The sequence below is a fragment of the Bradyrhizobium sp. CCBAU 11361 genome (assembly GCF_028128935.1).
Taxonomy (GTDB): domain Bacteria; phylum Pseudomonadota; class Alphaproteobacteria; order Rhizobiales; family Xanthobacteraceae; genus Bradyrhizobium; species Bradyrhizobium niftali.
The window spans coordinates 1-57,009 of sequence record NZ_LBJZ01000185.1 but is presented as its reverse complement, the minus strand read 5'-3'; the positions used below and the strand labels follow the sequence as shown (position 1 = coordinate 57,009).

The following is a 57,009-nucleotide window of genomic DNA, read 5'->3' as shown; positions in this document are numbered from 1 at the left end:
CGTGCCGGTGCGCTCGGTGAGCGTCTTCCATGGCGACGGCTGGATGGGCGTGCGGATGCGCGACGCCAGCGTCGTGAAGGGCGTCGGCGTGCTGCCGATCTTCGCCGGCCTGATCGGCCTGTTGCTGCTGCTCGGCGCTTTCGCCGCGACCTGGGTCCGCGAAGGGCGGTGATTTCCTGAAGCGCGATGGGATCGGACTCGCCTAGCGCCGCGACGGCGGTGCGTTCCCTCCCCCCTTGCGGGGGAGGGCTCTCGCTTATGACCTTTGACAGCGCCTCACCGCACGCCTCATCCTTCGAGACGACCGCTTTCAGCGGTCTCCTCAGGATGAGGCTAAGCGGCACCGTGCCCGTCGAAGCTGCTGCCACGCACGCCGCCCTCATCCTGAGGAAGCCCGCCGAAAGCGGGCGTCTCGAAGGATGGCCGCAGGAACCGCTCTCATATGCGATTCCCCTGCCCCGCAAAGGAGAGGGAAGGGAGAGAGCACCACTGTTGGCTGATCTCGATTCGAGTTCAACCCATCGCGCTCTAGTTGCCCGAACGACACATCGGATCGGCCGCCTGCGCCCGTTGATCCGCTTGCCGTTGACATCCACAGACCGATCGGGCGATGTTACAATATAACATCGCGACATCTCGGGGAGAGATGCCTCGCGATGTGGGGTGGCGTTTCCAGATGAAGTGGTTCCGGTCGAATATCAGGCACGGCGCCCGGCTCGCGTTGTTCGCGATGCTGGTGCAATTCGCGCTGACATTCGGCCACAGCCACTGGTTCGCCCAGGCCGCCCCCCTTGCGACAGCGTCGCTTCAGCAGACCGACAGCAGCAGCGACGTTGCCTCGACCGACCGCGGCGCGGTCAAGAAGCAATCGCCTTCAGGCCCCGACCGGGAGCAGCCGGGCGAGGACAATTGCGCGATCTGCGCCGTGGTCGCGATGGCAGGCACTCTCCTGTTCTCGACGCCGCCTCTCCTGGAGCTGCCGCAGGCGATCGAGCTGCTCCACCGCACCCTAGATGCCGAGTTCATCCATCTGAAATCGGCCGGCACGGCGTTCCAGCCGCGCGCCCCACCCGCGTCCTGACTTCCAACGTCGTTTGATCACGCCCGGGCTCGCCGCGCCACACGCGCGGACGATCGCCCGGGAGAAGTTGAAGCCGAATTCCGTCGCACCGCGACGGCAGGCCGCCTCCGATCAACAAACATCTTGCGGACGCGCCTGACTGGAATCAGGACCATGTCATTTGAATTGCGACGCGTGCAGCATCTCGCCGGAGCGAGCCTGCTCCTGCTCGGCGCCGCCGCCACATCTGCGTTCGCCCAAGAACCAGTACAACAACCGGTACAACAGACTGCGCAGGACAAGTCGTCGACCGAGATCCCCGCCGTCACCGTGACGGCGCCGAGCCCCATCGTGCGCAGGGTGGTACCGACCCGCAGCCCAGTCCGCGTCGCGCGCACCGGACGGTCGCGCAGCCAACAACACACGGCCGAAGCTGCGCCACCGGCAGCAGTCACCGCCGCGACACCTCAGCAAGGCGTGCTGCCCATTGTGACCAACCAGTTCGCCACCGTCACGGTGGTGCCGAACGAGGAGATCCGCCGCGAGGGCGGCGGTCAGCTCGGCGATCTCTTGTTCTCCAAGCCTGGCATCACCGGCTCGAGCTTCGCGCCCGGCGCCTCCAGCCGGCCGATCATCCGCGGGCTCGACGTCAACCGCGTCGGCATCGTCGAGAACGGCACCAATTCCGGCGGCGCCTCCGATCTCGGTGAGGATCATTTCGTCCCGATCGATCCGCTCGCGACCAACCAGGTCGAGGTGGTGCGCGGGCCTGCTGCGCTGCGCTACGGCTCCACCTCGATCGGCGGCGTCGTCAGCGCCACCAACAACCGGATTCCGGATGCGCTGCCGAGCTGCGCACCATCGTTCCAGACCTACGGCCTGCCGACCAAGGCGCCGCTGGCGACCGCCGCGACCTCGCCTTGCGTCACGGCCGAGACGCGCACGGCGTTCAGCTCGGTCGATCGCGGCGTCGAAAGCGGCGTGCTGCTCGACACCGGCGGCGGCCATTTCGCGTTCCATGCCGACGTCTATGGCCGCACCACCACGGACTATGGCATCCCGAGCTATCCCTATCTGAACGACCAGACGCGATCCGTCGCCAACGGCCGCCAGCCGAACTCGGCGACGCGCTCGGACGGCGCCTCGATCGGCGGCTCCTACTTCTTCCAGGGCGGCTATATCGGGGCCGCGATTACGCAGAACGACTCGCTCTACCACATCCCCGGCATCGACGGCGCCGACCACAACACGCGCATCGACGGCCACCAGACCAAGATCAACGTCAAGGGCGAGTACCGTCCCGATGCCGCCGCGATCGACACCATCCGCTTCTGGGCTGGCGCGACCGACTACCGGCACAACGAGATCGGCCTTGCCGATCCCGCCGATCCCAACACCGACGGCGTGCGGCAGACCTTCACCAACAAGGAGCAGGAGATCCGCACCGAGGTGCAGCTGATGCCGTTCAACGCGCGCTTCGCCGAGGTGACGACGGCGCTGGGCTTCCAGGTCGGTCATCAGGAGCTGACGGCACCGAGCCCCGACAATCCCGGCACGCTGTTCAACGGCCTGTGGGACCCCAACAACAACACCCGCGTTGCTGCTTACGCCTTCAACGAGTTCAAGTTCACGGACGCGACGCGAGCCCAGATCGCCGGCCGCATCGAGCATGTCGAGCTGCACGGCACCACGCCGAATTTCCCGGCCGACTACCTGCCCGACGGCACGCCGCAGGTGGCGATCGCGCGCAATCCGTCCTACACGCCGAAGAGCGGCAGCATCGGCCTGCTGCAGGACCTGCCCGGCGGCATGGTCGGCAGCATCACCGCGCAATATGTCGAGCGCGCACCGAAGGCCGCCGAGCTGTTCTCGCGCGGCGCCCATGATGCGACCGCGACCTTCGACATCGGCAATCCGAACCTGACGATCGAGACCGCCAAGTCGGTCGAGGTCGGCGTGCGCAAGGCGACGGGACCGTTCCGGTTCGAGGCGACCGTCTACTACACGCATTTCGACAATTTCATCTTTCGCCGCCTCACCGGCGTGATGTGCGACGACGATTTTGCCTCGTGCGGCACGCCCGGCGCCGAGCTGAACCAGGCCGTCTATTCGCAGCGCAATGCCAATTTCCGCGGCGGCGAATTCCAGTCGCAATTCGATGTTGGCGCGTTCCAGGGCGGCATCTGGGGCATCGAGAACCAGCTCGACGTGGTCCGCGCCACCTTCAGCGACGGCACCAACGTGCCGCGGATTCCGCCGCTCAGAATGGGCGGCGGCGTGTTCTGGCGCGACGACAACTGGCTGATGCGCGTCAACCTGTTGCACGCCTTCGCGCAGAACAACGTGGCCGTGATCGCGGAGACGCCGACGGCAGGCTACAACCTCCTGAAGGCCGAGGTCAGCTACAAGACGAAGCTCGACCGCAACTGGTTCGGCGCACGCGAGATGATTGCCGGCATCGTCGGCAACAATCTCCTCAACGAGAACATCCGCAACTCGGTGTCCTACACCAAGGACGAGGTGTTGATGCCCGGCATCGGCGTGCGGGCGTTCGCCAACTTCAAGTTCTAGCGTTGTTCGGGTCGGGGCCTGCGGGCCCCGAAACGCACCGTCATTGCGAGGAGCTCTTGCGACGAAGCAATCCAGGCTGCCTCTGCGGAAAGATTCTGGATTGCTTCGCTACGCTCGCAATGACGAAGTATGGGGTGGGTTGCTGCGCTTCCCACTCACGGAGTCGCACACACCAGCGGCTTCTCGAAGCGCCACTGGTTCACGGGGAAAGGCCCGTTCGAGGTCTCTGACATCTTCACGAAGGTGCCGGCGTTGCGCCAGCCGCTTTTCTCGTAGAACCGTGCAGCGCGCATGTTGCCGACCGCGCATGCCAGCCACGCCAGCTCCGCGCCGCGCGCGGCGAGCCGTGCCTCCGCATCGGCGATCAGCGCCGCGGCCACGCCTGTCCCGTGTGCCTTTGACGACACGAAGAGCTGGTACAATTCGTCACCCCTGAGAGCGCACAAGCCGAGCGGCGCTCCAGCCGGGCCGACGACGCAGACATCGGGAAGCATCACCGCGAGCCGATCGCGAAAGCTCGCAAGCGTGCGGAGACGGACCAGCTCCGGATGCGCAAGATGCGCGTGCGATTCATGCCAGACGTCGTGCCACATGCTGGCGAGATGATCGATCTCACCGATATCAGCGGGGCGCACCTGCATCGTCGCTACTCCCTCCGGACAAGCCCGTCGCGGCAGATGCACCCACCTGAATTCATCACGCTTTGGCCCAAGCGGCCGCTTCAGGGGCGTCCTCTGCCGCCTCCTGGAAGAGGTGGGCAAACAGCAGGCTCCACAGCGTCAGGAGAGAAATCGGGATGGTGTAGTATGGCGTCGCGATCGGATAGGTGAGGAAGAAGGCGAGATTGATCGCCAGATTGGCGATCGTGAGCTGTGCGACACGGCGAGCGCCATTCGGCTGCCGCAACAGCCAGAGCGAGCTCGCGATTCCGATGACGATCAACAACGTCTGGAGCGGGTCGGCGAGATAGTCCCGGATCACTGCGAACGAGAAATCCAGCGGCCTGACATCGGGATTGTTGCCGTAGGTCGACGCGAACGGACTGCCGGCATTGACGGCGTAAGAGACGATGGTCGGCACCACGCCGGCCAGCAACGCAATGCCGAACGCGACCCCCTGCAAGAACCGGGGCATCGTGCGTTCCGCCAGGAACGCGACCAGGAGAAACATGCAATAGCCGGACGCCAGGAAGAGGTTGGCCAGGCGGAAATCGACCGTCAAGCCGAGCAGGAAGCCGATGGACGCCAACAGCCCGATCCTCGGTTGAGATTGCGGGCTCGTCAGCCATCGCGCCGTGAGACATCCTGCGAGCGCGCACACGACGGCCGTCGGGGCCATCGAATAGCTCGCCTTCACCGGATTGACCATCACGTAGATGGCAAGACAGCCGAACGTCCCGACCATCAGCACCGACCTTGTGGTGCGCGCGAGAGAGAGGGCAAATAGCGCGAAGCCGAAGACGACACCCGTCGCAAGCATGTACATGGGTGCGACCTGGTGACCTGGCGGAAACAACGCCAACACGAGGCCGACACCGGGCGGGTATTGGATGACGACCTTCCCTGTGGCCGGCATCAAGTTGTGACAGGGCGCATCGGTCGTATCGTCCCACTTCGGGTAGTCGATCGCCTTCAGCTTTGCTTTCAGATAGCCATCGTCGTCGCGGGTGAGGTTGGTGTCGAAGCCTCCCACCAGCCCGAACCTCTGGAACAGATGCGCCTGCCGCAGGTAGCAGATGTCGTCGTAGACGCCGCGAGCCTCACTCCATCGCAACATGGTCCAGAAATGGCCGACCAGAATCGCGAGAAACAAGACGGCGAAAACGGCTTTGCTCGTACGGATGTTTTTCATTGGGATCTTGCCGCGGCGGGAGGCGCTGGCTCTGCGGTTAGCGAAATGCAAGATAGAGATTGGACGATAACGGGCCGAGCGACAAGCCGGTGTAGCCCACCGCCGCCGGCCTGGCGATCAGCGCGGTGAACTCCAGCAGCCGTTTTCGTGTCATCAGGATCAGGTTCTGCTCGTCGGTCCATTCCGACTTGCGGGTGATCATGCAGGCGATCCTGAAGGTGCCGTCCAGGTAGTGCGCCAGCGGGATCGCCGTGTGGTGCTCGACCGGAAAGAACCTGTTGGGCACCGTTATGAACACCCGCCTCGCAACGCGGCAAAGCTCCTTGACCAGGAGCCTCTGGTTTTCGTGGCTTCCGGCATGCTCGAGCACGGCATTGGACGTCGCAACGTCGAATTCGTTGTCGTCGAACGGCAGCCGAGTATTCGGCTCGATCTGCACGTAACGGCAAAGCGGAAAAGCCGCCTTGAACTCGACTCCTTCGCCGAGCCCGCAGGCCGTGATCTTGTGCTGATGTGGGTAGCTTCTTTCCAGTACGTTTGCGCCGTCGTTGATCACGTCGGACACTCCGACGTCCAGGATCTCGTCCGACGCGGACGGCTGCATGTGGGCGATGAAATCCTGGAATATGCGGTCGCGCGCCGCGATGAGCAGCTTTTCCGCCGTCCCCCCGGACGCCACCTCTCGGTAATATTGCTGATCGACCGGCACTACCCTACCTCATGTGAGCTTCGAAGGGATGGCGCGTCAGGTTGGCGCCTTGCTCCAGTCCGGACCGACTGGCCCCGATACGCCTTCGAACGCGCCCTCGACGAGTTCGACGACGAGGAGCCGGGCGTAATCGACCGGGCCCGGCATCGTGACCCGTCCCTTCGGCACTGGCTTGAAGCCGACGCGGCTGTAATAGGGCTCGTCGCCGACCAGCAGCACCAGGCGGTGGCCCTGCGCCTTCGCATCCTTCAGCGCGCGCTCGAGCAGCTGCCGGCCGACGCCGCGGCCGCGGAACGGAGGCTCAACCGTCAGCGGCCCGAGCAGCAGCGCCGGCGTGTCGCCGACGCAGATCGGCAATTGCCGCACGGATCCGACCAGCAGCGTACCGACGCGGGCGGTGAAGGACAGTTCGAGCACATGATCGACGTGCTCGCGGATGCGATAGGCGCTCAGCACAAAGCGGCCGGGTCCGAAGGTGCGTTCGTGCAGCCGCTCGATTGCCTGAGCATCGCCGGCGGCTTCGGACAGGATGGTGAGTGAGAGATCGTTCATCGCGTCACAGCGTGTTCAAGCGGAATCATCGGTTGGTGTCGGAAAAAACAGTCGGGCGGCGTCGGCGGGATATCACCTCGGAGGGCGGTGGTCCATGGGATTACGTCCGCCTCCGAGGCCATTTCAGTTCCTCCCGAACGGCGGTTGGGACAGATAGGCGAGCATCTTCATTTCCCGCCGGCCGCGCGTCACGGTGTCGAGCACGAGCCCCGACGAAGCCGAAAGCAGCGCCATGATCATCAGACCCATGGAGAGCACGGCGGTCGGCAGGCGCGGCACGAGGCCGGTTTCGAGGTAGGTGATGACGACGGGCAGCCCGAGAGCGATCGACAGCAGCGCGAGGACGATGCCGATCGCCGAAAAGAAGCGCAGCGGCCGCTCCGATCGGTTGAGCTTCAGCATCGTGTTGAAGATGCGCAAACCATCCTGCCAGGTATTGAGCTTGGAGAAGGACCCCTCCGGACGCGCGTAATAGGGCGTCTCGACCTCGGCGGCCGGGAGCGACAATTCCAGCGCATAGACCGCAAATTCGGTCTCGATCTCGAAACCGTCGGACAGAACGGGAAAGGATTTGACGAAGCGACGCGAGAACACGCGGTAACCGGACAGCATGTCCTTGAAGGCGTGACCGAAGGTCGATGCCAGGAAACCGGTGAACACCCGGTTGCCCATGCGATGACCACGTCGGTAGGCCGCTTGCGATTGATCGACACGGAGCCCCACAACCATATCCAGATGCTCATCGAGCAGCTTGTCGATCATGCGCGGAGCGCTCGGCGCGTCGTAGGTCGCATCACCATCGACGAGCACGTAGATGTCCGCCTCGATGTCCGCGAACATGCGGCGCACGACGTGACCTTTGCCCTGGCGCCGTTCGCTACGCACAATCGCGCCGGCCTCGCGCGCGATCGTCGCGGTACGGTCGGTCGAGTTGTTGTCGTACACGTAGACTTCGGCCGCAGGCAGCGCCTTGCGGAAATCGGCGACGACCGTCGCGACGGCGGCTTCCTCATTGTAACAGGGAACCAGCACGGCGACCCGAAATGGCCATGACTTCGTCGATTCAGGCAAGCTTCATCCCTCGTCCATATGTCGAGACCGCAGTCGCGGTGACTACTAGCACAGGCCGCCCTCAGCGCCACGTCGCAATCAGGGGCTGGCCGCCCAGTACCTCCGCGATCCGCAACCGCGTCCCTGGCGTGGTCCCCTCGGGCAGCGCCGTGATCGCGAAGAACCCGCACTCGACGATCTCGTGGTTGGGCGCGGGCAGGCGATCCTGCCTGAATTGCCTGACCACGTAGACCGCGACGTGGTCGCGGCGGGAGACGTGGTTGTTGAGGAAGATGCCGTGCAGCATGGCGTCCGCGGTGAGGTCGATGTCGCCCTCCTCCTTGAGCTCGCGCCGCATCGCCTGCTCCATGGTCTCGCCGAGATCGACGCCGCCGCCGGGCAGATACCAGCCGGAGATGTAGCTGTGCCTGACCAGGAACACCCGGTTCTCGGAATCCAGCACCACGGCGCGAACGCCGAGGGTCATGCCGCGAACCAGCAGGAAATAGGCGTGGAAGATTCGCCGCAGCAGCGGCTCGAACTTCCGTCGGACGCGGTTGAGACGATCTTCCATCAGGCTCTCTTCAGTCCCCTCTTCAGGCCTTGCGCGAGGCTTGGCTTGCACAGTCCTCGCGACCTTGCCATTACAGCGGAGCAATAGCGAGGCAATCGCGCGCCATGGCTCCCTTCACGCTCGCCCATCTGTCCGACCCGCATCTGCCGCCCATGCCGAAGCCGCGGCTGATCGAGCTCGCCGGCAAGCGCGCGCTCGGCTACGTCAACTGGACGCGCAATCGCCACAGGTACCAGCGCCGCGAGGTGCTCGACGCACTCGTCGCCGACGTCAAGGCGCTGGCGCCCGACCACATCGCGGTGACGGGCGATCTCGTCAATCTGGCGCTGGAGGCGGAGTTCGCGCCCGCGCGCGCCTGGCTCGACGGCGTCGGGCCGCCCGACCGCGTCACCACGATTCCCGGCAATCACGACGCCTATGTCCGCGCCACCTTTCATCGCTTCGGCGAGACCTTTGCGCCCTATCTTGCAAGCGACGACGGCAGCGTCGGCTTTCCGGCCCTGCGCCGGCGCGGGCCGCTCGCGCTGATCAGCCTGTCCACGGCGGTGCCCACCCTGCCGCTGATGGCGACGGGCACGCTCGGGCGCGATCAGCTCGCAGCCCTCGACCAGGTTCTCGAACGGCTCGCGGCGGAAGGCGTCTTCCGCGTGCTGCTGGTGCATCATCCCCTGAAGTCCGACGCGCGCCAGAAGCGGATGACGGACGCGGCCGATCTGCTGGCACTCTTGAAGCGCCACGGCGTCGAGCTGGTCCTGCACGGCCACGACCACATTCATTCGACGATGTGGTTCGAGGGGCCCAACGGCAACATTCCCGCGATCGGCGTGCCGTCGGCGTCCGCGCTCGCACACGGGCGCTACCCGGCGGCGGCGTATAATCTGTTCACGATCGAGAAGGACAATGCCGGCTGGCGCTGCGAGCAGACAGTGCGCGGACTCGGGTCCGGATTTCAGATCCGAGAGATCAAGCACGCAAGGTTGATCTAGTTCACCGTCATTGCGAGCGAAGCGAAGCAATCCAGAGTCCCTCCGCGGAAAGATTCCTGGATTGCTTCGCTTCGCTCGCAATGACGGCGGAGGGAAATTCACCAGCTCCGCAGGGCCGCCAGCACGGCGACGCCGAACAAGGCGGCGGCGCCGAGGATGAAGCCGAACACGAACGGCCAGACGCGCGAGCGGGCCGGCCGCTCCGCAGCCTCCGGCTTCGGCTCGGGCAGCACGACCATCGCATGCTCGCGCTCGATCATGCGGCGGGCGACATAGTCGGTGACAGCCTCGACGATCACGGAGGTGTCGTGCGATTCGGCGAGCACGATGCGGCCGAAGCGGGTGTCCTGGACGAAGCGGTACATCCGCTTGTCGCGCCCCATCATGATGTGCGCGACGACGTCGATCCAGAGTCGGGGCGTATCGCCCTGGCTGATGCCGCGGTCGAACAGGTCGATCTGCTCGGGCACCTGTGCAAACAAGGGATCGAGCGCGTCGTTGAGGATCTCGAGCCGCGCCACCTCGGCATCGCGCAAATCGACGACGACGCCGGTCCGGTCGGCGGCCTCGATCCGCGCGCGCAACAGCGCGTCGCGCAGCCGCACCGGGCGCGGCTGGCTGGGATGGGTCCCGCTGGTCTCGGGCTCTGACATTGTCGGCCTCGTCCTCACTTGCCTCCATTAACCTATCAGCAACCAAACCGTCCGCAAAGGGTCCACAATTCCAAATACTTACGGCGCCCACAGCTGTCTCACCTGTGCCAAAAACAGACGATCCCACCCGGCTTGCGCCGGATGGGACCCTCCGTCCTTGGACGTCTTCTTGATTAATCAGGCAGCCGTCAGGCCGAGACCCGCGAGGGCTCTTCCACGATGGAGAAGCGGACGCCGGCCTTGTGGCGGTTCTCTTCCGAGACCGTACGCCAGGCATCTTCGGCTTCCTTGCGGGTCTTGAACGGACCCTGCACCTGGGCCGAGCCTTCCACGAGCTTGTGGAAGTTCATCGAACCGAACTCGCCGCCGATCACCCAGAAATTGCTGCCTTTGGTCATTGTCAGTCTCCTCTTGGATAGCGTGGTGCGTTAGCCGAACTGGTTCATCGTGTTGTGGGCGCCGCCCGCCTTCAGGGCAGCCTCGCCGGCGAAGTACTCCTTGTGGTCGTCGCCGATGTCGGAGCCGGCCATGTTCTGGTGCTTCACGCAGGCGATGCCCTGACGGATCTCGGCGCGCTGGACGTTCTTCACGTAGCCGAGCATGCCCTGCTCGCCGAAGTACTCCCTGGCCAGATTGTCGGTCGAGAGCGCCGCGGTGTGGTAGGTCGGCAGCGTGATCAGGTGGTGGAAGATGCCGGCACGCTTGGCCGAATCCGCCTGGAAGGTGCGGATGCGCTCGTCGGCTTCCTTCGCCAGCGGCGTGTCGTCATATTCCGCCTTCATCAGCTCGGCACGGTTGTACTTGCTGACGTCCTTGCCGGCTTCCTTCATCGCGTCGTAGACCTGCCAACGGAAGTTGAGGGTCCAGTTGAACGACGGCGAGTTGTTGTAGGCCAGCTTCGCGTTCGGAACCACCTTGCGGATACGATCGACCATCTTGGCGATCTGCTCGATATGCGGCTTCTCGGTCTCGATCCAGAGCAGGTCGGCGCCGTTCTGAAGCGAGGTGATGCAATCCAGCACGCAGCGGTCCTCACCGGTGCCGGGACGGAACTGGTAGAGGTTGGAGGGCAGCCGCTTCGGACGCATCATCTTGCCGTTGCGGTGGATGATGACGTCGCCGTTGCGGGCGTTCTCCGCGGTGATTTCCTCGCAATCGAGGAAGCTGTTGTACTGGTCGCCGATGTCGCCGGGCTTGTGGCTGACGGCGATCTGCTGCGTCAGGCCAGCGCCGAGCGAGTCGGTGCGGGTCACGACGATGCCGTCTTCGACGCCGAGCTCGAGGAAGGCGTGGCGGCAGGCGCGGATCTTCGCCAGGAAGACGTCATGCGGCACGGTGACCTTGCCGTCCTGGTGGCCGCACTGCTTCTCGTCCGAGACCTGGTTCTCGATCTGGAGCGCGCAGGCGCCCGCTTCGATCATCTTCTTGGCGAGCAGATAGGTCGCTTCCGCGTTGCCGAAGCCGGCGTCGATGTCGGCGATGACGGGCACGACATGGGTCTGGAAGTTGTCGACCTTCTCGATCAACTCCTTCTCGCGGGTCTTGTCGCCTTCCTTGCGCGCCTTGTCGAGGTTGCGGAAGATGTCGTTGAGCTCGCGCGAGTCGGCCTGGCGCAGGAAGGTGTAGAGCTCTTCGATCAGCGCCGGCACCGAGGTCTTCTCGTGCATCGACTGGTCGGGCAGCGGTCCGAACTCGGAGCGCAGCGCCGCGATCATCCAGCCCGAGAGATACAGGTAGGTGCGATCGGTCTTGCCGAAATGCTTCTTGACCGAGATCAGCTTCTGCTGGGCGATGAAGCCGTGCCAGCAGCCCAGCGACTGGGTGTACTTAGTGGGATCGCCGTCATAGGCGGCCATGTCGGCCCGCATCAGCGCCGCGGTGTAGCGGGCGACGTCGAGGCCGGTCCTGAAGCGGTTCTGCAGGCGCATGCGCGCGATGTGCTCGGCCGTCACCCCGTTCCAGGTCGGCTGGGTCTCGAGGAGCGCCTGGGCTGCATCGATCTCGCTCTGATACGAGGCCGGAGCCTGGAAGGTGCTGATGCCACGGGGCTGATAGTTCATGTGCCTGATCCTTTCGCTGACGATGGCGATGTCTGGCCATCGACATTCTTGACAGTGCATTGCGAAATGCGTGTCAGGAGCTAAACGCGAAAACGGAAACTTCGTATAGATGGCTTGTTTTTTATTGGTGATGTCATGTAACATAAGAACATGTAACAGATGTTATTTTGTAAAGTTTGTAAAATTATAGGTCAGCGAGACTGTCCTTAATCGCCCTGGAGATCTGAAAAATGCCTGCCGAATCCGGGAAGAAACTGTTCGTCGGCCCGCGCTTCCGGCGGATCCGGCAGCAATTGGGGCTGTCGCAGACCCAGATCGCCGAGGGGCTCGGGATCTCGCCGAGCTACATCAACCTGATCGAGCGCAACCAGCGCCCGGTGACCGCCCAGATCCTGCTGCGGCTGGCCGAGACCTATGACCTCGACCTGCGCGACCTCGCCACCGCCGACGAGGACCGGTTCTTCGCCGAGCTCAACGAGATCTTCTCCGATCCCTTGTTCCGCCAGATCGACGTGCCCAAGCAGGAGCTGCGCGACCTCGCCGAGCTCTGCCCCGGCGTCACCCATGCGCTGCAGCGGCTGTACGCGGCCTATACCGAGGCCCGTCAGGGCGAGACGCTGGCGGCCGCGCAAATGGCCGACCGCGACGTTGGCACGCGCTACGAGACAAATCCGGTCGAGCGGGTGCGCGAGCTGATCGAGGCCAACCGCAACTATTTTCCGGAGCTCGAGCAGGCTGCAGAAGCCTTGCGCGACGAACTGAACGTGCCGGCCGAAGGGCTCTACGCGGCGCTGGCCGCGCGCCTGCGCGAAAAGCATTCGGTCCAGACCCGCATCATGCCTGTCGACGTGATGCGCGAGACGCTGCGGCGCTTCGACCGCCACCGCCGCCAGCTGCTGATCTCGGAGCTGGTCGACCCGCCCGGGCGCGCGTTCCAGCTCGCCTTTCAGCTCGGCCTTGGCGAATGCGCGCAGCAGCTGGAGACCATCATCGGCCGCGCCGGCCCGCTCGACGACGCGCCGCGGCGCCTGTTCCGCATCACGCTCGGCAACTATTTTGCGGCGGCGGTGATGATGCCCTACCCCGCCTTCCTCGCCGCAGCCGAAGCCCTGAACTACGACATCCACGTGCTGGCGCAGCGCTTCAATTCCGGCTTCGAGCAGGTCTGCCACCGCCTCACCACCTTGCAGCGGCCGAACGCGCGCGGCATTCCGTTCTTCCTGCTCCGCGTCGACAATGCCGGCAACGTCTCGAAACGCTTTTCCTCCGGCACCTTCCCATTCTCGAAATTCGGCGGCACCTGCCCGCTGTGGAACGTGCACTCGACCTTCGACACGCCGGATCGCCTGCTGAAGCAGGTGATCGAGCTCTCCGACGGCACGCGCTATTTCTCGATCGCGCAGATGGTGCGCCGGCCGGTGGCGCCGCACCCGCTGCCGCAGCCGCGCTTCGCCATCGGCCTCGGCTGCGAGATCCGCCACGCCGCGCGCCTCGTCTACGCCGCCGGCATGGACCTGGAGAAGGCGGAAGGCACGCCCATCGGGGTCAACTGCCGCCTCTGCGAGCGCGAAAACTGCGCCCAGCGCGCCGAGCCGCCGATCACGCGCACGCTGATCCTGGACGAGACGACGCGGCGCGTGAGTTCGTTCGCGTTCTCGAACGCACGGGAGTTGTAAAGCACACTGCTGTCATGCCCCGCCTAGTGCGCAATTGCGCACGGGGGCGGGGCATCCAGTACGCCGCAGCGTCTCAGTTCGATCACGGCCGTCTCGGAGTACTGGATCGCCCGCCTTCGCGGGCGATGACAGCGGAATGTGTGGCGGCGACCAGCAACTCACGCCAGCGTATGCACGATCACCGGCCCTGCGGCAGCGCGCGCGTCGCCGGCGAGCAGCGGGCCGAGATCCTTCTCGATCCAGGCGATCGCGCGCCGGTTCGCCTCCTCCGCCTGTTCGAACTTGTCGAAGATCGAGATCGCGGTGACCGTGTCGTCGCCGGCATAGACGACGTAGTAGGCGCGGAAGCCGTCAACGTCGCTGATGATCGGAACGGCGCCGTCCTTGATGCGGCGCGCCAGCTCCTCCGCGCTCCCGCTTTTCGCCTTGGCCTGACGGATGGCGGCATACATGACTTCCTCCTCCCGGCTATTGATGTGGGCTTTGTACCCGGACCGGATGTTACGCCGAAGCGCCGGGCCCGGATACCCTCCTTGGTTAACCCTGCACTAATCCGCCTGAGCGATCTGCAACCAACGGTTAAGCACGCCTCAACATCGCTGCCCTAGTCTCGCCCCACTCACTTTTCGCAAACAACGGTGGCCTATTCTGCCGGGCGAAGTGACATCAGGGGGTTCATCATGCGCATTGCGTTGCTGCTGACCGCGACCATCGTCGGCGCGCTTTTCACCAGTCCATCCAATGCCGGACCGCTCGATGCGCCCGCTGAAGCAGCGCAGGCGCTGCCGCCGGGCTTCCAGAGCTACCGCGGCTACATGTTCGACCTGTCGGAGAATTCCGATCGCAAGGATGTCGACAAGCTCACCGACAATCTGAAGCGCCAGATCGACGTCGTCGAAGGCGTCGGCCTCTCCCCGCGCATACTGCGCTTCTTCCACACCGTCCCGATCGTCGCGAACGAGCTGGCCTGCCTCGACGAAGGCGCCGCGACCGCATGCTACGGCAGGGTCACGCCGGACATGCAGCGCACCGCTCCCCGGACGCTGACGGTCTGGGACCCCAACAAGCAGCGCTGGACCAACCCGAACGCCATCGACCTCGCGGTCGATTCGGGGCTCGGCGTGATCATGCTGCGGCCGGACATGATGCGATACGAGAAGGAGGCGGTGCTGCTGCACGAGCTCCTGCACGCCTATCACGCGCGCCTGTTGCCGGACGGCTACGCCAACAAGGGCGTGATCGGCTATTACACGCTGGCGAAGTCCAAGGACCTCCTGCCCAAGGAATCCTATGCGCTGAAGAATCCCATGGAGTTCTTCGCCGTGACCGCCAGCATCTTCCTGGCCGGAAAGAGCGAATTCCACGACCCCAAGTCGCGCGAGACGCTGAAGGAGAAGATGCCGGACTATTACAAATACCTGGTCGGCGTGTTCGGCTTCGATCCCGACCCGGCCGCGTCCAGCGGCCCGGTGGCCTCGCTGAAGTGAGGCGGACGTAGCCCATCTGCACGGACTCGGCAAAAAGCCGCGCGAAATGCGCGGCTTTTTTTGTTTTGGTAACCGGAAGCTGCGGATGACGCCCGGCCGGGAATTGCCAAGGCGGGGCCCGATCTGCATAGTCCCGCCCGCATCGATACTGTTTTCAAGAGGATAGAAGAACATGGCGGACGCCGACCTGGATGTCGTGATCCGGCAACTGGCCAGACAGCTGCATACGGGCCTGATGACCCGCGCCAAGGAGCGGCGGGATCGCTTCAACGGCCTTGCGGCCAAGGCCAAGGGCAAGGAGACCGGCGACCGCTTCAAGATGATGGCCAAGGCCACCATGGAGCAGGCCACCGCCGCCGCCAAGCGCCTCCAGATGTCCGCCGACAACGTCGCCGACAGCTACGCGCGATCGATGCGAATCGCGGCCAGCACGCCGATCGCGGCGAAGGTTGAGAAGAAGCCGGCGAAGGACAAGCCGGTGAAGAAGGCCGCGAAGGCGAAGGCCAAGAAGAAGTAGCTGCGCTTTCTTCCTTCTCCCCTTGCGGGAGAAGGTGGCATAGGCGGCCTTCGGCCGCCGTTCTTAGGAACGCCGAAGCGGAGCTTCGGCTATGGCGCCGGATGAGGGGTTGCTTCAGCGAACTCGTCTGCGAGATTTCTACGCGCGGATAGATACCCCTCACCCGTCTCGCCGCTATCGCGGCGAGCCACCCTCTCCCGCAAAGGGGAGAGGGGAAGAGCCCGCAGCTCTAGATATCTTTCACCGCCGCGGTGCCAAAACCCGGGTCGGCTCGGCGCTGAGTTCGGCGAGCTTGGCGCGCGCTGCTTCGCGCGTGCGGACATCCTTGCCGGCGGGCAGCGCCAGCGCGGCTTCGAAATCGGCGCGCGCATCGTCGGCCTGGCCGCGGGCGAGGAATGCCAGGCCACGGTCGAGGCGGGCCTGCGCATCGGAGGGGTCGAGACGGACCGCCGTGTTGTAGCTCAGGATGGCGCGATCGAGATCGCCGGTGGCGGCGAGCGCGAGACCGCGCTGGTGATAGGGCGCGGCGAGCTTGGGATCATGCGCGATCGCCTCGTCGTAATCCGCAATGGCGAGCTCGAGGTCGCCGCTCTGCCGGCGCGCGGTCGCGCGGTCGCGATAAAGCGAGGCGCGGTTGGGATTGAGGTGAATGGCCTCGTCGAAATCGGCGATCGCCCGCCTGAAGTCGCCGTGGCGCAGCGCGATCCGCCCGCGCCCTTCATAGGCAAAGGCGATCAGCGAGCCGCGGAGCGGCGAGAAACCGATCACGGCCGCGCAAACGTCGGGATCGTCCTCGTCCCCGCAATTGACGACCATGTGTGTGGACAGGCCGACGAGCACGCCCAGGACGATCAGCAATAGTACGGCAGCTCTGGTCATCTTCGACGGTGACCGGTAACGGGCCGGCCACGCATCCCCTTTCGAAGGAAGTGTCACGGCAAGGTGTTAGCACCGGCCGGGACCATCCTGTGTGCGCCAGGTCACAAAGCCCCGCGCAAATCCTTACCGGTTCCGGATCAGCCCCAGGGACCACGTGAAGGACCACGCGAAGACGAATGGCCCCACGGGCTCGCCGGCGGATAGTTTTCGTTGGCGCCGACGGACGGCGCCGCCTGCGCGCCGAGCTCGGCCGCGAGCTGCTGGAGCGCCGCGATGCGGTTCTGCGTCGAGGGATGGGTGGCGAAGAGATTGTCCACGCCGTGGCCCGACAGCGGATTGATGATGAACATGTGCGCGGTCGCGGGATTCCGTTCGGCCTCGAAGTTCGGGACCTGATGTGCGGCGCCTTCGATCTTCACCAGCGCCGACGCCAGCCACATCGGCTGGCCGACGATGCGCGCACCGAGATTGTCCGCGGCATATTCGCGGGTGCGGCTGATCGCCATCTGCACCAGCATGGCGCCGAGCGGCGCGAGGATCATCATCAGGATCGAGCCGACGATGCCCGGGCCGTTGTTGTTGTCACGGTGGCCGCCGAAGAACATGCCGAACTGCGCCAGCATCGAGATCGCGCCCGCGATCGTCGCGGTGATCGTCATCAGCAGCGTGTCGTGGTGCTTGATGTGCGCAAGCTCATGCGCGATCACGCCGGCGAGTTCCTCGCGGCTGAGCTGGTGCATCAGGCCGGTGGTGACGGCAACGGCAGCGTTCTCGGGATTGCGGCCGGTCGCGAACGCGTTGGGCTGCGCCTCGTCCATCAGGAACACGCGCGGCATCGGCAAGCCCGCGCGACCCGCAAGCTCGGCGACGAGGCCGACCAGTTCCGGCGCGGTCGAACGGTCGACCTCATGGGCGCCGTACATCGAGAGCACCAGGCGGTCGGAGTTCCAATAGGTGAAGAGATTGGTCGCCGCGGCAATGACGAGCGCGATCATGGCGCCTGCGGCACCGCCGATCAGATAGCCCACGCCCATGAACAGGGCGGTGAGACCTGCGAGCAGCATTGCGGTACGAAAATAGTTCATGGCCGTCTCCCGAACCGGCCGCTGGCGCGCCTTGGGCCGGCGTCTTCGAAGTATGAATGCCGCCGAGCATCGCAAGGTTCATGCGGCGCGGAGCCGCAGATTCAAGGCCGCGCGGCCAGCCTTTCCCCCGTCGCTAAAGCTTGACCGGGATTTGCGCAAAAACACGCGCAGGTGCTTAGCAACCTGGAAAGCGCAGCATCGGCTTAATGCACGGTAACCGGGCACGCTGCGGGGCGCTCGCGCATTGACCGGTTCCGTGGGCCTCCCGTCAGCAAGGTGACCGTCATGGTAGACCGCTTACGTGCCGCTTCCGTCGACCCTGCATCCACGCCTTCCCCTCACGAGACCAAGAGCGAGACCAAGACCGACGCGAAGGGACTACAGGAGGCGCTGCACGAGCAGCTGTTCGCCGATGACGAAACCGGCCACGCCCCCGAGGCGCAGACGGCGCCGGAATCCGGGTGGCACTGGCCGCATCTGCGACGCGGCGCCAAGATCGCCATCGGACTTGCCATCATCGCCGTGTTCGGCTGGCTGCCGCTGCGTGCGATCTGGGAGTACTCGAGCGTCGAGGCCGTGCTGAATTCCCGTCTCGTCACCCTGCGCACGCCGATCGGCGGCCGCGTGGTAGCCGCCCAGCCCATCACCGATCAGGCCAGGCTTGGTGCCGGAACCGTGCTCCTGCGCGTTGTCAACTCACGCGGCGATCGCACCAGGCTCGACGATCTCCGGCGGCAGAAATCGCGCCTGGAGAACGAGCGGCCCAGTCTCGCCACCAAGCTTGCCGCGGCCCAGGCCGCCCAAAAGGATTTGGCGCGGCAGGCCACGCAATTCCGCGAGGGACGCGTGCTTCAGCTCGAGGCCCGCATCGCCGAGATCCAGACCTCGATCGAGGCCGCGGCAGCGCGGCGGGACGAAGCCAGCGCCGCCGTCGAGCGCGCATCCTCGCTCGCGAAGTCCGGCAATGTCTCAACGGTCGAGCTGGCGCGACTGACGCGCGAGCTTTCCGTGTCACAGCAAACCGAGCTCGGTGCGCGCAAGCGGCTGGATGCTGCGAAGGTCGAGCTCGCCGCGGCACGGAGCGGTTCCTTCCTCGGCGACAGCTACAACGACCGCCCGAGCTCGGTGCAGCGCGAGGAGGAGATGCGCCAGCGCGCCGGCGATCTCGAGGCTGATCTCGCGCGCACCGACACCGAGATCGCCTGGCTCGCCAACGAGACCATCATCGAGGAGGTCCGCTTCGCCGATCTGTCCGAAGCCAACATCACGACACCAGTTGCGGGCCGCGTCTGGGAGATGATGACCTCGCCGGGCGAGGACGTGCAGGCCGGCCAACCCCTGCTCAAGATCCTCGATTGCAGCGGCGCCGTCATCACGGCCAATGTCACCGAGAGCGTCTACAATCGCTTGCAGCTCGGCGACCGCGCCACTTTCGAGCCGAATGACGGCGGCGAGCCGATCTCAGGCACCGTGGTCAATTTGACCGGCGCCGCCGGTGCGCCCGCCAATCTCGCCATCAATCCGGATGCGCTCAGCAAGGAGCCCTATCGCGTGACCGTGGCGCCTCGCGATGCCGCTGCCCTCGCCTGCACCGTGGGGCGCACCGGCCGCGTGGTGTTTGCCCGGCACGAGACCGCGCCGTGATGATGGCGTTGACGCCAGGCCTGATTACGCTCGGCGCCTTCATGGCGGTCGTGCCGCTGCTCAGGCGCGACAGCACAATGGCGCGCTCGTTACTGGCCGTCGTGTCGCTGGTTTTCCTGCTTCGCTATCTCTATTGGCGGGTCACCGCGACGCTCCCGCCACCGCATCTGACGGCGGACGCCGTGATCGGTTATCCCTTCATGCTGCTGGAGGCGGCCTCGCTCGTCGCAGTCGCATTGTCCCTGCTGTTTCTGAGCCGGACCATCGACCGCACCGGCGCGGCCAGGATCGACGGCCGTGCCACCGATCCGCTCGCGCCGCTGATCGACGTCTTCATCTGCACCTACAACGAGGAGCGATCGATCCTCGAACGCACGATCATCGGCGCGACCGGCATGGCGTACGGCAATTATCGCGTCTGGGTGCTCGACGACGGCCGGCGCCCCTGGCTGCGGCGGCTCGCAGGCGAACTCGGCTGCCATTATCTCACACGGCCCGACAACCACCACGCCAAGGCCGGCAACATCAATCATGCGCTCAAGCACGTCGGCGCCCTGCCGGAGCGGCCGGATTTCGTGGCCATTCTTGACGCGGACTTCGTGCCGCGGCCCGACTTCCTCGCGCGCACCATCTCCCTCATGGATGACGCTTCGGTCGGCGTGGTGCAGACGCCGCAGCACTTCATCAATTCCGACCCGATCCAGACCAACCTCGCTGCGACCGATGTATGGCCAGACGAGCAGCGCTTCTTCTTCGATATCCTGATGCCGGCGAAGGACGCCTGGGGCGTCGCGTTCTGCTGCGGCACTTCATCCCTCATTCGCTACGCCGGGCTGGTGCAGATCGGCGGCTTTCCAACCGACTCCGTCACGGAAGACTATCTCGTCACCCTTCGCCTGAAGGAGAACGGCTTCAACACCATCTATCTCAACGAACGGTTGACGATCGGGCTCGCGCCCGAGGGGCTGAAGGAATACATCACCCAGCGTGCCCGCTGGTGCCTCGGCCTGATGCAAATCGTGCGCGGCCGCAGCGGACCGCTCTCGCAGGACTCAAAGCTGTCCTTTATCGACCGGCTCTCGCTGGTCGATGCCTTCATGAGCTGGTCTGCGGTCTACACGTCGAAGGCCGCGGGACTCATGGTGCCCTGGCTGTTCCTGCTGTTCGGCATCAAGGCGGTGCAGGCGGATCTCACCGAGCTATTGCGCTTCTTCCTGCCGTTCTACGTCTGGCACGGACTCAGCATGGCCTGGCTATCACACGGCCGTTCGCTCGCCATGATGTCGGACGTCTCGCAACTCATCGCCGCGCCCGCGGTGCTCAAGGCGGTGGCAGCCGGCCTGTTGAAGCCGAAGGGACACAAGTTCAAGGTCACGGCGAAGGGCGGCGACCGCGACAGGAGATTTGTCGAATGGCCGCTCCTGCGGATCTATGGCTGCGCGCTTCTCATCACCCTGGCAGCCATTGCCTATGCCTTCATCCTGCACCTGCGCGGCGAGAACATCGCCTATGGCGGACTGGCCCTGGCCTGGAGTCTCTACAACGCGCTCATCCTCACCGTGGTCTGCTTCGTCTGCATCGAGCAGCCGCGCAAGCGCAAGGCCGAGCGCTTTCATCGCAATGAGCCGGTGCTGCTGCGTCAGGACGGCAGATCGCATCTCGCACGGCTCGCCGACATCTCCATTACCGGCGCGCGGCTGATCGATCCCGATCCGCCGCGCCCCGGCAGCACGATCGAATGCCGGATCTACGGCCGCTCGATCGCGGCCATCGTCGTGCGACGAACCACGGACGGATTCGCGGTGCGGTTCGAGGAAGGCATGGATACGCGCGTGCATGCGATCCGGGCATTCTATGCCGGCGAATATGTCCGCGCCTATCGCGGCGTCAGAGCGCTCCCGGTCGGGAAAGCACTGCTGATGCGGCTGTTCGGCTGAGCCGCGCGACATCCGCTCCCTCGTATTCCGCATGTTGGCATGACGTGGAAAGGATGGCATGGAAAGGATGGCCTGAGGCGTTCACTTCACCTAGACTTCAGGCGAATCCACGCCTTCCCTCCCCGCCGGAACCCCTATGGTCCAGACCCGATTTCTGATCGCGGCCGTCGCGCTCCTCGCATGCTCCGCCACTGCCTCCGCCCAGCTCACACCGCCGCCCGCAAGGCCTGCGGCGCCGAAGGCCACCGCCCCCTCGCCGCGTGCGGCCTCGTGCCACAATGGCGCGAACTTTGATCGCTTCCTCGCCGACGTGAAACAGCAGGCAGTGGCCGCCGGCGTGTCGCAGCGGACGATCGCGGAGGCTTCGCCCTACCTCGTCTACGACCAGGGCATCGTCAACCGCGACCGTGGCCAGCGCGTGTTCGGCCAGCTCTTCACCGAGTTCGGCGGCCGCATGGCCGCGCCCTATCGCATGCAGAACGGCCAGCAGCACATCAAGGCCCACGCCGCTGCCTTCGCGCGCGCCGAAAAGGAATACGGCGTGCCGCCGGCGGTGATCGCCGCGTTCTGGGGCCTCGAAAGCGATTTCGGCGTCAACATGGGCAATCTGCCCACGCTGAAATCGCTGGTGTCGCTGGCCTATGACTGCCGCCGCTCGGAGATGTTCGTGAACGAGACCATCGCCGCGCTGAAGATCATCGACCGTGGCGATCTCACACCCGACGAGATGGTCGGCTCCTGGGCCGGCGAGCTCGGGCAGACGCAGTTTTTGCCCGTGCATTACGTCAACTACGCTGTCGACTATGACGGCGACGGCCGGCGCGATCTCCTGCGCAGCGAGGACGACGTGATCGGCTCGACCGCGAACTACATCGCCAACGGATTGAAGTGGCGGCGCGGCGAGCCGTGGCTCGAAGAGATCAAGGTGCCGCAAAACCTGCCCTGGGATCAGACCGACCTCACCGTGCAGCAGCCGCGCTCGAAATGGGCGCAGCTCGGGGTGACCTATCCCGACGGAAGGCCGCTGCCGAACGATAATCTGCCGGCCTCCGTGCTGCTGCCGATGGGACGGACCGGGCCGGCCTTCATGGCGTATGCGAATTTCGCCGCCTACACCGAGTGGAATAACTCGCTGATCTACTCGACCACCGCGGGCTATCTCGCCACCCGCATCGCGGGCGCCGCCCCGATGCGCAAGCCGGCGGCGCCGGTCGCACAGCTGCCGTTCAACGAGCTCAAGCAATTGCAGCAGCTTCTGGTCCAGGCCGGCTTCAATGTCGGCAAGGTCGACGGCGTGCTGGGCCAGCAGAGCCGCGCCGCCGTCAAGGCGATGCAGATCAAATACGGCCTGCCGGCCGATTCCTGGCCGACCGCGGAGCTGCTCGCCCGCATGCGCGGCGGCGGCACGGCGCAGGCGCAGCCCCAGGCGACGGTGCGCTAAGCCTTCCTCCGTCATGCCCCGGCTTGACCGGGGCATCCAGTACGCCGCGGCCCATCGATTTGACCACAACCGTGTCGGAGTACTGGATCGCCCGGTCAAGCCGGGCCATGGCAGCGAGGGTGTGGCGCGAACGGCATCGTGGCAAGCCGGCGATGTAGAATTTTCGCACCGCACAAGCCGCTTTCGCGATTGTATTTTTCCATGACGTTCCCATGTGAGTGGCTCAGGTTTTCTCCTGAGATTTCCCACCATTCAAGCGAGCATCACATGTCCTTCCACGACGCCGTCGTCCCCGCCTATTTGCAGATGCTGAACAGCCTCACCGGCCTGCTCACGAAAGCCGAGGCGCATTGCGCGGCCAAGAAGGTCGACCCGAGCGTTCTGCTCGGCTCCCGCCTGTTCCCGGACATGCTGCCGCTGTCGAAGCAGATCCAGCTCGTCAGCGACTTCGCCGCCAAGGGCTGCGCACGGCTGACCCACAGCGAGGTGCCCTCGACGCCCGACACCGAGACCAGCTTTGCCGAATTGAAGCAGCGGCTGGCCAAGACGATCGACTACGTGAAGTCGTTCAAGCCCTCGCAGTTCGAGGGCGCCGACGCCAAGGACGTCACCTTCCCGGCCGGCCCCGACAAATCCATCACCATGAAGGGCCAGCAATTCCTGAGCGCGTTCTCGCTGCCCAACTTCTATTTCCACGCCACGACCGCGCACGGCATCCTGCGCCACAACGGCGTCGAGATCGGCAAGCGCGATTTCCTCGGCGCGAACTAAAACCCGGATATCAAGCGGGCGCGGCGGAGAGATCAAATCCGCCGCCGCGGCCCGAATTGCACATGAATTATGCTACGCGGGCCTTGCCGCGTAGCTCGCCTGCACTTTCCGTATGGCTCCTCCCTTGCGCTGATTGCCGCGATGCACAAGTGTTCCGGACCAATCACCGCCTGGAAGCATTCCCATGAGCCGTTCGACCAAGTTGTTTGAGACCTACAAGCTCGGCCCGATCACGCTGGCCAATCGCCTGGTGATGGCGCCGCTGACGCGCAACCGCGCCGTTCCCGGCACGTTCGCACCCGGTGCGCTCGCCGCCGACTATTACGGCCAGCGCGCGTCCGCAGGCCTGCTGATCACCGAAGCGAGCCAGGTTTCCCAGCAGGGCCAAGGCTACCAGGACACCCCCGGCATCTACTCCAAAGACCAGGTCGCCGGCTGGCGCAAGGTCACCGACAAGGTCCATGAGCGCGGCGGCAAGATCTTCATCCAGCTCTGGCATGTCGGCCGCATCTCGCACGTCGCGCTCCAGGCGAATGGCGCAGCTCCGGTGGCGCCGAGCGCGATCCGCGCCAAGGGCAAGACCTTCGTGAACGGCACCTTTGCCGACGTCTCCGAGCCGCGCGCGCTCGAACTCTCCGAAATCCCTGGGATCATCGACGACTTCAAGCGCGCCACGAAGAATGCGCTGGAGGCCGGCTTCGACGGCGTCGAGATTCACGGCGCCAACGGCTACCTGCTCGACCAGTTCGCCAGGGACGGCGCCAACAAGCGCACCGACGCCTACGGCGGCTCCATCGAGAACCGCGCGCGGCTGATGCTCGAGGTCTCCAGGGCGGTTGCCGCCGAGGCCGGCGCCGACCGCACCGGCATCCGCATCTCGCCGGTGACGCCGGCCAACGACCTCGCCGACAGCAATCCGCAGGCCTTGTTCAATCACATTGTCGACGGACTCAACGCGCTCAAGCTGGTCTATCTGCATGTGGTCGAAGGCGCCACCGGCGGCCCGCGCGACATCGCCCCGTTCGACTATGCGGGCCTGCGCAAGCGCTTCTCCGGCGCCTACGTCGCCAACAACGGCTACGATTTCGATCTGGCGACCAAGGTGCTGGACGCGAACGCGGCCGATCTTATCGCCTTCGGCAAGCCGTTCATCTCCAACCCCGACCTCGTCGAGCGGCTGAAGGCCGGCGCGGCGCTGAACGACTGGGACAAGACCACGTTCTACGGCGGCAGCGCGAAGGGCTACACAGACTACCCGACGCTGGCGGCCGAGCCGGCGGAATAGTTCCTTCCCCCTCTCCCCGCTTGCGGGGGAGGGTTGGGGTGAGGGGGAGTCTCCGCGGGAACGGTAGCAGTTGGACTCGTGGAGAGTCCCCCTCACCCGTATCGCATCTGCGATGCGATACGGCCTCTCCCCGCAAGCGGGGAGAGGCGAAGAAAGAAAAAGGCCGGGATCGCTCCCGGCCTTTCGTGTTTGATGACGCTCTGCGCGAGGCTTACTTCACTTCCGCGCGCTTGGGCGGGGTGGCCGGCCACGACTTGATCAGCGTGTCGTAGTCAACCGTCTCGCCCTTCGGCTTCTCGTTGGCGAGCTTGCGCTGCGGGGCGATGGTGCCGTCCTTCTGGGCCTTGGCGAACCAGTATTCGGCCGACTCCTTCTTGTGCAGCTTCGGACCGCAGGCGCCCTGCACGCCGGACTTCTCCAGGCGCTCCATGACGGAGTCCTGGGCAGCGGCCAGTGCGTCCATCGCGGCTTGCGGCGTCTTCGTACCGGACGACGCATCGCCGATGTTCTGCCACCAGAGCTGGGCGAGCTTCGGATAGTCAGGCACGTTGTTGCCGGTCGGGGTCCACTGCACGCGCGCGGGCGAGCGGTAGAACTCGATCAGGCCGCCGAGCTTCGGCGCACGCTCGGTGAACGACTTGTCCCAGATGTCGGATTCACGGATGAAGGTGAGACCGACATGGCTCTTCTTCAGCGACACCGTCTTGGAGACGATGAACTGCAGGTAGAGCCAGGCCGCCTTGCGGCGGTCAGCCGGGGTCGACTTCAGGAGAGTCGCCGAACCGGCGTCCTGGTAGCCGAGCTTCATGCCTTCCTTCCAGTACGAGCCGTGCGGCGACGGAGCCATACGCCACTTCGGCGTACCGTCCGCGTTCATCACGGCGATGCCGGGCTTCACCATGTCGGCGGTGAAGGCGGTGTACCAGAACATCTGCTGGGCGATGTTGCCCTGCGCCGGCACCGGACCCGACTCGGAGAAGGTCATGCCCTGGGCCTGCGGCGGGGCATACTTCTTCATCCACTCGAGGTACTTGGTGATCGAGTAGACCGCAGCCGGACCGTTGGTGTCGCCGCCACGCTCGACCGACGAGCCGACCGGACGGCAGCCTTCCATGCGGATGCCCCATTCGTCGACCGGCAGACCGTTCGGGATGCCCTTGTCGCCGTTACCCGCCATCGACAGCCAGGCGTCGGTGAAACGCCAGCCGAGCGAGGGATCCTTCTTGCCATAGTCCATATGGCCGTAGACCTTGACGCCGTTGATCTCCTTGATGTCGTTCGTGAAGAACTCGGCGATGTCCTCATAGGCGGACCAGTTCACGGGCACGCCGAGCTCGTAGCCATACTTGGCCTTGAACTTGGCCTTGTAGTCCGGGTTGGTGAACCAGTCGTAGCGGAACCAGTAGAGGTTGGCGAACTGCTGGTCGGGCAGCTGGTAGAGCTTGCCGTCCGGCGCCGTGCCGAACGACTTGCCGATGAAGTCGTTGACGTCGAGCATCGGGTCGGTGACGTCCTTGCCCTCGCCGGTCATGTAGTCCGACAGCGCGATGGTCTGACCGTAGCGGAAGTGCGTGCCGATCAGGTCGGAGTCGTTGATCCAACCGTCATAGACATTCTTGCCGGACTGCATCTGGGTCTGCAGCTTCTCGACGACGTCACCTTCCTGGATGATGTCGTGCTTGAGCTTGATGCCGGTGAGCTCGGAGAACGCCTTGGCCAGCGTCTGCGATTCGTATTCGTGGGTCGTGATGGTCTCGGAGACGACGTTGATCTCCATGCCCTTGAAGGGCTCAGCAGCCTTGGCGAACCACTCCAGCTCCTTCTTCTGCTCGTCCTTCGACAGCGTCGAGGGCTGGAATTCCGCAATCCACTTCTGGATCGCGGCGTCGTCGGCGGCGCGGACCGGCGCCGAGACGGCGAACGACACCGCAATGATGGCGGCGGCGCTGGACATCGTCAGAAAGCTATTCTTGGTCAATGGACCTTTCCTTCTCCTAAACTGTCGCATGTTGTTCCTCCGTTGCAGCGACAAAATTTTATACAGGCCCGGGTTGCCCCCGGATCTGGCCGTCCCTTCGCGAGCTTCAGACCGTGCGAAAAATGAGCACGGCCGTGGCCAGCGAAATCCCACTTGCGAGCCAGAGGCTCGAAATCTCAAAACCTTCCTCGCCGATCGGCAGAGTGGCGAGTACGTCGGTGCCGGCGAAGGCGATCCACAGAAGGTGGATGACGGCCGCCGTGATCAGGGAGATGAACAGGCGATCGCCCCGCGTCGTCGGAATGCTGAGCACGCCGACGCGCTCGGCTTCGGGATAGACCGCGGCGAGGTACGTCATGACCGCGAGGGTGCAGGCGAGCGCCACAAAGAAGATCGCCGTCGGCGGCGTCCAGGCCATCCATGCAATAGCTTCCATCGATGCCTCCCTAGACCCGACCGAGCGCGAAACCGCTCGCGATGTAATTGCGGACGAACCAGATCACGAGGGCGCCCGGGATGATGGTCAGCACGCCGGCTGCGGCCAGCAGGCCCCAGTCCATGCCCGCAGCCGACACCGTGCGCGTCATGATCGCCGCGATCGGTTTTGCCTGCACCGAGGTCAGCGTCCGCGCGAGCAGGAGCTCGACCCACGAGAACATGAAGCAGAAGAAGGCGGCGACGCCGATGCCGCTCGCGATCAGCGGCACCAGGATCCTGATGAAGAAGCGCGGAAAGGAATAGCCGTCGAGGAAGGCGGTCTCGTCGATCTCGCGCGGCACGCCGGAGACGAAGCCTTCGAGGATCCACACCGCCAGCGGAACGTTGAAAATGCAGTGCGCGAGCGCGACCGCCCAGGGCGTATCGAACAGGCCGATCGCCGAATAGAGGTTGAAGAACGGCAGCGCATAGACCGCCGCCGGGGCCATGCGGTTCGACAGCAGCCAGAAGAACAAATGCTTGTCGCCGAGGAAGCGGTAGCGCGAGAACGCATAGGCCGCCGGCAGCGCCACCGAGATCGAGATGATGGTGTTGAGGACGACGTATTCCAGCGAATTGATGTAGCCTGAATACCAGCTCTCGTCGGTGAAGATACGCTTGTAATGCTGCAGCGTCGGGGAATGCGGCCACAGCGTCATCGTCGAGACGATCTCGGCGTTGGTCTTGAAGCTCATGTTGACGAGCCAGTAGATCGGCAACAGCAGGAAGACCAGGAACAGCCCCATGATGAGGCGACGGCCGGGAATCGAGTGCATCAGGCCACTCCTTCCTTTGGCTTGAGCGCGGGCACGGGCTTGAGCGCGGCCGAGGGCTTCGGCTCCACCGCCGGCTCGCTCTCCGCCTGGACTTTGCGTTCGACACCGGCATTGGTCATGACGGTGTAGAAGATCCAGCAGACGATCAGGATGATGAGGTTGTAGACCAGCGACAGCGCGGCGGCCTTGCCGAGGTCGAACTGGCCGAGCGCGATCTTGACCAACTCGATCGAGACGAAGGTGGTCGAGTTGCCGGGTCCGCCGCCGGTGACGACGAACGGCTCGGTGTAGATCATGAAGCTGTCCATGAAACGCAGCAGCACCGCGATCAGCAGCACACGGTTCATCTTCGGCAGCTGGATCGCCTTGAACACCGCCCAGCGCGAGGCGCCGTCGATCTGGGCGGCCTGATAATAGGCCTCCGGGATCGACTTCAGGCCCGCATAGCAGAGCAGCGCGACGAGGCTGGTCCAGTGCCAGACATCCATCACGATGACGGTGACCCAGGCATCGATGTCGTTGGAGACGTAATTGTAGTCGAGGCCGATGTGGTTGAGGACATAGCCGAGCAGCCCGATGTCGGGCCGGCCAAAAATCTGCCAGATCGTGCCGACCACATTCCACGGGATCAGCAGCGGCAGCGCGAGGATGACGAGGCAGGCCGCCACCGTCCAGCCCTGACGCGGCATCGACAGCGCGACGACGATGCCAAGCGGCACCTCGATCGCGAGGATCACCATCGAGAAGAACAGATTGCGGCCGAGCGAGGCGAGGAAGCGGCCGCCGAGATCGGTCGAGGGATCGAGCAGTTCCTTGAACCAGCCGACGCCATTCCAGAAGAACTGGTTGTTGCCGAACGTGTCCTGCATCGAATAGTTCACCACCGTCATCAGCGGCAGCACCGCCGAGAAGGCGACGACCAGGAACACCGGCAGCACCAGGAACCAGGCTTTTTGGTTGATGGTCTTGTCCATCAGGCGGCTCCCTCCACCAGAAGGCTGTCGGCATAGACGTGGACATGCGACGGATCGAACTTCAGCCCGGCGGTGCCGTCCGCGCCGGTGAAGCCCGCGGGCGCACGCGCTGCGAGTTTCGCGTCGCCAAGGCGCGTGCGCGCGAAGCGGATGCGGCCGAGGTCGTCGATGCGCTCGATCTTCGCGGAGAGCAGGCCCGGCGCCGGCGCGACGGCTTCGACGAATTCCGGCCGAACGCCGATCTCGATCTTCGCGCCCGCGGGCAGATGATCGTAGCTGCGGTTCAGCGCGATGACGTGGCCGTCGATCCGGGCCTCGCGTCCCCTCACCTCGGCCGGCAGGATGTTCATGCCGGGCGAGCCGATGAAATAGCCGACGAAGGTGTGCGCCGGCTTGTCGAACAGCTCGGCCGGCGTGCCGCTCTGGACGACGCGGCCGTCATGCATGACGACGACGGTGTCGGCGAAGGTCAGCGCCTCGGTCTGGTCGTGGGTGACGTAGATCATCGTGAGATCGAGCTCGCGATGCAGCGCCTTCAATTTCGAGCGCAGCTGCCATTTCAGCTCGGGATCGATCACGGTCAGCGGCTCGTCGAACAGCACGGCGGCGACGTCGGAACGGACGAGGCCGCGGCCGAGCGAGATCTTCTGCTTGGCGTCGGCCGTGAGCCGCGTCGCCTTGCGGTTCAGATAGGGCTCGAGGTCGAGCAGGCGGCCGATCTCGGCGACGCGCCTGTCGATCTCGGCTTTCGGCACGCCGCGGTTTTTCAGCGGAAACGCCAGGTTCTGCCCCACGGTCATGGTGTCGTAGATCACCGGAAACTGGAACACCTGGGCGATGTTGCGCTTCTGGGTTGACAGCGGTGTGATGTCCTGGCCGTCGAACAGGATTTTCCCCCGCGACGGCGTGATGATGCCGGAGATGACGTTGAGCAGCGTGGTCTTGCCGCAACCGGACGGGCCGAGCAGCGCATAGGCGCCGCCCTGCCGCCAGGTCATTGTCACCGGCTTCAGCGCAAAGCTTTCCTGCGGCGCAGCATTGCCGCCGTAGGAGTGGGCGAGATCGACGAGGTCAATGCGGGCCATGGCGCACCTCCCTCACGAATTGCCGGGTGCCGCGACCAGCCGGTCGGCAGCATCAAAGACGAAGACATCGTTGGGATCGAGCACGGCATCGATGGTCTGGCCGGGCTCGAACTCGTGCACGCCGTGCAGCACCGCCACCCAGTTCAATCCGTCGCGGGTCAGATGCACGAAACTCTCCGAACCGGTGATCTCGGTCACCGTCACCGTGGCATGGAAGGCGTGGCGGTCGGTCTCGCCATTGGCGAGCGCAAGCTGATGCGCGCGAAAACCGACGCGATAGGCGCCGTCGGCGAGAGAGGAATAGAGGCCGGACGCCGGCGCGGCGATGCCTCCCGCATATTGCACGGAACCGTTCTTCTTCTCGATGCCGACGAGGTTGAGCGGCGGATCCGAGAACACCTGCGCGACGCGCAGCGTCTGCGGATGACGGTAGACGTTGGGCGTCCCGCCGATCTGAAGCGCCTGGCCCTCCCACATGCACACCGTGTTGCCGCCGAGCAGAAGCGCTTCGGTCGGCTCGGTGGTGGCATAGACGAAGATCGCGCCCGAGGCCTCGAAGATGCGCGGCAGTTCGGCGCGCAGCTCCTCGCGCAGCTTGTAGTCGAGATTGGCGAGCGGCTCGTCGAGCAGCACGAGATCGGCGCCCTTGACCAGCGCGCGCGCCATCGCAGTGCGCTGCTGCTGGCCGCCGGAAAGCTGGAGCGGCGTGCGCTTCAGGAACGGCTCGAGCCTGAGCAGCCTTGCTGCTTCCGTCACGCGCGCCTCGATCTCCTCGCGCGGCTTGCCCTGCACGCGCAAGGGCGAGGCGATGTTCTCGTAGACCGTGAACGAGGGGTAGTTGATGAACTGCTGATAGACCATGGCGACCGAGCGCTGGCGCACGTCGACGCCGGTGACGTCCTTGCCGTTGACCAGCACCTTGCCCGTGGTCGGCTTGTCGAGGCCGGCGAGCAGCCGCATGATCGAGGTCTTGCCCGACAGCGTCGGCCCGAGCAGCACGTTGAGCGTGCCGCTCTCGAGCGTCAGCGAGACATCGCGGATATGCGCAACACCATCGACGGTCCGGGTCACGTGATCGAGGGTGACGGTCATGAGCGTCCTCCCGCTTCCAGCAGGGGACTTTGCGGCAAAGCGTGGGTCCTGATCCAGTCGTCAAGCGCCGCGATCTCATCGGCAGATAGTCGCAGGCCGAGCTTGGAGCGGCGCCAGACGATGTCATCGGCGGTCACAGCCCATTCGTTGGCCATGAGGTAGCGGACCTCGCGCTCGGTCAGCGTCGCGCCGAAGGTCTGGCCGAGATCGGCGGCCGATTTCGCGTCACCGAGCAGCTTGATGGCGCGGGTGCCATAGGCGCGCGCGAGGCGGCGCGCATGCGCGTGGGCGAGGAAGGGATAGCCGCGCTGGAGCTCGGCGATCAGCCCGTCGATGTCGGACACATGCATGTCGCCGCCGGGCAGCGGCCATTTGCCGGTCCAGCCCTCGCGCGCTTTCGCGCTGCGGAGATAGGGCGAAAGCCGCTCCAGCGCCTCTTCGGCGAGGCGGCGGTAGGTCGTGATCTTGCCGCCATAGATCGAGAGCAGCGGCACGCCGCCGGGCGTGTCGAGCTCGAACACGTAGTCGCGCGTCGCGGCCTTGGCCTCGCTGGCGCCGTCGTCATAAAGCGGTCGCACGCCGGAATAGGTCCAGACCACGTCCGCTGAAGTCACCGGCTTGGCCAGATACTCGCTCGCGGCGGCGCAGAGGTACTCGATCTCTTCGGGCGTCGCCTTCACCTTGGCGGGATCGCCGTCGTAGTCGCGGTCGGTGGTGCCGATCAACGTGAAGTCGTCCTGGTACGGGATCACGAAGATGATGCGGCCGTCCGCGTTCTGGAACATGTAGGCGCGGTCGTGGTCATAGAGTTTCTTGACCACAATGTGCGAGCCCTGCACCAGGCGCACCTTGGCTTTCGCGTTCACGCCGGCGCCGCGGCCGAGCACGTCCTCGACCCAGGGGCCGCCGGCATTGACCAGCGCGCGGGCCTGGATCGACGAACGCGCGCCGGTCAGCGTGTCGACCATGCTGACGGTCCAGATGCCGTCGGACTGCTTGATATCCGTCGCGCGGGTGCGGGTGCGGATCTCGGCGCCCTTGTCGGCGGCATCGCGCGCGTTGAGCACGACGAGACGGGCGTCGTCGACGAAGCAGTCGGAGTATTCGAACGCGCGGCTGTAGCGGTTCGGGATCAGCGGGCGGCCGACCTCGTCGCGCCTGAGATCGACCGAACGTGTCGCCGGCAGCAGGTGCCGGCCACCGATATGGTCATAAAGGAAGAGGCCGAGGCGCAGCAGCCAGGCCGGGCGCAGGCCGGCGTGATGCGGCAAAACGAAACGCAGGGGACGGATGATATGGGGCGCGATGCCCCAAAGGATCTCGCGCTCGATCAGCGCCTCGCGGACCAGGCGAAACTCGTAATATTCGAGATAGCGCAGGCCGCCATGCACCAGCTTGGTCGACCAGGACGAGGTCCCGCTCGCCAGGTCGTTCATTTCGCACAGGAAAACCGTGTTGCCACGGCCCACCGCGTCGCGCGCGATGCCGCAGCCGTTAACACCGCCTCCGATAATGGCGAGGTCGAAAATACGCTCCAACAGACGCATCCCCCGGCGACTCGCTCGTTCCTTCGAGCGACTACTTTCGTTTTTGATTAGATCACACCGAAAAACGAAAGCAAGATGAAAGAGAGGCGGAAGGAAGTGAAAGAGGAACTTTTTTTGTGGGCAGTGGGGTGAAGGAGTAGGCAGCGAAACAACCCACCCTCCCCTAGAGGGGGAGGGTGGGCGCCAAGCGTCGGGTGAGGTGATTCTCCTCAATGCGGGCAGTGTTCAAAGAGGGACCGTCACCCGGCCCCGCTCGCGCTACGCGCGATCGCCCCTCCCCTCCAGGGGAGGGTAAGTAAGCCGCTATCTCAGCCGGACCACCGGCGCGGCTTCGGGCGCGGCATCCGGCGCTTCGGCCTGCGCATCATCGATATCCGCCCCCTTCGGCATCGCCTCCACCACTTCGATGCCCTTGCTGTGGCAGATGGTGGCGAGGCGTTCGGGCAGCTCCTGGTCGGTGACGAAGGTCTGGATCTGGGTCATGTGGGCGATGCGCACCGGCGCGCTGCGCCGAAGCTTCGTCGAATCCGCGACCAGCATGACACTGCGGGCATTGGCGATGATGGCTTGCGCGACCTGCACCTCGCGATAGTCGAAGTCGAGCAGCGCGCCCTCCTCGTCGATCGCGGAAGCGCCGATGATGGCGTAGTCGACCTTGAACTGGCCGATCAGCTGCGTCGCGGTCGAGCCGACCACCGCACCGTCGGCGCGCCGCACCGTGCCGCCGGCAACCACCACCTCGATGCGGGGATGGCGATAGAGCAGCATCGCGACATTGAGGTTGTTGGTGATGACGAGGAGATCCTCATGCGAGGTCAGCGCGCTCGCGACCTCCTCCGTCGTGGTGCCGATGTTGATGAAGAGCGAGCATCCGTTCGGGATAAGCGAGGCAGCCGCAGCCCCAATCGCCTTCTTCTCCTCGGCGGCGACGAAGCGGCGTGCCTCATAGGCGAGGTTTTCCACGCCCGAGGCAATGATGGCGCCGCCGTGGATGCGGGTCAGCGAGCGCCGTTCGCAGAGGTCGTTGAGATCCTTGCGGATGGTCTGCGCCGAGACCTCGAACCGGCGCGCGAGCTCCTCGACCATGACGCGGCCGGAGGCGCGCGCGATGTTGAGGATTTCGGCTTGGCGATGGGTCAATCCGGTCACAGCAATGGCCTCAAATCTGGAAGGTGCATGGTGCGGCGGTTCGCGCGATCGGTCAATGCGCGCCCCGATCACGGTTAACGGACGAGGCCTCTCACCACGCCATCGCGGCAGCCAGAGGCGCGAGCAGGTCCGGATCGTCGAAGGCGCCGGCGGAGGCGACCGCGCCGGCTGCAATCAGGTCAGCATGGCCGAGGCTGGTCCGGATCCCGATGGTCGGAATGCCGGCCGCCGTGGCCGATTGCACGCCCGTGCGGGAGTCCTCGAATGCGACCGAGGTTTCCGGCCTCGCGCCGACGAAGCGCAGCCCTTCCTGATAGGGCAGCGGATGCGGCTTGCCGTGCGGCAGCTCGTCGCCGATCACGAGCGCCTTGAAACGGTGCGTAATGCCGAGGCCGGAGAGCAGCAGTTCGGCGTTGAGACGCGGCGCGTTGGTCACGGCAACCATGGGAACGCCGGCCGCGTCCGCCCGGTCGAGCAGCGCCATCAGGCCCGGCAGCGGCTCGATCTGCCCGGCGACAAGCGCGCGGAAGACTTCCTCTTTCTCATCGAGGATCAAGGCGCGCCGTTCCGGCGCCTCGTCGGGCAGAAAGCGCTCCCCGATCGATACATTGGCGAACCCTTGCAGCTCCCTCGAGAACCGCGCGTGATCGAAGACATGGCCGCGAGGGCCGAGCACCTCGTTGAAGGCCTTCAGGTGCAGCGGGTCGGTATTGGCAAGCGTACCGTCGATGTCGAACAGCAATGCCCTGCCCGTCGCATTGTCCTTGGCCTCGATCATTTCCGTACTTTCCCAAATGCACGACGCATCGATGCGCGACACGTATCAATATGGCTGCGATCGCGCAATGACGCATGCACATGACGACGCCGTGACCACTCGACAAAGCCGCGCGCGGCTGCAACACTCTCTTCAAGATCAAAAAGGAGGAAACGATGACGATCAATCGACGCGATCTGGCTCTCTCGACCCTGGCCGTTCCAGCTCTTGCCGCGCTCGCTCTCACGACGCCGGCACTGGCCGCCTCGGCGGACGAAGAGGCCGTGGCGAAGAAGGTGGAGGCCTTCCGCCTCGCCCAGATCGCGGCCGACCCGAAGGCGCTCGGCGCGTTGTGCTGGGACGATCTGAGCTACAGCCATTCCAGCGGTAAGGTGGAGGACAAGGCGACCTTCATCACCAACGCCACCGACGGCAAATCGAAATTCCTGTCGATCGAATACAAGGACCCGACCATCAAGGTCGTCGGCCCGACCGCGATCGTGCGCTTCCATTGGGTGGCGGAACAGGAGATGACGGCCGATGGGAAAAAAGTGCCGACCAACCTTCACATCCTGATGAACTGGCAGAAGCAGGGCGACGACTGGAAGCTACTGTCACGCGCGGCGACGAAATTGTAGTGGCACCTCTTACCCCCTCCCCCTGTGGGAGAGGGCGGCTCGCCGCAAAGCGGCGAGACGGGTGAGGAGTTGCCTCCGCGAGCACACCTCTCACAGCTGAGTTCGCCGATAGAACCCCTCATCCGGCGCTTCGCGCCACCTTCTCCCACAAGGGGAGAAGGGAGGGCAGCGGTGAACTCGGCAAAAGATTCCGGGCTCGCGCTAAGCGCGCCCCGGAATGACAGGCGAAACTACGCCGCTTCCTCCACATCGCCGTTAACCAGCTTGCGCGCGGCGCGCTCGGCTTCGCGGGCGTTGCGGAAGAGCTGGCCTTCGAGGCGGTAGAAGCGGTCGGACGAGGCGAAAAAGCAGTAGCCTCCTTGAGAACGAACGACGATACCTGCGGTCTGCGAATTGACTTCGATGATGTAGCTGTCCGGCATGGCCCGTGGATTCCTCAAGTGCGGGCAAATAACGACACTTCTGCCCAAAGGTTCCTGGGCATTTGAGGCCGTTTCCACCCCGAATCGACGTGCAATTGAGTACGCCGGGACCTCATCCATTTTATGACTTGTTCTTGGCGAAGACGCGACGACCGCGGAGGCAACGCCGCACGGTCATACGCCGCGCGCGATTACGTCGCGATCGCCGTGTCGGACGGGCGAACCGCCTGCGGGCGCCCGTGCTCGTCGATCGAGACGTAGGTGAAGTTGCCATCGGTGACGAGGAACGGATGCTCCTCTCCGCGGCGCAGCGCCCACGCCTCTAGATGCACCGTCAACGAGGTGCGCCCGACACGCACGAGATTGGCATAGACCGAGACGAGATCGCCGACATAGACGGCTTTGCGAAAGTTCATCGCCTCGATCGCAACCGTCACGGTGCGCGACTTCGCGACCTTCGAGGCGAACACGCCGCCGCCGACGTCCATCTGGCTGAGCAGCCAGCCGCCGAAAATGTCGCCGTTTGCGTTGGTGTCGGCGGGCATCGCCAGCGTGCGGATGCAGAGATCGCCGCTCGGCCCGGTATTCGCCTGTTCGTTCATGCCTCTCTCGCTTGAGATTGCTCACTTGAAATTGTCCCAGCCCGCGTCGGGCGCGAAACGTCCGCCGAATCGTTCGGCGAGCTCACGCAAGGTGGACACCACATTATCCACGCCGCGGGAGCGCGCATAGTTCAGCGGACCGCCGCGGAACGGTGCATATCCCGTTCCGAAGATCATGGCGCCATCGACCGCGTCGGGATCGTCGACGATGCCTTCGCGAAGCGCCGCGACGCAGACGTTGGACATCGGCAGCACCAGCCGGTCGATCATCTGGTCGGTCACGCGCGGGCCGGTCTCGGAGAGCGGCATCTTCTCCGCCTTGCCGTCCTTCCAGGTGTAGAAGCCCTTGCCGGTCTTGCGGCCGAGCTCGCCCTTGGCGACCTTCTCGCGCAGCCATGCCGGCGTCGGCGGCAACAGATCGCCGAACTTGGTGCGCAGCATGTCGCCGACATCGAGGCAGATGTCGAGCCCGACCTGGTCGGCAAGCTCGATCGGCCCCATCGGCATGCCGAACTGCTCGGCCGCGGCGTCGATCAGGCGCTGGTCGGTCTTCTCGTCCAGCATCACCATCGCCTCCAGCATGTAGGGCGTCAGCGCACGGTTGACGAGGAAGCCGGGCGAGCTCTTCACGGCGAGCGGCAAGCGATCGATTGCGCCGACGAAGGCGAGCGCCTCTTTCAACACTTGCGGATCGTTGCCGTCATGGCCGACGACCTCGACCAATTGCAGCCGCGACACCGGATTGAAGAAGTGCAGTCCGACCAGCCGCTCGGGCCGCGTCAGCGTGGTGCGCAGGTCCTGAAGCGGAATGCTCGAGGTGTTGGTCGCGAGAATCGCACCCGGCTTCATCCGCGGCTCGAGGCCGGCATAGACCTTCTGCTTCAGCTCGAGCTTTTCCGGCACCGCCTCGATGACGAGATCGGCGTTGCGGACGCCTTCCCCATCCATGTCCGGAATCAGGCGATCGAGAGCGTCGCGCACCTCGGTGGGTTTGCGGATGATCTTGCCGTAAAGCTCGGCCGCGCGCTTCATCGCGCCCGCGATCGGCTCGGCCTTCATGTCCGCGAGCGAAACCCGCAGCCCCTGCCCCGCACACCACGCCGCGATATCGCCGCCCATGGCGCCGGCGCCGATGACATGGACATGCTTCACCGTGTTGCCGGAGCCCGCCGTCTTCTTCATCTGCTCGCGCAGGAAGAAGACGCGGATCAGATTCTGCGCCGTCGGCGTCACCATCAGCTTGGCGAATGACGCCTGCTCGGCCCCGAGCATCGCGGCCTTGCTGCCGCCATGCGTTTCCCAGAGATCGATCAGCGCGTAAGGCGCCGGATAGTGCTCGCGCGGTGCCGCCTTCGCAGCCTCCGAGCGCATGCGCTTGGCGAGCAGTCCACGCACCGGTCCGAGGTTGGACGCGCGCGTGAGCAGACTGGGCCTGGCCCGCTTCAGCCGGCCGAACAGCACGTCCTTCACCGCGCCACGGACGTGGCGTTCCTGCGTCACGGTATCGACGAGGCCGAGCGCTTTGGCGCGGCGTGCATCGATGGTGCGGCCGGTCAGCATCAGCGCCATCGACTGGGTCGGATTGACCAGTGCGGTAAAGCGCGCGGTGCCGCCGAGACCGGGATGCAGGCCGAGCATCACCTCGGGGAAACCGAAGCGCGCGCCGTCGATGGCGATGCGCGACTGGCAGGCCAGCGCGACCTCGAGGCCGCCGCCGAGGCAGAAGCCATGGATGACCGCGACCGTCGGCAGCTTGAGCGCCTCCAGATGATCGACGACGGCATGCGCGGCGCGGATACGCGTTTCCACCATCTCGGGATCGCTGGCGCCGCGGAATTCGTTGACGTCGGCGCCGGCGATGAAGCCGGACGGTTTGGCCGAGCGGATCACGAGGCCTGCGGGGCGCTCGGTCTCGATCGCCGCGAGCACCGCGTCGAACTCCTCCATCACGTCGGAGGACAGCGTGTTGGCGCTTGTCCCGGCGCGGTCGAACAGCAGCCAGGCGACGCCGTCGGCATCGCGCGTCAGCTTGAAATGCTTGTAGGGGCCGTCGGCCGCCGGCTGGGGCCCGAGCGTCAGCACGCGGTCGCCAAGCGCGGTCATGATCCTGGAATCCATGGTCACACCGCCTCGATCAGCATGGCGCCGCCGAGCCCGCCGCCGATGCATTCGGTGGCGACGCCGCGCCGGGTGCCGAGGCGCTTCATCGCATTGACCAGATGCAGCACGATGCGGTTGCCGGAGGTGCCGACGGGATGGCCGAGCGAGATCGCACCGCCGTCGACATTGAGCTTGTCACGGTCGATCTCGCCGGCGGCGCCGTCGAGCCCCAGTATCTCGCGGCAGAACTTGTCGTCGTTCCAGGCGGCGAGGCAACCGAGCACCTGCGTCGCGAACGCCTCGTTCAGCTCCCAGGTCTCGACGTCCTTGACGGTGAGGTCGTTGCGCTGGAGCAGCGGCGTCGCCGACATCACGGGACCGAGCCCCATGATAGCAGGATCGAGCGCGGCCCAGTTGCTGTCGACGATGACGGCCTTCGGCGTCAGCTTGTGTTTTGCGACTGCCGCGTCGGAGGCGAGGATCACCCAGGAGGCGCCGTCGGTGATTTGCGAGGAATTGCCGGCTGTCACCTGGCCCCAGGGGCGCTCGAACACCGGCCTCAGCTTTGCGAGCGTCTCGGCGGTGGAGTCCGGCCGCACGCCGTCGTCATGGTCGAAGAACTTGCCGTCGCGGGAGAACGCGGTCTCGACCTCGCCCTTGAGAAAACCCTCGGCCTGCGCATGGGCGAGCCGGCGATGGCTCTCGGCGGCGTAGGCGTCGGACTGCGCGCGGGTGATGCCGAAGAGATGGCCGACGACCTCGGCGGTCTGCCCCATGTTCAAGTCCGTGATGGGGTCGGTGAGCCCGCGCTCCAGGCCGATGATCGGCTTGAGATAGCGCGGCCGCAATTTGAAGGCGGCGGCCAATTTCGCGGCGACGCCCTTGGCGGTGGCAAGGCCGGCGAACCAGCGCACGCCGGAATTCGGCCAGACCAGCGGCGCGTGGCTCAGCGCTTCAGTGCCGCCGGCCAGGATCATGTCGGCATGGCCCTCGCGGATATAGCGGTAGGCGGTGTCGATCGACTGCATGCCGGAGCCGCAATTGATCTGCACGGTGAAGGCGACCATGTCCTCGCCCATGCCGAGCCGGAGCGCGGCGACGCGAGCCGGATTCATCTCGTCGGCGATGACGTTGACGCAGCCGAGGATGACCTGGTCGAAAGTTGTCGGCGAAAACGGCTGGCGCGCCAAGAGCGGCCGTCCGCATTGCACGGCGAGATCGACGGGCGTGAACGGACCGGGCCCCGAGCGCGCCTTCAAGAACGGCGTCCGGCCGCCGTCGACGATGAATACCGGTCGTGCCATCAGCTCGCCGCCCTCTGTTCACCGAGTTCCTGGAAGAACTGATGCACATCTCCGGTTTTCTTGTAAATCGGCGACAGCGCCTCCGGCGCAAAATCGTCGACCTCGATCACCTTTGTGACGGCTTCATGAGCGGCAGCAAGCTGCTCGCCTTCGGCCTGCGTGATCACGCCCTTGGCGACGCCATCCTTCCAGTCCCGGACATGCGCCGCGCGCAGGCGCTTAGCGATGGCATCGGTGCCCGCGACCAGCTTGAAGGCGCGCTCCAGCCGGGCAAAGCCGCCATCGTCGTCGACATAAGCGAGATCCGGCGTGAGACGCTCGCGCGCGGCCGAAGGCTCCAGCACGAGGCTGGCGCATTGGTGCACGACACGGTCGGACGGGCCGAGCACCCGCGCGCCGAAGGGTTGGACGATGAGCTTGAGGATGACAGCGACAAAACGATTAGGCAGATTGGCGAGGATCTCGGCAAGCCGGTTCTCGATCGTTTTGAAGCCGGTCGCCATGCACCATTCCAGCGCAGCGAAGTCTTCCTTCTGCCGGCCCTCGTCCTGCCAGCGTTTCAGCGCGGCCGAGAGCAGGTAGAGCTCAGACAGAATGTCGCCGAACCGCGCCGAGAGCATCTCCTTACGCTTGAGCGCGCCGCCGAGCGTGAGCAGCGCCATGTCGGCGCAGAGCGCAAACGCCGCCGAATAGCGCGAGAGCTGGCGATAGAATGGCGTGGCGTCACCCGCATCCGGCGCCGGCGCGAACGCGCCGAAACTCCAGCTCCGGCCGAAGGCGCGGAAGAGCGTCTGGAAGCTGTGGCCGACATGTTTCCAGAACGCGGTGTCGAAGGCCGTGAGCCCGCGCGCGCGGTCGGTGTCGGCGAGCGCGTTCATCTCGTCGAGCAGATAGGGATGGGCGCGGATCGCGCCCTGCCCAAACACGATGAGATTGCGGGTGAGGATATTGGCGCCCTCGACCGTGATGCCGACCGGAACGGCGCGGTGCAAATTGCCGAGATAGTTTTGCGGACCGTCGATCACGGCCTTGCCGCCGTGAATGTCCATGGCGTCGTCGATTGCGGTGCGCATCCGCTCGGTCGCGTGCAGCTTCATGATGCCGGAGATGACGGCCGGATGAACGCCGGCATTGAGCGCCGCGCAGGTGAGCCGGCGCGCCGCGTCGAGCTGATAGGCGGTGGCGACGATGCGGGCGAGCGGCTCCTCGACGCCCTCGAATTTGGAGATGGAGATGCCGAACTGCTCACGGATGCGGGCATAGGCGCCGGTGGTGCGCGCGGCGTAGGCGGCGCCAGCCGCCGACAGCGACGGCAGCGAGATGCCGCGGCCGGCGACTAGCGCCGTCATCAGCATCTTCCAGCCCTGCCCGAGCCTCTCCTTGCCGCCGATGACGTAGTCGAGCGGGATGAAGACGTCGCGGCCCCAGTTCGGGCCGTTCTGGAACACCTGCATCGACGGCAGATGGCGATGGCCGATCTCGACGCCGGGCAGATTGGTCGGGATCAGCGCCACGGTGATGCCGAGCTCTTGCTGCTGGCCCACGAGGTGGTCGGGGTCATAGGCCTTGAAGGCGAGGCCGAGCAGCGTCGCGACGGGGCCGAGCGTGATGTAGCGCTTGTGCCAGTTGAGCCTGAGGCCCACAACCTCGCGGCCTTCGAAGGTGCCCTTGCAGATGATACCGGTGTCCACCATCGAGGCCGCGTCGGAGCCGGCTTCAGGGCTGGTGAGGCCGAAGCAGGGAATGTCTCGGCCGTCGGCGAGCCGCGGCAACCAGCGCGCCTGCTGCTCCTTGGTGCCGAAGCGCATGAGGAGCTCGCCAGGACCGAGGGAGTTCGGCACCATCACCGTGACGGCGGCGGCGATCGAGCGGGTCGAGATCTTGCGCACGACTTCCGAATGGGCGTAGGGCGAGAAGCCGAGGCCGCCAAACTCCTTCGGGATGATCATGCCGAAGAATTTCTCGCGCTTGACGAAGTGCCAGACATCCGGCGGCAAATCGCGCCATTCCCAAAAAATCTTCCACTCGTCGAGCATGGCGCAGAGCTCGTCGACCGGGCCGTTGAGAAAGGCCTGCTCCTCGTCGGTCAGGGCGGCCGGCGGGACCTTCAGCAGCTTCGCCCAATCAGGGTTGCCGGTGAACAGATCGGCGTCCCACCAGACGTCCCCGGCCTCCAACGCCTCGCGCTCGGTGTCGGACATCGCCGGCAGCACGCCGCGCGCCCAGGAGAAGATCGGTTTTGTGATGGTGTCGCGGCGGAAGCTCATGGCAAAACCTCAGGGATCAGCGCGGTTATCAGGCATTTTAGCGGAAATCGGCCGGCGGAAGTGAACACTTCGCGAGCAAAATGAAGCGAATTGACGCGGCCGGGGGGCCGCCCCGGGGACCATAACGGCCCGGGCGTGCGGGCAGTTCCGGGAAGGGGAAATGGGGCGCGCTAGTCCCTCGCCGTCATTCCGGGGCACGCGAAGCGTGAGCCCGGAATCCATCGTGCGGCAGCGTTGGTCGATGAATGGATTCCGGGCTCGCGCCTGGCGGCGCGCCCCGGAATGACAGTGTGGAGAGAGAAGACGTAGCCCGGATGGAGCGAAGCGCAATCCGGGGCCGGTGCGTCAGTCGGAGGGGTCGCGGATTCGCTGCGCTCCATCCGGGCTTACGGGCTCGACCGGATCAATCCGGCCGCACCATCTCGAACATGTTTTCCGGCTTGATCTCGAAATAGTCGCCGCGGCGGCCGGCGCGGACGATGGGGCGGGCGGCGGCGGTCTGGTAGACGCCGTCCTTGATCATGGCCTTGTCGATATGGACGGCGACGACCTCGCCCAGCGTCAGCCAGGCATCGGCCTCCTTACCGTCGGCGCCCTTGAGGCGGACGATGTCCGACACCTTGCACTCGAAGGCGACCGGGCTCTCGGCCACGCGCGGCACGTTGACGAGCTTGCCGGGCACGGCGGTAAGGCCGGCGACCTCGAACTCGTCGACCTCGGGGGCGACATGCGCGGCGGTCGCGTTCATGTGCCTGGCGAGATCCATGGTGGCGAGATTCCAGACGAACTCGCCGGTCTGCTTGATGTTCTCGACCGTGTCCTTCCAGTTGGTGGAGGAGAAGCCGATGATCGGCGGCACGTAGCAGAACGCGTTGAAGAAGCTGTAGGGCGCGAGGTTGACGTGGCCGCTGGTGTCGCGGGAGGAGATCCAGCCGATCGGCCGCGGCGCGATGATGGCGTTGAAGGGATCGTGCTTGAGGCCGTGGCCCTTGGAGGGCTCGTAGAAGTACAGGTCTTTGTCGGTCACGCGCTTGCTTCTCCGCTATCCGTCATTCCGGGGCGGTCCGCAGGGCCGAACCCGAAATGACAGGTCAAGCAGCTTATAGGAGGAAATTCCAGCGCCCGTCAGTGACGCGGCGACAGACCCGCGATGACGAAATCGATCATCTGGTCGATGGTCGGGCCCGGCTTGGTGGCGCACTGGGCGATCATCTGGGGGTGGAAGAAGCGCATCATCGCCGTGCAGGAGCACAGCGCGGCCAGTTGCAGGTCCGGGGCCTCGAACTCGCCGGAGGCCGCGCCCTGCGCGATCATCTGGCCGATGACCCCGGCAATGCACTCCATATGGGCGACGCAGACGTCCCAGTCCTCCTGCATCGCGATCTCGACCATCTCGTGCAGCTTGTTATCGCCGACATAGCGCTCGGTGTTCATGCGATGGATGGTGGTGAGCAGCTCGCGGAAGCGCGGGAGCACCGGACCAGGCCTCGCCACGATCCGCTGCGCTTCGATCTCGACCTCGCCCATCAGCGAACGAGCCACCGCCTGGTGAATCGCCTTCTTCGATTCGAAGAAGCGATACACGTTGGCGGGGCTCATCCTGAGCTCCTTGGCGATGTCGCCGACCGTGGTCTTCTGGTAGCCGATCTGGCGGAACAGCCGCTCGGCCACCTCGAGAATACGATCCCGGGTGTCGCCTTCGATATGTTCCGCAACCAGTGTCATCTGTCAGGACTCGTCAGTCAGCACTTCTTCTCACTTATTCAGCCGCTTCAGCAAGCGGAATTGCGTGCGGGTCATCGCTCCCATGCTGCGGCGCGGCAGGCTGCTCGGGGGTGCCGGCCTCGTCCAGGCTCTTCCTGAACCACAGGGCGTAGAGGCCCGGCAGGTACAGGAGCGTCAGGAAGGTCGCCACGAACAGGCCGCCCATGATCGTGATCGCCATCGGGCCCCAGAACGCCGAGCGCGTCAGCGGGATCATGGCCAGGATGGCGGCCAGCGCCGTCAGCACCACCGGACGAGCCCGGCGGACGGTCGCTTCCACGATCGCCTCTCGGCGAGTCAACCCATGAGAAACGTCGGTCTCGATCTGGTCGACCAGGATGACCGCGTTGCGCATGATCATGCCGGCGAGCGCGATCAGGCCGAGCAGCGCCACGAAGCCGAACGGGGCGTTGGCGACGTTGAGGCCCAGGGACGCACCGACGATGCCGAGCGGCGCGGTCAGGAACACCAGGATCAGGCGCGAGAAGCTCTGAAGCTGGATCATCAGCAACGTCAGCATCACCATGACCATCACCGGGAAGAGGATGAAGATCGAGGCGTTGCCCTTGGCGGATTCCTCGAACGCGCCGCCCGGCTCGATGCGGTAGGCCGGCTCGAGATGATCCTTGATCGCCTTCAGCTTCGGCGTGATCTGGCTGGTGACGTCGGGCGCCTGCACGCCGTCGACGACATCGGAGCGCACGGTGATCGCCATGTCGCGGTTGCGCCGCCACATGATCGGCTCCTCGTGGGAGTACTCGATCTTGGCGATCTGCTGGAGCGGCACGGCAACGCCGTTGCGCGAGGTGATCGTGAGGTCGCCGACGCCGCCGAGGTCGAGGCGCTCGGACGGGATCGCACGGGCGACCACGCCGACCTTCTCGATGCCGTCGCGCACGGTCGTGACCTGCGAGCCCGAGATCAGCATTGCGAGCGCCTGCGACACGTCCTGCGGGGTCAGGCCCATGGCACGGGCGCGATCCTGGTCGACGACGAGCTTGAGATAGGGCGACTGCTCGTTCCAGTCGAGCTGGACATCCTTGACGCTCTTGTTCTGCCGCATGACGTCGCGGACCTCGTAGGCGATCTCGCGCACCTTGTTGGCGTCGGGGCCGATCACGCGGAACTGCACGGGGAAGCCCACCGGCGGGCCGAAGTTGAAGCGATCGACACGGACACGCGCCTCGGACAGAAAACCCTCGGCGGCCGCATTTTCGATCTTGGCCTTGATGCGCTCGCGCGCCTCGACGCCCTTGGCGACGATGACGACCTCGGCAAAGGCCTCGTTCGGCAGCTGCGGGTTGAGGCCGAGCCAGAAGCGCGGCGAACCCTGGCCGACATAGGCGGTATAGGTCTCGATGTCCTTGTCGTCCTTGAGCAGCGTCTCGGCCTTCTTCACCGCCTTCTCGGTGACGTTGAAGGCGGTGCCCTCGGGCAGGCGCAGCTGGAGGAACAGCTCGGGCCGCTCCGACAGCGGGAAGAACTGCTGCTGGACATGACCGAAGCCGACGACCGAGGCGACGAAGACGCCGACGGTCGCGACCACCACCGTGATGCGGTGATTGACGCACCACTGCACGACGGCGCGCAGGCCGCGATACATGCGGGTCTCGTAGACCGCGTGCGGATCGTGGTTGTGGTGCACCTTGATGTTGGGGAGCAGCTTGACGCCGATATAGGGCGTGAAGATCACCGCCACGAACCAGGAGGCGACCAGCGCGATCGCCACGATCCAGAAGATGCTGCCGGCATATTCGCCGACCGCGGAATTGGCAAAGCCGATGGGGAGGAAGCCAGCGGCCGTGACCAGCGTTCCCGTGAGCATCGGAAACGCAGTGGATTCCCAGGCGAAGGACGCCGCGCGCATGCGGTCCCAGCCCTGCTCCATCTTCACCACCATCATCTCGACCGCGATGATGGCGTCATCCACCAGAAGGCCGAGCGCGATGATCAGCGCGCCGAGCGTGATGCGGTGCAGGTCGAGCGACATCGTGTTCATGACGATGAAGACGATGCCGAGCACCAGCGGCACGGACAGCGCGACCACGATGCCGGTGCGCCAGCCGAGCGCCAGGAACGACACGAACAGCACGATGACGAGCGCTTCCATGAAGGAGTGCACGAACTCGCCGACGGCGTGCTCGACCACCTTGGGCTGGTCGGCGATGAGCTTGACATCGATGCCCTGCGGCACCGCCTTCATGAACTCGGCGGTGGCCTTCTCGACCTCCTTGCCGAGATCGAGGATGTTGGCGCCCTTGGCGGTGACGACGCCGATGCCGATCGCGGCCTTGCCTTCCTGGCGCACGACGAAGCTCGGCGGATCGACATAGCCGTGGGTGACGGTGGCGATATCCCCGAGACGGAACACGCGGCCGTTGCTCTCGACCGGGGTCTCGGCCACGGCCTTGGCGCCGTCGAGCGCGCCGGTGACGCGCAGCGGCACGCGCTGCGAGGAGGTCTCGACCGTGCCGGCCGGGGTCACGTTGTTCTGCTTGGCGAGCGAGTCGAACAGCGCCTGCGGCGTGATGCCGAGGGTGGCGAGCTTGGCGTGGCTGAACTCGACGAAGATACGCTCGTCCTGATTGCCGTAGACGTCAACCTTGGTCACGCCAGGCACCTTCAGGAGGCGCTGACGGAAGCCTTCCGACACCTTCTTGAGCTGGGCATAGTCGGCGCCGTCGCCGGTCATCATGTAGAGGATCGAATCGACGTCGGAGAACTCGTCGTTGACGACGGGTCCGAGGATGCCGGAGGGCAGCTGGCCCTGCACGTCGACCAGCTTCTTGCGCAGCAGATAGAAGAGGTAAGGCACGTCCTTCGGCGGCGTCGAGTCGCGGAAGGTGACCTGGAGCGCGGTGAAGGCAGGCTTGGAATAGGTCTGCACCTTCTCGAAGTAAGGCAGCTCCTGGATCTTCTTCTCGATGGGATCGGCGACCTGGGTCTGCATCTCCTGGGCGGTTGCGCCCGGCCAGATCACGGAGACGTTGACCACCTTCACCGTGAAGAACGGATCCTCGGCGCGGCCGAGCTTCTGATAGGAAAAGAAGCCGGCGACGCCGAGCACGAGCATCAGGAACAGGACCAGCGTCGGATGGCTGACGGCCCAGGCCGAAAGATTGAAGCGCTTCATCGCTCTCTCCGAAAAGACGATCCAATTGCAAAAACGTCAGCCACTCTGTTCAACCCGTCGTCGCGAGGCAGCGAAGCAATCCAGGGGGCTGGGCAAGTTCTGGATCGCTTCGCCGCTTCAGCCCCAGCATTTGCGCTTGGGCCGAAACTCACCTCACACGACGAAACTCGACTTCTCTTGTCATTCCGGGATGGTCCGAAGGACCAGACCCGGAATCTCGAGATTCTCAGGTGCGCAATTGCGCACCATAGTTCGGTGCTCCGCACCGCCCCGGAATGACCGAAACTAGAAGGACAGTGACGAGACGACCCGCACCCTCTGGCCCGGATCGAGCTTCTGCACGCCGAGGGCGACGATCTTGGCGCCCTCTTCGACACCGCTGGTGATGACGACGTCGTTGCTCTCGTAGGACTTCACCACCACCGGCTTCAGCGTCACCGCACCGTTGTCGTCGACGACGTAGAAGGAGGGCTTGCCGCCTTCGTTGAACAGCGCCGACAGCGGCAGCCGCGCGACGCGCTCGGTGGCGGCGTCCGACAGCGTCAACGTCGCGGTCATGCCGAGCGAAACCTTGTCGTCGGCCTCGGGCAGCGAGAACTTTGCGAGATAGGTGCGCGTCGCGGTATCCGCGGTGGGCGCGATCTCGCGCAGCTTGGCCGTATATTTCTTGCCCGGCTCCGACCAAAGAGTGACGCTGGCGGCGCCCGACTTGGCACGTCCGACCAGCGTCTCAGGGATCGCGACGACCGCTTCCTTCTCGGCAAAACGGGCGACACGGATCGAAGCCTGGCCTGCGGCAACCACCTGGCCGGGCTCGATCAGCGTCGCGGTGACGACGCCACGGGCGTCGGCGTTGAGCGTCGCGTAGGAAAGGGAATTCTTGGTCAGCTCGACCGAGCGCTCGGCCCGGTTCAACCGTGCGCGGGCCTCATCGGCGGCGGCGCGGCTCGAATCCATCTGCGCGTCCGTGGTCCAGCCCTTGGCCTTCAGATCCTTGGCGCGCTGCTCGGCGGCGGCGGCCTGGGCCAGCACGCCGGTCGCCGCGGTCTGCTCGGCCACGGACTGCTCGGCCTGGAGCTTCAGATCGACCTCATCGAGGGTGGCGAGCGGCTGGCCGATCTCGACGGTCTGGCCGACCTCCACGAGGCGCTTGGCGACCTTGCCGGCGACGCGGAAGCCGAGATCACTCTCGATCCGCGGCCTGACGGTGCCGACGAAGCTACGCTCCGGGGTTTCGGCATCATAATGCGCGGTGGCGACCAGAACCGGCCGCGGCGGCTCGGCCTTCTCGGCGACGGTGTCATTGCACCCGGCCAGCGCCGCGGCCATCAGGGCCAGCGACACACCCGCCAAGAGCTTGGAATAGCTGGATAAAACCGACCGGACGAACATCGGAGGACACTCCTGCGACTGCAATGAGAGGAATGTCGACTAATCACTGATAAAAGTCAATAATCGTCAGTCATCAGGAAAGCGTGATCGTTAAGGGGTGGTAAGGATTGCGCCGGGCGCGACCAAGAGGTGCCATCGTAGGGTGGGCAAAGCGACTTGTCCGCCGAAGCCCAGAAGGGCGAAGGCGGAAGCGTGCCCACCAGACCGGCCATTATTGGATTGGGGGAGAGATGGTGGGCACGGCGCGCAAAGAGCGCGCCTTTGCCCACCCTACAAAGCTCTCGCTACCGCCCCTGCCCGGCGAACTCGTGCTTGCTGTCGTGGCCGCCGACAAAAACCAAAATGCCGGCGAGCAGGGGCAGCACCGCGAGCACGAGCAGGCCGGTCGAGGTCTGGCCGGTGGCTTCCTTGACCCAGCCGATCAAATACGGCCCGCCGAAGCCGGCGAGGTTGCCGATCGAGTTGATCAGGGCGATGCCGCCGGCCGCGGCAGTGCCGGAGAGCCAGGCGGTCGGCAGGGTCCAGAACACACCAAAACAGCAGAACACGCCGATCGCGGCCACCGTCAGCACCACCATCGTCATGGTGGGATCGGTGAGATAGGAGGAGACGCCGAGCGCGACCGCGGTGAGCAGCAGCGGCGCGCCGACATGCATCACCCGCTCGCGCGTGGCATCGGAGTGCCGCGCCCACAGGATCATCGCGATGGTGCCGAACAGATACGGGATCGCCGTGACGAAGCCGGTCTGGGCATTGGTGAGACCGAACGCCTTCACGATCTGCGGCAGCCAGAACTGCATGCCGTAGAGCGCGCCGACGAAGCCGAAATAGATCAGGCTGAGCGCGATCACCTTCGGCGAGGACAGCGCTTCGCCGAGCGACAGATGCTTCACCGCCTGCTTGGCCGCGATTTCGGAATCGAGCTTCGCCTTGAGCCAGGCCTTCTGCTCGGCCGAGAGCCAATCCGCCTTCTCCGGCCTGTCGGTGAGATAGAACCAGGTGACGATGCCGAGCAGCACGGAAGGAATGCCCTCGATGATGAAGAGCCACTGCCAGCCCTTCAGGCCCATCATGCCATCGAGCCCGAGCAGCAGGCCCGAGACCGGCGCCCCGATCACGGTCGAGACCGGGACGGCAATGGCGAAGGCCGCAAGGAAGCGGGCGCGATATTCGGCCGGATACCAATAGGTGAGATAGAGGATGATGCCGGGAAAGAAGCCGGCTTCGGCGACGCCGAGGAGGAAGCGCAGGACGTAGAAGCTCGTCACGCCGCTGACCATCGCCATCAGCGCCGAGATGATGCCCCATGTCACCATGATGCGGGCGATCCAGCGGCTGGCGCCGAACTTTTCCAGCGCCAGATTGCTCGGCACCTCGAAGATGAAATAGCCGATGAAGAAGATGCCGGCGCCCCAGGAGAAGATCAGCGGCGTGAACTTCAGCTCCGCATTCATGGTCAACGCGGCGAAGCCGAGATTGACGCGGTCGAGATAGGAGAAGAAGTAGGCCAGCACCAGGAACGGAATCAGGCGCCAGGAGATGGCGCGGATGGTCGAGGTCTCGACTTCCGTCTTGGCTGTGCCGGCGGAACCGGCAAAGGTCGTGGTCTGGCTCATGGCTTCCCCCCAGGGTTGTTGCTTTTATGGGCTGATCGGGGGTTTTGAGCATCGCCGCGAAAGAGTCAATGGAGCAAGCAATGCACGGGGCGCAGCCGGATAACCCTACTGCGCCGCTTCGGACATCCCTGGTCCGGGCCGGGCTGGCGCTGGTCGTGATCGCCTGCGGCCTCTCCCTGCGCTGGCACGGCTTTCCGCTCGGCCTTCCCGCCTTCGTCGTGAAGTACGGCGGCTCGCTGTTGTGGGCGACGATGGTGTTCCTGCTGGTCGGGGTTTTTGTGCCGAGGCTGTCGCGGATGCAGATCGCGGCCATTGCCGCGGCGGTCGCGATCGTCGTCGAGTTCTCCCGGCTGGTGCACATGCCGTGGCTCGATGCGTTTCGGCTCACCACCGCCGGCGCGCTGCTGCTCGGGCGCATCTTCTCGCTGTGGAATCTGGTCGCCTACGCCGCCGGGATTGCGTTCGGCATCTGGATCGATCGGCTCGCCGAGACGCGCAGCCTCGTTCACTCCGCGAGCTGAAACCGCTCGAAGCGATCGAGCTCTTCCTCGATCACACGCTTGAGCTCCTTGCGCCCCGCGGTCTTCCTCCCCTCCCCGACCCACGTCCATTTCTGCATCAAGAGCTTCCTGGCCTGCCGGTCGGTCTTGAGATCGAGCGCGGCGACGATCTCGTCGCCGACCAGCACCGGCAGCGCGAAATAGCCGAGCTTGCGCTTGGCCTTCGGCACATAGGCCTCGAACAGATGATTGTAGCCGAAGATGAGGTTGGTGCGCTTGCGCTGGATGATCAGGGGATCGAACGGCGAAAGGATGTGGACGAGATCGGGCGATGGCCCCTCGCCGCCGGCCTCCAGCACCGCGGGCGCCGCCCAATGCTCCTGCTTGGCGCCATCGATCGCGACAGGGACAAGCTCGCCGCGACGCACGCGCGCGGCGATCAGACGCGCGACCGCCTTCTTGCTCGGCGCGTCGAGATGGCAGACCGAATCGAGACTCACCACGCCCTGCGACCGCAGCGCGCGATCGAGCAGATAGGCCGTGATGTCCTTTGCCGATGCCGGTTTCGGCAGCTTGTCCCAGCCGAAATGACGCGTCATCAGCTCGTAGGTCTTGAGCATGCCCTGGCGCTCGCTGATGGTCACGGAGCCGGTGTAGAAGGCAAGCTGCAACGCGCGCTTCGAGGGTTTGCGGCTCTGCCACAGATGCTCCTTCTCGGTGAGCACGTCATCCTCGATGTCGCGGATCGTCAGCGGCCCGGCGCGCACCAGCCGCATCACCTTGCGCGTATCGGCCGGCTTCACCGAGGCGAACCATCGGTGCCCTTCGCGCCGGTGCTCGCGCATCGCCGGCAGGAAGAAGCGGAAATCGTTCGAGGGGATGTAGGACAGCGCATGGGTCCAGTATTCGAACACGCTTCTGTCGACGCTCTGGGCCTGGCGCAGATCGGCGCGGCGGTAGGACGGAATGCGGCTGAACAGGATGTGGTGGTGACAGCGCTCGATGACGTTGATGGTGTCGATCTGCACATAGCCGAGATGAGCGGTCGCGTCCGCAACGGCCTGCGCACCTTCGCCGAACGGGGTGCGCTCATCCAGCCGCTGGGCGTGCAGCCAGATCTGCCGGGCCTGTGTGGTGGTGAGTGGGAGCGGTTTGGGCGCGCGTGACATTGCAGGACGCAATGTAGCGGGATTCGCGCCGGGAGAAAGAAGCGGACCAGGAACAACAAAAGAAAATGCCGCGCTGCCATCTGCTGACAGCGCGGCCGTTTGACTTGGCCGGCGCCTACTTCGCCGTCATGGCCTTCTGCGACTTCATGTAGTGCATGCAGGCGCTCTTCATCTTGCCATTGCTCATGTCCGTGTTGGCCATGGCCATTTCCTTGTTCGACGCCATCTTGGCCGGGGTGTCGGCCGTGCCGCCCATCATGGCGGCGGACTTCATCATGTTGTCCTTGGTGCACGCCATCATCGCGGCCGATGCGGGGGACAGGGAAAGAGTGAACGCGACAAAGGCTGCGGTGGTGAGCAAGATCTTCATTGGAAAAAATCTCCTCCGTAAAACGAAACCGGCGTCATGCCGGCCTCCGCAATTACGCATTCTCTCGCTCAGACGTTTCGCGGAGAAGACAATTTTCTTGCTGCGCTGCGAAGACGAAGGGCCTCAACGGCCGTCTTTCGGCGCTCTGGGCCGATCGCTGAGGCTGCCGGTGGCGATATCGGGCTCGCACGAGGCTTTGCCGCGCCCCTCCGCCTGGCAGCGATAGACGCTGCCGGTGAGGCGGTCGACCAGCCACATGTTCTCGTCATTCGGCCCGTCGAGGCCGACATAGCGGGAGGTCATCCCCGTGATCAGGGTCGACAGCAGGATCGCCACTGCGATCATCGCCGCGCCGATATAGATGGGCATGGAGCTCAGGGACACAGTCCGATCCGGCGGGCCACTGCGGTGGGATTGATAATCACTCGGCCTCGGCACTGGATGGAACTCGGCTCCCCTTCGTCTGCGGTTGGTCGCGAACCTCTGCTAGGCGTGCATCTGGCCGAAAACTTGTTCGCGAGCGGGCCCTGCGGAGACGGCTTTGCGACCATCGGTGTGCACAGGCTTCCGCAAGCGAACGGGCAGCCCCCGCTTCGGCACGAGGCTGGACTTTCGCCCGCCAAGTTCGAGCCAAGCCCGGACCAAGCCCAGCCGCAGCTCACCAATGTGATCTGGATCACGCCAGGAATTCGGCGCCTCGAACCCGCTCGGAAGCCGGCGCGACAATTGCTGTTCACCTCGTCGCGCCTGTCCTCGGCGCGGAGCACTGGCTGCCCGATCCCACACCGGAATCGCCGTAAAACACGCCAAGATAACCACGGAAGCGGCTGCTTCCAATGTGACGAGGATCACATCAGGGCTTTTGAACCTGCCCTACGCTCGCAGCATCAAATCGCCATCAGGCGTAACAGCGAGGACACGACAATGACCCGTTTTGATAAGTTTTTTGGACTGAAGGCGATTACTCTCGCGGCCGCGCTGTCGATGACGGCGGGCCTGGCACTGGCCGGCGACAACAACGTCTCTTCCGACAAGATCCTGGATGCGTTGAAGCCAAAGCCGGTGACGCGCGGCCTCTCCGCCGGTCCGCAGGCCGATCCGGCGGTGCAGGCCAAGGAGACGACGTTCCTGAACACCGTGCGCAATCGCTCGACCCGGTCGCTCTCGACCGGCGAGCGCGAGCAGATCGCCGAGCTTGCGGCGACCAAGCCGAAGATCGATCTGGAGATCCAGTTCGACTACAACTCGGCCGACATCGCCAAGACGTCGGTGCCGTCGGTGCAGGCGCTCGGCAAGGCGCTCTCCGACCCGGCGCTGAAAGGCTCGACCTTCGTGGTCGCCGGACACACCGACGCGATCGGCGGCGAAGAGTACAATCAAGGGCTCTCCGAACGCCGGGCCGACACCATCAAGATGTACCTGGTGCAGAACTACGGCCTCAACGGCACCGATCTCGTCACCGTCGGCTACGGCAAGACCAAGCTGAAGGATACCGCCAACGGCGCCGACCCGATCAACCGCCGCGTCCAGGTCGTCAATATGGACACCAAGACCGCGTCGAAATGATTTTCAGTTGATCGCCACACGAAACACGCCGCCTGCCATGATGGTGCAGGCGGCGACTTCATATCCAGCCCTGGAACAGCATCAGCCGGTTGAAGCCCTGCATCGACGTTCCGATGAAGGCCGCGGAGATCGGCAGCATGATCGCAAAGCCGATCGCGGCGAGGCCGACATAGGCCCACAGCAGCCAGCGCGGCAGGCTGTTCCTGCACAGCACATAGACCAGCGCAAGCGACGCCACGGTCGCGGCCGGCAGATAGTAGTAGATGAAACCCAGCGTGCGCGGCAGCAGCGCCCAGGCGAGCCAGGGGCCGAAATAGAACGCCGCGATCAGGAACGCGTCCCAGCGGCGCGCGACGACGACGTCGCGCAGCACGATCGCGAGCGCGGCCAGCGCCGGCCACAGCACCAGCGGGTTGCCGAGGAAGACGATCGCCGACACGCTGTCCTCCGCCGTCTTGTCGAACAGGAACCACACCGGGCGGGCGAGCAGCGGCCAGGATGGCCACGAGCTCATGTAAGTGTGGCCGGCGATCGCGGTGGTGGTGTTGTCGGCGAAGATCCGGCGCTGCGCCTCGATCAGATCGGGCAGCGACAATCCATAGAGCGGAACGAAAGCGGCAAGATATGTCATCGCCGGCAGCACGGCGAAGCAGAGCGCGACATGCGGCGTCCTGAAGTCCGGCCAGAGGTCGGGCCGATACCAATCGTCCGGCTTCGCGTCGGCGAACAGCGTGCGCCAGCCCTGCATCAGGCGGATCACCGCGACGATGACGATGCAGATGCCGAGCGGAAACAGGCCGCTCCATTTGCAGGCTGCAGCGCAGCCGAACAGGCAGCCTGCCACCGCGAACGGCGCATGCGGCCGCTCCCTGCGAAAGCCATGCATGAAGGCGGCGGTCGCGAGCAGTCCGAAGCCGAGCGCAAAGATGTCGAGCATCGCGATGCGCGCCTGCACGTAGAGCATCTGGTTGAAGGCCGCGATCAGCGCCGCGGCGATTGCGGGCCCTTGCGCGGCGAACAGCGCGAGGCCGCACAGATAGATCGCGACGATCGCGAGCGCGCCGAACAGGGTCGCCGGATAGCGCCAGCCGAGCGCGTTGTCGCCGAACGCCGCAATCGATGCGGCGATCAGCTCCTTGGCCAGCGGCGGATGCATCGGATTGAGCATCGGTTGCGACATCACGGGTGCCAGCATCTGTCGCGCGGCCGGCACATAGTGCACCTCATCGAAAACGAATTTCTCCGGCGCGGTGAGACCGATCAGCAGCGCCAGATGCGCCATCAGGAAAATTGCGACAGCAATCACTGCGCTCCGCGACATTTTCGGAACCGCAGGCAAATCGAGCGGCCGTTGTGGGGATGTTTTGCGTGGCAAATCTGCTTCACCGCGGGAAAAATATGGATGGCGCTTTTCATTGAACGCATTCCGCCGCAACTGTCACTAAGCATAGCGCAGGTCTCGCGCCGCTTGTGATAATTTCGCCACATCGCAAGCGCGCGCGATCCAGTACGATCAGGGACACATCGATCGGTTGCGAAATGAATTTGCGTTTCTGGCTTTTCCCAACACTGCTCTCGGCCGCATTGTGCGTAGCGTCTGGCGCACAGGCGCAGACGCGCGTCGGCGAAGCCGTCGTGATTCAGAACGAGGTGGTGCGCGTGGCCGCGACCGCGACGCCGATCAACGTCGGCGACAGCATGCTGCGCGACGAGACCGTGCGCACCGGCGCCGACAGCGCGGCGCGCTTCGTCATGGCCGACAGCACCAATCTGTCGCTCGGTCCCAGCGCCACGCTGAAGCTCGACCGCACCGTCTTCAACGACGAGCACAGCTATCGCGACGTCGCGATCCGCATGACCACCGGCGCATTCCGCTTCGTCACCGGACATTCCGAGAAGGCCGCCTACAAGATCACGACGCCGCTCGCGACCATCGGCGTGCGCGGCACCACGCTCGACATCCTCTCGCAACGTGGCCGCTCCGTCGTCGTGCTCCAGGACGGCGCAGCCAGCGTCTGCACGCTGAGCTTCCAGTGCGTGCAGCTCACCCAGCCCGGCGACACCGCGATCATCACCTCGACCGGCGGCAAGGTCAGCATCAGCAAGACCAACACGCCGCCCTGGACGTTTGCCGCGACCTGCGCCGCGAATGCCGGGCTGTGCTCGGTCAGCCAATATGCAGACGCCTCACCGACCGTCGCGCCCGCCGTCAATGACGACGGCATGCTGTGTGGGCGCTGACGATGGCAACGCTCCGCATCCGCGACCTGCTTCCTGCCGCCGCGCTGATGGCCATGGGCATAGTGGCACTGACATGGGGTGTGCAGCCGGCCTCGGCCGCAACCGTAACCCTGACCAATTGCGAGACAAATTGCTCGCCGGCGCCGAGCCCGTCGCCGTCCCCATCACCCTCGCCATATCCGTCACCATCGCCGTTTCCGTCACCGAGCCCGACACCGACCGGCGCGGATTCCAGCGGCAATTCGATCGGCGGCCTCGCGGACCAGCGCTTCAACCAGATGATCACCAACCGGGTGCTCGGCACGGTGCTGCTCGGCGTCAACGAGCAGGTCAATTGCAGCGACTGCATCAGCGCGTTCGGCTCGGCCGGCTCGTTCTCGGCCGGCATTCACGGCCGCAAGGAACTAACCAACAATCTGTCGCTGCTCGCCGGCATCGCCTACACGCAGTACAGCGAGGGCGGCTATAACATCACCAGCGCGCCGATCGGCGCCTTCGCGCTGCGCTACGATTTCACCGATTGGGGCTCTTCGCGCCCGTTCTTCGACGTCGGCACGATCCTGACGCCGTGGGAGAAGGCGCGCTACACGCGCAGCTACAACACCAACCTCGGCCCGGTGAGCGTCACGGGCTCGACCAACGCCTCCAACTACGCCGTCTACGGGCGCGCCGGCTGGATGAGCCGCGTCTCGCCGCGCGACGAGGTCGCCGCCTCGATCGAGGTCTGGCAGCTCTGGCAGCGCGTGTCCGGCTATTCGGACAGCGCGGTGGCATTCAATCCGTTCGACGCCACCATTGCGACCGGCACCGACCGCACCAGCCTGGTCAAGATCGGCGGCCAGTGGACCCATCTCTACGGCAGCAACATCGAGGCCAATATCAACGGCGGCTGGGTGCAGTCGTTCGCCAGCCATAGCGGCATCGTCGCCACCGTGACCGGTGACGGCATGGTGGTGCCGACGATGGGCAACCAGGGCTGGTTCGAATATGGCGGCCGCCTCGGCTTCCGCGTGCAGAAGGGCTGGATCGTGGACGTCTTCGCCAACGGCACGCTCGGCCCGCAGCCGGTCGGCAACACCATCCACGGCGGCGTGGGGCTAAGGATCAATTACTAGCGAACGCGTGCGTCAGCAGTTCCACACTCGCTGTCATGCCCCGCCTAGTGCGCAATTGCGCACGGGGGCGGGGCATCCAATACGCCGCGGCTTCTCGATTCTAGCCGCGCCGTCTCGGAGTACTGGATCGCCCGGTCAAGTGTTCAGCCCGGGGACATGACCGACGGGTGTTCGGGGACATAGCCGA

Annotated in this window: 52 protein-coding genes (1 of these 52 only partly in view); 17 read left to right on the top strand and 35 right to left on the bottom strand. The window is 65.1% G+C overall.

Features of this window, described 5'->3' with window-relative positions; translation table 11 throughout:
• The 3 genes from XI08_RS26350 to XI08_RS26340 form a co-directional block, all read left to right on the top strand.
• A protein-coding gene (locus tag XI08_RS26350; RefSeq protein WP_271576583.1) for a hypothetical protein crosses the window boundary here: on the top strand, nt 1-172 show its final stretch. 1,892 nt of this gene lie to the left of the window's left edge; 172 of the gene's 2,064 nt are visible here — the last part of the coding sequence; its start codon lies beyond the left edge, outside the window; its stop codon occupies nt 170-172.
• Nucleotides 173-676: 504 nt separating this feature from the next.
• Nucleotides 677-1,081, top strand: coding sequence for a DUF2946 family protein (locus XI08_RS26345; RefSeq protein ID WP_271576582.1), 405 nt, complete (start codon nt 677-679; stop codon nt 1,079-1,081).
• Between the two features lie 153 nt (nt 1,082-1,234).
• Nucleotides 1,235-3,631 (top strand): TonB-dependent receptor, encoded by a 2,397-nt coding sequence (locus XI08_RS26340; RefSeq protein WP_271576581.1) that lies wholly within the window; start codon nt 1,235-1,237, stop codon nt 3,629-3,631.
• Between the two features lie 155 nt (nt 3,632-3,786).
• On the opposite strand, the gene XI08_RS26335 is transcribed toward XI08_RS26340, so the two are convergent.
• The 6 genes from XI08_RS26335 to XI08_RS26310 form a co-directional block, all read right to left on the bottom strand.
• Complete coding sequence (locus tag XI08_RS26335) at nt 3,787-4,272, bottom strand: GNAT family N-acetyltransferase (RefSeq protein ID WP_271576580.1); 486 nt, start codon at nt 4,270-4,272, stop codon at nt 3,787-3,789.
• A 55-nt stretch (nt 4,273-4,327) separates the two neighbouring features.
• Nucleotides 4,328-5,482: a hypothetical protein gene (locus XI08_RS26330; protein WP_271576579.1), complete on the bottom strand. Its 1,155-nt coding sequence runs from the start codon at nt 5,480-5,482 to the stop codon at nt 4,328-4,330.
• A gap of 37 nt (nt 5,483-5,519) precedes the next feature.
• A complete protein-coding gene (locus XI08_RS26325; RefSeq protein WP_271576578.1) occupies nt 5,520-6,191 on the bottom strand; it encodes a class I SAM-dependent methyltransferase in 672 nt (223 codons plus the stop codon).
• A 36-nt stretch (nt 6,192-6,227) separates the two neighbouring features.
• Complete coding sequence (locus XI08_RS26320; protein ID WP_271576577.1) at nt 6,228-6,743, bottom strand: GNAT family N-acetyltransferase; 516 nt, start codon at nt 6,741-6,743, stop codon at nt 6,228-6,230.
• A gap of 123 nt (nt 6,744-6,866) precedes the next feature.
• Nucleotides 6,867-7,814, bottom strand: a complete 948-nt coding sequence (locus tag XI08_RS26315) for a glycosyltransferase family 2 protein (protein WP_027543685.1) — start codon at nt 7,812-7,814, stop codon at nt 6,867-6,869.
• A 61-nt stretch (nt 7,815-7,875) separates the two neighbouring features.
• Nucleotides 7,876-8,367 carry an NUDIX domain-containing protein gene (locus XI08_RS26310; protein ID WP_135177907.1) on the bottom strand — a complete coding sequence of 164 codons (492 nt, stop codon included), beginning with the start codon at nt 8,365-8,367 and terminating at the stop codon, nt 7,876-7,878.
• Between the two features lie 104 nt (nt 8,368-8,471).
• Between XI08_RS26310 and XI08_RS26305 the strand changes: the two genes are divergently transcribed.
• Nucleotides 8,472-9,353, top strand: coding sequence for a metallophosphoesterase family protein (locus tag XI08_RS26305; RefSeq protein WP_271576576.1), 882 nt, complete (start codon nt 8,472-8,474; stop codon nt 9,351-9,353).
• 98 nt (nt 9,354-9,451) lie between these two features.
• Here the strand turns inward: XI08_RS26305 and XI08_RS26300 are convergent, their stop codons facing one another.
• The 3 genes from XI08_RS26300 to XI08_RS26290 form a co-directional block, all read right to left on the bottom strand.
• Nucleotides 9,452-10,006, bottom strand: coding sequence for a hypothetical protein (locus tag XI08_RS26300; protein WP_027543688.1), 555 nt, complete (start codon nt 10,004-10,006; stop codon nt 9,452-9,454).
• A 188-nt stretch (nt 10,007-10,194) separates the two neighbouring features.
• Nucleotides 10,195-10,404, bottom strand: coding sequence for a DUF4170 domain-containing protein (locus tag XI08_RS26295; RefSeq protein WP_018323282.1), 210 nt, complete (start codon nt 10,402-10,404; stop codon nt 10,195-10,197).
• Nucleotides 10,405-10,434: 30 nt separating this feature from the next.
• Entirely contained in the window at nt 10,435-12,066 is a 1,632-nt protein-coding gene (locus XI08_RS26290; RefSeq protein ID WP_271576575.1) for an isocitrate lyase, read from the bottom strand.
• 230 nt (nt 12,067-12,296) lie between these two features.
• Here XI08_RS26290 and XI08_RS26285 point away from each other — a divergent pair, with 230 nt between their 5' ends.
• The gene (locus XI08_RS26285) at nt 12,297-13,742 is read left to right on the top strand and encodes a helix-turn-helix domain-containing protein (RefSeq protein ID WP_027543690.1); all 1,446 of its coding nucleotides are present in this window, start codon (nt 12,297-12,299) and stop codon (nt 13,740-13,742) included.
• A gap of 158 nt (nt 13,743-13,900) precedes the next feature.
• Here XI08_RS26285 and XI08_RS26280 read toward each other — a convergent pair whose 3' ends face one another.
• Nucleotides 13,901-14,194 (bottom strand): antibiotic biosynthesis monooxygenase, encoded by a 294-nt coding sequence (locus tag XI08_RS26280; protein WP_027543691.1) that lies wholly within the window; start codon nt 14,192-14,194, stop codon nt 13,901-13,903.
• A gap of 228 nt (nt 14,195-14,422) precedes the next feature.
• On the opposite strand from XI08_RS26280, the gene XI08_RS26275 reads away from it, so the two are divergent.
• Together XI08_RS26275 and XI08_RS26270 are read left to right on the top strand one after the other, a co-directional pair.
• On the top strand, nt 14,423-15,229 hold the full coding sequence (locus XI08_RS26275; protein WP_271576574.1) for a hypothetical protein: 807 nt from the start codon (nt 14,423-14,425) through the stop codon (nt 15,227-15,229).
• Nucleotides 15,230-15,401: 172 nt separating this feature from the next.
• On the top strand, nt 15,402-15,746 hold the full coding sequence (locus tag XI08_RS26270) for a hypothetical protein (RefSeq protein WP_271576573.1): 345 nt from the start codon (nt 15,402-15,404) through the stop codon (nt 15,744-15,746).
• A gap of 240 nt (nt 15,747-15,986) precedes the next feature.
• Here XI08_RS26270 and XI08_RS26265 read toward each other — a convergent pair whose 3' ends face one another.
• Together XI08_RS26265 and htpX are read right to left on the bottom strand one after the other, a co-directional pair.
• Entirely contained in the window at nt 15,987-16,625 is a 639-nt protein-coding gene (locus XI08_RS26265; RefSeq protein ID WP_271576572.1) for a tetratricopeptide repeat protein, read from the bottom strand.
• 137 nt (nt 16,626-16,762) lie between these two features.
• Complete coding sequence (gene htpX, locus XI08_RS26260; RefSeq protein WP_271576571.1) at nt 16,763-17,710, bottom strand: zinc metalloprotease HtpX; 948 nt, start codon at nt 17,708-17,710, stop codon at nt 16,763-16,765.
• A gap of 285 nt (nt 17,711-17,995) precedes the next feature.
• Here htpX and XI08_RS26255 point away from each other — a divergent pair, with 285 nt between their 5' ends.
• The 5 genes from XI08_RS26255 to XI08_RS26235 all read left to right on the top strand — a co-directional run bounded on the left by XI08_RS26255 (nt 17,996) and on the right by XI08_RS26235 (nt 24,788).
• Nucleotides 17,996-19,354, top strand: a complete 1,359-nt coding sequence (locus XI08_RS26255) for an HlyD family secretion protein (RefSeq protein WP_271576570.1) — start codon at nt 17,996-17,998, stop codon at nt 19,352-19,354.
• On the top strand, nt 19,354-21,291 hold the full coding sequence (locus XI08_RS26250) for a glycosyltransferase (protein ID WP_271576640.1): 1,938 nt from the start codon (nt 19,354-19,356) through the stop codon (nt 21,289-21,291). The genes XI08_RS26255 and XI08_RS26250 overlap by 1 nt, the downstream gene beginning before the upstream one ends.
• A gap of 136 nt (nt 21,292-21,427) precedes the next feature.
• A complete protein-coding gene (locus tag XI08_RS26245; protein ID WP_271576569.1) occupies nt 21,428-22,732 on the top strand; it encodes a lytic murein transglycosylase in 1,305 nt (434 codons plus the stop codon).
• Between the two features lie 267 nt (nt 22,733-22,999).
• Nucleotides 23,000-23,503: a DUF1993 domain-containing protein gene (locus XI08_RS26240; RefSeq protein WP_271576568.1), complete on the top strand. Its 504-nt coding sequence runs from the start codon at nt 23,000-23,002 to the stop codon at nt 23,501-23,503.
• Between the two features lie 184 nt (nt 23,504-23,687).
• A complete protein-coding gene (locus XI08_RS26235) occupies nt 23,688-24,788 on the top strand; it encodes an alkene reductase (RefSeq protein WP_271576567.1) in 1,101 nt (366 codons plus the stop codon).
• A gap of 211 nt (nt 24,789-24,999) precedes the next feature.
• Here the strand turns inward: XI08_RS26235 and XI08_RS26230 are convergent, their stop codons facing one another.
• From XI08_RS26230 to XI08_RS26190, 9 genes are all read right to left on the bottom strand, one after another.
• Nucleotides 25,000-26,742: an ABC transporter substrate-binding protein gene (locus XI08_RS26230; protein ID WP_049823309.1), complete on the bottom strand. Its 1,743-nt coding sequence runs from the start codon at nt 26,740-26,742 to the stop codon at nt 25,000-25,002.
• A 130-nt stretch (nt 26,743-26,872) separates the two neighbouring features.
• Nucleotides 26,873-27,202, bottom strand: coding sequence for a DUF2160 domain-containing protein (locus XI08_RS26225; RefSeq protein ID WP_027543702.1), 330 nt, complete (start codon nt 27,200-27,202; stop codon nt 26,873-26,875).
• 10 nt (nt 27,203-27,212) lie between these two features.
• On the bottom strand, nt 27,213-28,019 hold the full coding sequence (locus XI08_RS26220; protein ID WP_027543703.1) for a carbohydrate ABC transporter permease: 807 nt from the start codon (nt 28,017-28,019) through the stop codon (nt 27,213-27,215).
• On the bottom strand, nt 28,019-28,993 hold the full coding sequence (locus tag XI08_RS26215) for a carbohydrate ABC transporter permease (protein ID WP_027543704.1): 975 nt from the start codon (nt 28,991-28,993) through the stop codon (nt 28,019-28,021). The genes XI08_RS26220 and XI08_RS26215 overlap by 1 nt, the downstream gene beginning before the upstream one ends.
• Nucleotides 28,993-30,078: an ABC transporter ATP-binding protein gene (locus XI08_RS26210; RefSeq protein WP_271576566.1), complete on the bottom strand. Its 1,086-nt coding sequence runs from the start codon at nt 30,076-30,078 to the stop codon at nt 28,993-28,995. The genes XI08_RS26215 and XI08_RS26210 overlap by 1 nt, the downstream gene beginning before the upstream one ends.
• Before the next feature lie 12 nt (nt 30,079-30,090).
• Nucleotides 30,091-31,170: an ABC transporter ATP-binding protein gene (locus XI08_RS26205; RefSeq protein WP_027543706.1), complete on the bottom strand. Its 1,080-nt coding sequence runs from the start codon at nt 31,168-31,170 to the stop codon at nt 30,091-30,093.
• Nucleotides 31,167-32,717, bottom strand: a complete 1,551-nt coding sequence (gene glpD / locus XI08_RS26200) for a glycerol-3-phosphate dehydrogenase (RefSeq protein ID WP_271576565.1) — start codon at nt 32,715-32,717, stop codon at nt 31,167-31,169. The genes XI08_RS26205 and glpD overlap by 4 nt, the downstream gene beginning before the upstream one ends.
• Before the next feature lie 303 nt (nt 32,718-33,020).
• The gene (locus tag XI08_RS26195) at nt 33,021-33,866 is read right to left on the bottom strand and encodes a DeoR/GlpR family DNA-binding transcription regulator (RefSeq protein WP_027543708.1); all 846 of its coding nucleotides are present in this window, start codon (nt 33,864-33,866) and stop codon (nt 33,021-33,023) included.
• Between the two features lie 91 nt (nt 33,867-33,957).
• On the bottom strand, nt 33,958-34,644 hold the full coding sequence (locus XI08_RS26190) for an HAD family hydrolase (protein ID WP_027543709.1): 687 nt from the start codon (nt 34,642-34,644) through the stop codon (nt 33,958-33,960).
• Between the two features lie 155 nt (nt 34,645-34,799).
• Here XI08_RS26190 and XI08_RS26185 point away from each other — a divergent pair, with 155 nt between their 5' ends.
• Nucleotides 34,800-35,261, top strand: coding sequence for a nuclear transport factor 2 family protein (locus tag XI08_RS26185; protein WP_027543710.1), 462 nt, complete (start codon nt 34,800-34,802; stop codon nt 35,259-35,261).
• Nucleotides 35,262-35,491: 230 nt separating this feature from the next.
• Here the strand turns inward: XI08_RS26185 and XI08_RS26180 are convergent, their stop codons facing one another.
• The 10 genes from XI08_RS26180 to XI08_RS26135 form a co-directional block, all read right to left on the bottom strand.
• Nucleotides 35,492-35,683 (bottom strand): hypothetical protein, encoded by a 192-nt coding sequence (locus XI08_RS26180; RefSeq protein ID WP_135177924.1) that lies wholly within the window; start codon nt 35,681-35,683, stop codon nt 35,492-35,494.
• 191 nt (nt 35,684-35,874) lie between these two features.
• Nucleotides 35,875-36,285 (bottom strand): acyl-CoA thioesterase, encoded by a 411-nt coding sequence (locus XI08_RS26175; RefSeq protein ID WP_027549336.1) that lies wholly within the window; start codon nt 36,283-36,285, stop codon nt 35,875-35,877.
• 21 nt (nt 36,286-36,306) lie between these two features.
• Nucleotides 36,307-38,403: a 3-hydroxyacyl-CoA dehydrogenase NAD-binding domain-containing protein gene (locus tag XI08_RS26170; RefSeq protein WP_271576564.1), complete on the bottom strand. Its 2,097-nt coding sequence runs from the start codon at nt 38,401-38,403 to the stop codon at nt 36,307-36,309.
• 2 nt (nt 38,404-38,405) lie between these two features.
• Complete coding sequence (locus XI08_RS26165) at nt 38,406-39,689, bottom strand: acetyl-CoA C-acetyltransferase (protein ID WP_271576563.1); 1,284 nt, start codon at nt 39,687-39,689, stop codon at nt 38,406-38,408.
• The gene (locus tag XI08_RS26160) at nt 39,689-41,956 is read right to left on the bottom strand and encodes an acyl-CoA dehydrogenase (RefSeq protein ID WP_271576562.1); all 2,268 of its coding nucleotides are present in this window, start codon (nt 41,954-41,956) and stop codon (nt 39,689-39,691) included. The genes XI08_RS26165 and XI08_RS26160 overlap by 1 nt, the downstream gene beginning before the upstream one ends.
• A 403-nt stretch (nt 41,957-42,359) precedes the next feature.
• Nucleotides 42,360-42,983, bottom strand: coding sequence for a flavin reductase family protein (locus XI08_RS26155; RefSeq protein ID WP_271576561.1), 624 nt, complete (start codon nt 42,981-42,983; stop codon nt 42,360-42,362).
• A gap of 98 nt (nt 42,984-43,081) precedes the next feature.
• Nucleotides 43,082-43,681 carry a TetR/AcrR family transcriptional regulator gene (locus XI08_RS26150; RefSeq protein ID WP_027549341.1) on the bottom strand — a complete coding sequence of 200 codons (600 nt, stop codon included), beginning with the start codon at nt 43,679-43,681 and terminating at the stop codon, nt 43,082-43,084.
• Between the two features lie 34 nt (nt 43,682-43,715).
• Entirely contained in the window at nt 43,716-46,853 is a 3,138-nt protein-coding gene (locus tag XI08_RS26145) for an efflux RND transporter permease subunit (protein ID WP_271576560.1), read from the bottom strand.
• Nucleotides 46,854-47,138: 285 nt separating this feature from the next.
• On the bottom strand, nt 47,139-48,245 hold the full coding sequence (locus tag XI08_RS26140; protein WP_271576559.1) for an efflux RND transporter periplasmic adaptor subunit: 1,107 nt from the start codon (nt 48,243-48,245) through the stop codon (nt 47,139-47,141).
• A gap of 284 nt (nt 48,246-48,529) precedes the next feature.
• A complete protein-coding gene (locus XI08_RS26135; protein WP_027549344.1) occupies nt 48,530-49,861 on the bottom strand; it encodes an MFS transporter in 1,332 nt (443 codons plus the stop codon).
• 80 nt (nt 49,862-49,941) lie between these two features.
• Between XI08_RS26135 and XI08_RS26130 the strand changes: the two genes are divergently transcribed.
• The gene (locus tag XI08_RS26130) at nt 49,942-50,382 is read left to right on the top strand and encodes a ribosomal maturation YjgA family protein (RefSeq protein WP_271576558.1); all 441 of its coding nucleotides are present in this window, start codon (nt 49,942-49,944) and stop codon (nt 50,380-50,382) included.
• Here the strand turns inward: XI08_RS26130 and XI08_RS26125 are convergent.
• From XI08_RS26125 to XI08_RS26115, 3 genes are all read right to left on the bottom strand, one after another.
• The gene (locus XI08_RS26125) at nt 50,367-51,530 is read right to left on the bottom strand and encodes a winged helix-turn-helix domain-containing protein (protein ID WP_027549346.1); all 1,164 of its coding nucleotides are present in this window, start codon (nt 51,528-51,530) and stop codon (nt 50,367-50,369) included. The two genes, XI08_RS26130 and XI08_RS26125, sit on opposite strands and share 16 nt — an antisense overlap.
• Before the next feature lie 115 nt (nt 51,531-51,645).
• Nucleotides 51,646-51,900, bottom strand: a complete 255-nt coding sequence (locus XI08_RS26120; RefSeq protein WP_027549347.1) for a hypothetical protein — start codon at nt 51,898-51,900, stop codon at nt 51,646-51,648.
• A 123-nt stretch (nt 51,901-52,023) separates the two neighbouring features.
• Nucleotides 52,024-52,269, bottom strand: coding sequence for a hypothetical protein (locus XI08_RS26115; RefSeq protein ID WP_027549348.1), 246 nt, complete (start codon nt 52,267-52,269; stop codon nt 52,024-52,026).
• Nucleotides 52,270-52,824: 555 nt separating this feature from the next.
• Between XI08_RS26115 and XI08_RS26110 the strand changes: the two genes are divergently transcribed.
• Nucleotides 52,825-53,466 carry an OmpA family protein gene (locus XI08_RS26110; protein WP_271576557.1) on the top strand — a complete coding sequence of 214 codons (642 nt, stop codon included), beginning with the start codon at nt 52,825-52,827 and terminating at the stop codon, nt 53,464-53,466.
• Between the two features lie 58 nt (nt 53,467-53,524).
• Here XI08_RS26110 and XI08_RS26105 read toward each other — a convergent pair whose 3' ends face one another.
• Entirely contained in the window at nt 53,525-54,787 is a 1,263-nt protein-coding gene (locus XI08_RS26105) for a phospholipid carrier-dependent glycosyltransferase (protein ID WP_271576556.1), read from the bottom strand.
• A 218-nt stretch (nt 54,788-55,005) separates the two neighbouring features.
• On the opposite strand from XI08_RS26105, the gene XI08_RS26100 reads away from it, so the two are divergent.
• Nucleotides 55,006-55,707, top strand: a complete 702-nt coding sequence (locus XI08_RS26100) for a FecR family protein (protein ID WP_333928230.1) — start codon at nt 55,006-55,008, stop codon at nt 55,705-55,707.
• Nucleotides 55,708-55,709: 2 nt separating this feature from the next.
• Nucleotides 55,710-56,822 (top strand): hypothetical protein, encoded by a 1,113-nt coding sequence (locus tag XI08_RS26095; RefSeq protein WP_271576554.1) that lies wholly within the window; start codon nt 55,710-55,712, stop codon nt 56,820-56,822.
• Nucleotides 56,823-57,009 lie beyond the last annotated feature (187 nt).

Bases quoted from the DNA above. Each gene is read 5' to 3' on its own strand.
- glpD (WP_271576565.1), bottom strand. From the start codon at position 32,717: ATGCGTCTGTTGGAGCGTATTTTCGACCTCGCCATTATCGGAGGCGGT.
- XI08_RS26150 (WP_027549341.1), bottom strand. From the start codon at position 43,681: ATGACACTGGTTGCGGAACATATCGAAGGCGACACCCGGGATCGTATT.
- XI08_RS26240 (WP_271576568.1), top strand. From the start codon at position 23,000: ATGTCCTTCCACGACGCCGTCGTCCCCGCCTATTTGCAGATGCTGAAC.
- XI08_RS26285 (WP_027543690.1), top strand. From the start codon at position 12,297: ATGCCTGCCGAATCCGGGAAGAAACTGTTCGTCGGCCCGCGCTTCCGG.
- XI08_RS26185 (WP_027543710.1), top strand. From the start codon at position 34,800: ATGACGATCAATCGACGCGATCTGGCTCTCTCGACCCTGGCCGTTCCA.
- XI08_RS26345 (WP_271576582.1), top strand. From the start codon at position 677: ATGAAGTGGTTCCGGTCGAATATCAGGCACGGCGCCCGGCTCGCGTTG.
- XI08_RS26335 (WP_271576580.1), bottom strand. From the start codon at position 4,272: ATGCAGGTGCGCCCCGCTGATATCGGTGAGATCGATCATCTCGCCAGC.
- XI08_RS26255 (WP_271576570.1), top strand. From the start codon at position 17,996: ATGGTAGACCGCTTACGTGCCGCTTCCGTCGACCCTGCATCCACGCCT.
- XI08_RS26220 (WP_027543703.1), bottom strand. From the start codon at position 28,019: ATGCACTCGATTCCCGGCCGTCGCCTCATCATGGGGCTGTTCCTGGTC.
- XI08_RS26330 (WP_271576579.1), bottom strand. From the start codon at position 5,482: ATGAAAAACATCCGTACGAGCAAAGCCGTTTTCGCCGTCTTGTTTCTC.
- XI08_RS26175 (WP_027549336.1), bottom strand. From the start codon at position 36,285: ATGAACGAACAGGCGAATACCGGGCCGAGCGGCGATCTCTGCATCCGC.
- XI08_RS26110 (WP_271576557.1), top strand. From the start codon at position 52,825: ATGACCCGTTTTGATAAGTTTTTTGGACTGAAGGCGATTACTCTCGCG.
- XI08_RS26250 (WP_271576640.1), top strand. From the start codon at position 19,354: ATGATGGCGTTGACGCCAGGCCTGATTACGCTCGGCGCCTTCATGGCG.
- XI08_RS26270 (WP_271576573.1), top strand. From the start codon at position 15,402: ATGGCGGACGCCGACCTGGATGTCGTGATCCGGCAACTGGCCAGACAG.
- XI08_RS26105 (WP_271576556.1), bottom strand. From the start codon at position 54,787: ATGTCGCGGAGCGCAGTGATTGCTGTCGCAATTTTCCTGATGGCGCAT.
- htpX (WP_271576571.1), bottom strand. From the start codon at position 17,710: ATGAACTATTTTCGTACCGCAATGCTGCTCGCAGGTCTCACCGCCCTG.
- XI08_RS26135 (WP_027549344.1), bottom strand. From the start codon at position 49,861: ATGAGCCAGACCACGACCTTTGCCGGTTCCGCCGGCACAGCCAAGACG.
- XI08_RS26170 (WP_271576564.1), bottom strand. From the start codon at position 38,403: ATGGATTCCAGGATCATGACCGCGCTTGGCGACCGCGTGCTGACGCTC.
- XI08_RS26245 (WP_271576569.1), top strand. From the start codon at position 21,428: ATGGTCCAGACCCGATTTCTGATCGCGGCCGTCGCGCTCCTCGCATGC.
- XI08_RS26165 (WP_271576563.1), bottom strand. From the start codon at position 39,689: ATGGCACGACCGGTATTCATCGTCGACGGCGGCCGGACGCCGTTCTTG.
- XI08_RS26320 (WP_271576577.1), bottom strand. From the start codon at position 6,743: ATGAACGATCTCTCACTCACCATCCTGTCCGAAGCCGCCGGCGATGCT.
- XI08_RS26205 (WP_027543706.1), bottom strand. From the start codon at position 31,170: ATGACCGTCACCCTCGATCACGTGACCCGGACCGTCGATGGTGTTGCG.
- XI08_RS26145 (WP_271576560.1), bottom strand. From the start codon at position 46,853: ATGAAGCGCTTCAATCTTTCGGCCTGGGCCGTCAGCCATCCGACGCTG.
- XI08_RS26305 (WP_271576576.1), top strand. From the start codon at position 8,472: ATGGCTCCCTTCACGCTCGCCCATCTGTCCGACCCGCATCTGCCGCCC.
- XI08_RS26160 (WP_271576562.1), bottom strand. From the start codon at position 41,956: ATGAGCTTCCGCCGCGACACCATCACAAAACCGATCTTCTCCTGGGCG.
- XI08_RS26265 (WP_271576572.1), bottom strand. From the start codon at position 16,625: ATGACCAGAGCTGCCGTACTATTGCTGATCGTCCTGGGCGTGCTCGTC.
- XI08_RS26140 (WP_271576559.1), bottom strand. From the start codon at position 48,245: ATGTTCGTCCGGTCGGTTTTATCCAGCTATTCCAAGCTCTTGGCGGGT.
- XI08_RS26120 (WP_027549347.1), bottom strand. From the start codon at position 51,900: ATGAAGATCTTGCTCACCACCGCAGCCTTTGTCGCGTTCACTCTTTCC.
- XI08_RS26310 (WP_135177907.1), bottom strand. From the start codon at position 8,367: ATGGAAGATCGTCTCAACCGCGTCCGACGGAAGTTCGAGCCGCTGCTG.
- XI08_RS26300 (WP_027543688.1), bottom strand. From the start codon at position 10,006: ATGTCAGAGCCCGAGACCAGCGGGACCCATCCCAGCCAGCCGCGCCCG.
- XI08_RS26280 (WP_027543691.1), bottom strand. From the start codon at position 14,194: ATGTATGCCGCCATCCGTCAGGCCAAGGCGAAAAGCGGGAGCGCGGAG.
- XI08_RS26125 (WP_027549346.1), bottom strand. From the start codon at position 51,530: ATGTCACGCGCGCCCAAACCGCTCCCACTCACCACCACACAGGCCCGG.
- XI08_RS26235 (WP_271576567.1), top strand. From the start codon at position 23,688: ATGAGCCGTTCGACCAAGTTGTTTGAGACCTACAAGCTCGGCCCGATC.
- XI08_RS26095 (WP_271576554.1), top strand. From the start codon at position 55,710: ATGGCAACGCTCCGCATCCGCGACCTGCTTCCTGCCGCCGCGCTGATG.
- XI08_RS26275 (WP_271576574.1), top strand. From the start codon at position 14,423: ATGCGCATTGCGTTGCTGCTGACCGCGACCATCGTCGGCGCGCTTTTC.
- XI08_RS26225 (WP_027543702.1), bottom strand. From the start codon at position 27,202: ATGGAAGCTATTGCATGGATGGCCTGGACGCCGCCGACGGCGATCTTC.
- XI08_RS26130 (WP_271576558.1), top strand. From the start codon at position 49,942: ATGCACGGGGCGCAGCCGGATAACCCTACTGCGCCGCTTCGGACATCC.
- XI08_RS26210 (WP_271576566.1), bottom strand. From the start codon at position 30,078: ATGGCCCGCATTGACCTCGTCGATCTCGCCCACTCCTACGGCGGCAAT.
- XI08_RS26290 (WP_271576575.1), bottom strand. From the start codon at position 12,066: ATGAACTATCAGCCCCGTGGCATCAGCACCTTCCAGGCTCCGGCCTCG.
- XI08_RS26100 (WP_333928230.1), top strand. From the start codon at position 55,006: ATGAATTTGCGTTTCTGGCTTTTCCCAACACTGCTCTCGGCCGCATTG.
- XI08_RS26230 (WP_049823309.1), bottom strand. From the start codon at position 26,742: ATGTCCAGCGCCGCCGCCATCATTGCGGTGTCGTTCGCCGTCTCGGCG.
- XI08_RS26340 (WP_271576581.1), top strand. From the start codon at position 1,235: ATGTCATTTGAATTGCGACGCGTGCAGCATCTCGCCGGAGCGAGCCTG.
- XI08_RS26190 (WP_027543709.1), bottom strand. From the start codon at position 34,644: ATGATCGAGGCCAAGGACAATGCGACGGGCAGGGCATTGCTGTTCGAC.
- XI08_RS26180 (WP_135177924.1), bottom strand. From the start codon at position 35,683: ATGCCGGACAGCTACATCATCGAAGTCAATTCGCAGACCGCAGGTATC.
- XI08_RS26115 (WP_027549348.1), bottom strand. From the start codon at position 52,269: ATGCCCATCTATATCGGCGCGGCGATGATCGCAGTGGCGATCCTGCTG.
- XI08_RS26215 (WP_027543704.1), bottom strand. From the start codon at position 28,993: ATGGACAAGACCATCAACCAAAAAGCCTGGTTCCTGGTGCTGCCGGTG.
- XI08_RS26295 (WP_018323282.1), bottom strand. From the start codon at position 10,404: ATGACCAAAGGCAGCAATTTCTGGGTGATCGGCGGCGAGTTCGGTTCG.